The sequence below is a fragment of the Sulfurimonas sp. genome, assembly GCF_034005705.1.
Taxonomy (GTDB): domain Bacteria; phylum Campylobacterota; class Campylobacteria; order Campylobacterales; family Sulfurimonadaceae; genus Sulfurimonas.
In genome coordinates this window covers 57,672-114,100 of the sequence record NZ_JAVEUF010000006.1, presented here as the reverse complement: position 1 = coordinate 114,100, position 56,429 = coordinate 57,672, and the positions used below count along the sequence as shown (strand labels likewise).

Genomic DNA, 56,429 nt, shown 5'->3' with positions numbered 1-56,429 from the left:
AAACACATAGAGGCTAAAGAGCACTGTCAGACTTATGGCAAAAGCAACGTGGTATCTGTACCCCATAAAAAAGGTAGCTAGCATAATGGCGACGTAAAAGAGAAGAAGATAGTTTGTTACTAAATTGAGTCTAGCAAACGAGTGCTTAAGACTTAAAAATGATTGCGCAAGGAGTATCCCGCCTATGGAGAATAGATATATAAATGTCGATTCAAACCAGTTTTGAAGAATCGGATAGTCATAAAAGAACAGCTTGAAGGTGTAGCAGTTATAAGATGCGTTCATAACCAAAAAAAGCCCCAGGTATAGAACGTAGAAACCGTAATATGCTATTTTTATGTTAAAAAAGAGAATCAGGTTATAAAGCAGCATCGCCATAATGATCCCATATACAAAACCGGTGTAGTTCGAGTGGTTGATCTCTTCTTGTAAAAATTCCGAGCTATCCATAACGGAGATGGGAACAATAAATGGATCAAGCGTCTTTATCTGCACATAAACGCTTGAGTATCCGCTCCCAAATTCATGTTCAAAATTTGTATTGACATGATCCAGTGACCTGTTTTTATAGGCAAAAGTGTCTCCGCCCTCATATACTGAGAGCTTTGCGTTCTTACTCTCTATATGTATTTTTACGCTGTCTATCCACGGGATTCCGATGATGATCAATCTCTTTATGGGAGTTGTCTCTTTGTTGTGAACATCAAATTTGTACCAAAATGCAGATGTGGTAAAGAGCTGGCTGTCAACATCTCTGTTTAGAGGTTTAAAAGCGCTTAGCGGCAGATCTTTTATCTGTTCAAAATCCATCTTCGCACTTTTGTCCTCAAAGTAAAGGAGGCTTTTGCCTATGTTTCTGTTTTTTTGGGAGAGATCCAGTGCCTGTTGTGATGAAGAAGCTTCACTGAGAGTTATGAAAAAAAATATTAAGAAGTAGAATATTTTTTGCATCTGAGCACTTCTTTTTAATTAAAAATAGCACGTATGATATAATAAGCTTCTTTAAAATAGATAAAAATTTGTCATTATTGTGTCACAAAAACTGTCGGAGATTTAATGCAAAACCCTTTTGAAACAGGTCACATCAAAAACTATATACTTCTATATGTCAGCGTGGTGGTCATCATGGTACTTTTTTTTATAGCCACTTCACTTTTTCACGACGTTGAAAGTGTTGAGATAAAGCTCTTTAGCACGGATGTGAAGAGTTCGGAGTCAGTTGATAAGAGGGAGAAAATCTCCAAAGACGATAGCAATCAAACCCAGAGGTTTAAACTGCTTGATAAAGCCTACTGACTCTCTTTGGTAACTATGTAGAGCTGTTCGTGGTTAAGGCGTTTTAGTATATCCATTACGCTGACAAAGTCCTGAAATCTGGACTCTTTGTCGCTTCTAAGAACTACCGTCTGCTCTTTTGAGAGTTTTGAGAGTCTTAGCTCTAATGTTTTCAGATCAACCTTCTCTTTCTCAATAAAGAGCTCTCCTTTAGCATTTACGTATACTGTTACCTCTTTTTGCGCACTCTCTTTTGCGGCCGCCTTTGCTTCGGGAAGCTCTATGGGGATTATGCCCTGATTTACAAATGTAGCGGTTGTAAGGACCATGACTAGAAGAACGAGCATGATGTCGATAAAGGGGATGACGTTTATCTCATCAAACCTTTTTCTGATCTTTTTGCACTTTGCCATATTTAGATGCTTGCTTTTTTATCTTCTATAACGTCATACACCGTAAGTATCTTCTCCACTTTGCGAAGCAAGATAGTATATGCGACGATCGCAGGCATAGCTACGATAAGCCCCATGGCGGTAGCTTTTAGTGCCATTGCGAGTCCAACCATGATCTTTTTTGCATCGATGGCACCTACATCGCCCATTGTGTAGAAGGTGAGCATAATGCCTATGACCGTTCCCAAAAGCCCGACATATGGAGCATTTGAGCCGATAGCGCTTATAACGCTTATATTGTCTGTCAGCTCCATCTCCAGAGTGTCTCTATGGTCATACTTTTGCACATCTACAGTCGCATAGAACATCATTCTCTCTATAAAGAGCCAAAGAGTAACGATGCTCATAAGTATTAAAAGCCCCATTACCCCGTAATCAAGCGCTACTTCTGCATATGCTAAAATATTTTCTTCCACTAATCTTCCTTAAATTTTAAAATAACCGTCGTTCCGACATTCGGTTTGGATTTAAAGTTCAGCGTGATCGCGTTAGCATCGCAAAACCTTTTCACCATGCTAAGCCCTATGCCAAAACCTTTCATATTTTTGTTGCTCTGGTAGTATTTGTCAAAAATCTTTATGAGTTCTACTTCATCCATTCCGCAACCGTGATCTTCTATGTAAAGAGAATGATCGTGTAATCTTATACTTATTTTGTGAATATCCCGTGAATATTTTACTGCATTGTCTATAAGATTGTCAATTACTTTTGATAAGCCTATTTTATCATTTTTTATAACGTGAGGAGATAGCTGAAGCTCAAACTCCATGTGCGGATAGATGCGTCCTAAGAACTCTACCCTGTTTTTTACAAGTTCGCTAAGCTCAAACTCTTCGTATGTGATATTCGAGCTTTGAAGTTTTATCATATAATCAAGTTCGTTGTACCTCTGCTGCAGCATTTCGCACGCACTCTCTACTCTGGCGAGGCGCTTAAAATCCTTTTCGCTCTCAAGGCTCTTTTTGAGCATATGAATATTTGTCTTTATGGTGCTTATGGGAAGATTTAGCTCATGGAGCGTTTCGGTCGAGAGGTTTTGAAGGTTGGTAACATGCTCAAAAAGCGGGTCGATCGAGAGTTTTGAGATGATGGCTCCGGCAAAGATAGCAAGACCCAGCAGGGTAAAGATTAGCAAAGCAGTGTTCTCTACTTCTGCAACGGCGGTAAAGTAGTATAAAATGCCCATAAGTGCGGAAACGGTCAATATATAGTAGATGAAGACGCTAAGGCGCAGATTACGAAACAAGTTTGTACCCTATGCCTCTTACGTTCTCTATGTTCATCTCGGGGATAAGCTGTTTTATGCGTGTTATATAGACGCGTATCGCTCCGTCACTTCCGCCTTCGCTGCTGCTCCAAAGCTCATCGAGGATCATCTCTTTTGGAACGGTGTTGTTTATATGTCTCATTAGCAGAAGAAGAAGTTCATACTCTTTTTTGGAGAGGTCAAGCTCTTTGTTCTTGTATAGAATCCGTCTGTGGATGGTGTCATGGTAAAGAAGTTCGTTGGAGTCCATAGAGATGCTGTTGGCTCTTTTTAAAATAGCGCCAATACGCAGAAGCATCTCGTCAGCGTCAAACGGTTTGGTCATGTAATCATCCGCACCGCTTAAAAAACCTCTCTTTAACATCTCTTTGTTTTTATGTGAAGTCAAAAACATGGCAGGGGTCTTGTCGTCAGAGTCCCTTAGCTCTTTTAAGAGCGTCATGCCGTCGACTATAGGCACATTAACGTCCAAAAGATAGAGGTCGAACTTGTGCGCATATGTCATATCTATGGCACTCTGTCCGTTCGTGACGTGTGTCACCTCATAGTCGGCATCCTGTAGAAGGTCTATAATAGTGTCTGCAAAGAGGATATCGTCTTCAAGCAGCAGTATCTTACTCAATGCTCTCTATCGCCCAGTTTATGATTTTTCCCGCATACATAGGTACAACGCCGTTATAGTTATCAGGTATGACAAAAGGGCGTTTCTCCAAAACCACCTCTTTAAACTCGGGGCAGATGCCGTAGATGTTTTGCGCATTGTCGCTTACAAAGGCTTGAAGATTCTCTAATTTGTCATATTGCTCAAATATCTCGCACAGAAGCTGAAGTGCTATCGGCGCGCTAAAGACTCCCGCCGCACAACCCGAGCACTCCTTTTTCTCTTTTGAGTGTGGTGCCGAGTCCGAGCCGAACATCACTTTTGGGTGTGCTTCAAGAGCAACGCTAAGCAGCGCGTCCAGATCCTCCGGTCTTTTTGCGATAGGTTTGCAGAAGTTATGCGGCATCATCATCCCGCCCACTACGTCGTCCAGCGTCAAAAGAAGATGGTGAACCGTGATGGTAGCGTAGAGGTTTTTATGCTTATCAAGCATTGCAACAGCCTCTTTTGTCGTAATATGCTCCATTATGATCTTGAGGTCCGGGAAGTTTGTAGCAAGAAGATCGTAGATGTTCATAAACTCAGCTTCTCTATCCATCACAAAACCGTCTGTCTCGCCGTGTACGCAAAGGGGGATGCCAAGTATGCTCATAGCCTCCAGCGTCTCGCGCATCTCCTCTATGTCAAACGAGGAGACCCCTCCCTCAGAGTTTGTGGTAATTCCCGCAGGGTAGAGCTTGATAGCCGTAATATGCTCTTTTACTTCTGAGAGAAATCTTTTATCGTAGTTCTTATAAAAGAGTGTCATATACGGCTCAAAGTAGTCATTTGGAACTGCTGCGATTATGCGCTCTTTATAAGCTTTTACATCTTCAAGGGTCGTGACTGGGGGAACGAGGTTTGGCATGACCAGCGCACCGCTGAAGCTGTAAGCACTAAGGGGTGCGACATTTTCAAGCATTACTCCGTCGCGAAGATGCAGGTGCATATCAAGCGGCATTAAAAGTGTGTGGGTTTTCATAGGGAGTCCTTTGCGTTTTGTATAAGATCGTTGATCTCTTTTTCGTAGAGTTTTGCCTCTTCTTGCGAAGTTGATTCAAAGCGGGTGACAAGAACCGGGGTAGTGTTACTAGCTCTTACAAGTCCCCATCCGTGTTCAAAGTTTATGCGTACGCCGTCTACGTCGATGATATCTTTGATGGCAGGAAACGATGAGGGAGGGTTTTTTAGAAGCTCTTTTACTTTGTCGATGATCTTAAACTTCTCACTCTCGGTTGTGTGTACCTTTATCTCCTCGGTCGAGAAGACCTTTGGAAGTTTTTCAAGCTCAGCGTCAAGGTCGACTCCGTCATGGAGGAGTTCGAGCATTCTAAGAGTTGCGTAGATAGCGTCATCGTAACCGAAGTAGCGGTCTTTGAAAAATATATGTCCGCTTACTTCGCAGGCAAGATCTGCATCTACCTCTTTCATCTTCACCTTAATGTTCGAGTGACCCGTTTTGTACATCACAGCTTTGGCACCGCGTTTTTCTAGCTCGTCATACATCACCTGCGAACACTTTACTTCGCCCACAACGGTCGGTTTCTCCATCTTCATGGCAAAGAGAAGCGCCATCATATCGCCTTTGATGTTGTTCTTATGCGTAAGCACAGCGATCCTGTCGGCATCTCCATCATATGCAAAAGCGATATCGCCCTCGGTTTCTAAAAGCTTTTTCACATCTTCGAGATTATGTTCGTCTGAGGGGTCTGGATGGTGGTTTGGAAAAGTGCCGTCAGGGTCTGTGTATAGACCCTTTGTGTTAAGTCTTAAAGTCTCAAAAATCTTTTCGGTTACAACACCTGCAACACCGTTTCCGCAGTCATATACAATCCGCGATGGCATCTCTTTTAGGTGGGAAAATTCGCTGATAAGAAAGTCTATGTATCTTGTGAGGGCATCTATCTTTGTGACCTCTCTTTTTACGGCTTGCGGAAACTCCATCGTCTCACACTCGCGACCCAGAGCATAGATATCTTCGCCGAAAAAAGGCGCTTTATCTATTGTTATCTTAAAGCCGTTGTATTCGCTTGGATTGTGAGAGCCTGTGATCATAACAGAGGCAGAGGGAGTGATGCCACTCCACTCCTGATAGTTGGTAAAGTAGTTTACGGGAGTAGGTACAAGCCCCATGTCCAGAACCTTTTTGCCGCCAGCATTTAGTCCATGAACAAGATACTCAAAGAGAACAGGGGAGTGGCTTCTGGCGTCATAACCGACAGCCACATAATCGCCCGTGATTTTTGAAGCAAGCGCGTAGCCTATGCGTACGACGCTCTGCTCGTTTAACTCTTTCTCGTAGATACCTCTGATGTCATACTCTCTGTAGATGCTCACTATGTTTGCCTTTTGTAGTTTATGGATATAATTTTACTATAAATGACTTATAATCAGATAATGGAGAATAGAGGAGAGTTATTCTCCGTGGGAACGCAGATGAAGTAAAAGCAGACAGAAGGTATAAACTCCCACGCAGGAGCATGGGAGCGAGATAGACACAAAAAAGATTGTAGTTATCGCAATTTTAGACTTTTCTTACCACACAAAACGGATAAGCGCATCCACTGTGTCATAGTCGTACTTGTAGTCCAAACTTGGCACTTCCATATCGTATGTTCTATACTCCAGTGCGAGTGCTACATGTTCAAAAAATTTATAAGAGACTCCTGCACCATAGCCAAAACCGCCTGCCGATGTGCTTGAGCTGATTGCTTGCATCTGATACCCTGCGATACCGTAGAGTGCAAGCGGCTTTGTCGGGCTGTACCCTAAGTGAAAATCAACTCCAATACCGTTAAACCAAGAGCTGTCTGAGACACTGCTGTCTTCAAAATCGCCCTGATGATACGATGTGCTAAACCCAGCCATAACGCAGTTGCTAAAGACTTTACTAAAACCGTAGCCGATGCTAAAAGTGGTTGTTGACTGCTCACTCATCATATCCGCTTTTGATGCACCGACATAGACATAACTCTCCGCCATAAGGCTTGACGCTAACGACAGAGCTAAAAGGCTTGAGAGTGTTGAATTTTTTAACATGTAGAGCCTTTTTTGTAATTTTAAAGATGCAGATTAAGTATGCATTCCCACTTGAAAAGTGGGAACGAGGAAAAAATAGATACTAACTAAACTTTATTTACATGCCCAAGGACTCTCGTTGCATAAAATATCAAGATTCTTTTGAGCGTTTTTATTACCTTGTTTTGCAGCAACACGCCAATGTTCATAAGCTTTTATTTTATTTGTTTCAACACCCTTTCCAAAATAATAAGCTACACCTAAATTATAATTTGCACTAGAATAATTTGGTGAAAACTCCAATGCTTTTTTATACATTTTGACTTCATTAGCATCATCTCCAATATTTCCATAAACTACGCCCGCATTTAGATATGATTCTGCTATGAAGTCATCAAAAAACTCGTTGTCTGTTTTTTGATATGTATCTGGTATAACAAATTTGCAAGATTCCTTATCAAGAGCATAATGCTCACAACGCAATAAAGAAGTTTTCGTTGTCTTTTTCTTCATTTCTAAAAGCAAATCCACAGCTTTTGTGCATTCAGCGGGATTTTTAAATTTAAAACTCATTTCTCTCTCGCAGAGTAAAACTTGTTTATATGCTGGATCTTTTGCTTTAGCAATCAAGTCATCAAACTCTTCTAATGTGGAAGCCCCAACCGAACTTGCCATCAAAACAGTAACCGCCATAATTTTTATTAACTTTTTCACTTTTTTTCTCCTTGTTTTTTTATTACAAAAAATGAACTTAATAAAGCAACTATTAATAATATAAATATAAATATATCAATTCCTGAAAGTTTATTAGCTTCCTTAGAAGCTAAATAAACTATAGATCCACCGGCAACGCCACCACTTATATTTAAAAAAAACTTTTCAAGCAAAACATTCATCTTCTTATCCTTTTTTTGCATTTAAAACTAACTCATTGCAACTTAGTATTTGAAATAAAACAAAGACTTTACCCCCCCCTTATTAAGAAATGCTTAAAAGCAACAATATATTTTTTATTTTCACGGTTTTTGTGCAGATGTTTACAGAAGGTAGGAAGTGTAAATTTTGTAGGGTAAGCGTGTAAAGGAAAGAGGCTATTTTACTGGGGGATTTTTTTAAATAACAGTTTTTGCCTTATTGATTGATTCTTCAAGTTCGGTTAATTCATTCTCGCAAATATCAAATATTATTTCCGAATCAATGTCGATATAGTGGTGTGAAATTATCTCACGCAGTTTTATGATTTGGCTCCAGTATGATGCACTTTTTACTTTTTCTAAGAGCTCTTTATCTGCTTTATAAATGTTTTTCAAGGCTTCGCCAATAGATTGCAAACGCATAGAAATAGCATCCAACCTATCTATTCCATCATCAGAATTTATAAAATCATCGCAAGACTTAATATTTTCAAACCTGCGTCTGATTATAGAAATGCTCTCTAAAATATAGTCTAAAAGTTCTATGATTGACAACTTATCCATAAATAATACTGCTTTGTATCTCTCTGCGAAGGGAAGGTCTCATGTTTTTATGTTCAGTGATTATGTCGATTTTTTTGCCAAATGCTTTTTCAAAATAATCATAGAGTCTTGTAAGATTACGATATGATTTTTGAGAAAACTTTACAAAAAAATCTATATCACTACTCTCTTTTTCTTGATGTTTCGCATAACTGCCAAAAATACCGATTTTTTCGACATGATAATCTTGTTTGAGTTCATCTTTATGTTCATGTAAAAAATTTATTATCGAATTAAGCGTCATCTCAAATCTCTTTTTTTACCCAATTATAACCTAGATATATTTTATTTATACTTGCATAAAAAAAATTACATTGCGGTTAATCTTAGCTCAATGTTATATAAGCCTCAGATAACTCTCTTATGCTATTATTATAAAAAAATTAAAGAGACGTTATGAGCAAAGCAGAGACTATCTATCTAAAAGATTATAAAGCACCCCAGTTTACTATTAAAACCTGCGATCTGGTATTTGAACTTTACGAAGAGCATACGCAGGTCACAAATCTTATGAACATAGAGAGAGTGGATGAGAGCGCGAAGGATTTGGTGTTAGACAGCATAGAGCTTGAACTCTTGGAGATATATCTTGATGATGAGAAGCTCTCAGAGGATAGATATGTCATAGAAGAGGAGCATTTGAGGGTCTTGAATGTGGCTGATGCATTTAAACTTATTATCATCAACAAGATATATCCTCAGTTAAACAGCGAGCTAGAGGGGCTTTACAAGTCCGGAAAGATATTCTGCACGCAAAACGAGCCTGAGGGCTTTAGACGCATTACCCCATACATAGACCGTCCTGACGTTATGGCAATATTTAAAACAACGCTTGTGGCAAACAGGGAGCGCTATCCTGTTTTGCTAAGTAACGGCAACAAAGAGTCGAACTTTAAGCTCGATGACGGCAGACACGGGGCTACATGGTTCGACCCGCATCCAAAACCGTCCTACCTTTTCGCACTTGTTGCGGGAGATCTTGGAGTCGTGCAGGACAAATTCGTTACAAAGAGCGGCAAATATGTAAGACTATATATCTACACTGACAGAGGTAACGAGTCTAAGTGCAAACATGCTATGAAATCGCTAAAAGATGCAATGAAATGGGATGAAGAGGTTTACGGACGCGAGTATGATCTTGACCTTTATAACATAGTCGCAGTTGATAGCTTTAACATGGGAGCGATGGAGAACAAGGGACTAAACATCTTCAACTCCGCTTATGTACTTGCAGACGAAGACACGGCAACGGATGCGAACTTTATGGGTATTCAGAGCGTTATTGCGCATGAGTATTTTCATAACTGGACGGGAAATCGCATTACATGCAGAGACTGGTTTCAACTCACACTTAAAGAGGGGCTGACCGTTTTTCGCGACCAGTGTTTCTCTGCTGATCTAAACTCAAAAGAGGTACAGCGCATCGAAGATGTGGATGCCCTCAGAGAGAGGCAGTTCGTAGAGGACGCTTCGCCGACCGCGCACCCTATTCAGCCCGATTCTTATATGGCGATAAACAACTTCTATACGGCTACGGTCTATGAAAAGGGCGCTGAGGTTATACGTATGCTTCACACTCTTTTGGGAGAGCAGAAGTACCGCAAGGCAATGGACCTCTATTTTGACGCTTTTGACGGGCAGGCCGTGAGAACAGATGACTTTTTATGGGCGATGGGCAAAGCGGGCGGTATCGATCTTGAGCAGTTTAAAAGGTGGTACCATCAGTCAGGAACGCCAAAGTTGCAGGTTGATGAGAGGTTTGAGGATAAAAAATATACTCTTGTCTTGACCCAGAAGGTTCCAAAGTCTGTTGAGGGCAGTGAGCAGAAGCCGTACTTTTTTCCTCTGAAAATGGCTCTTTTGGATGATAACGGCCAAGAGATAGAAGCTAGAACGCTTATAGTCACTCAAGAGAGAGAGGAGTTTGTATTTAGAGCAGAGAAAAAACCTACTCTCTCTATAAACAGAGATTTTTCCGCACCGATAATAGTTGAGCAGTCGCATAACGACTACGCATTTTTGATGAAGCATGACACCAACAGTTATGTAAGATATGAATCTGCGCAGTCTTTCGGACTTCAGTGTATTGAGAACATGATGAAGGGCAAAGAGATAGATGAGGAGTTTGTAAGCGCTTTTGGGCACATTTTAGAGGAGGATAAACTTGACCTTTCATTTAAATCGCTTCTTATGGAGCTACCAAGTGTCAGCGCTATCATGCAGAGACAGGAGATTGTCGATTTTGACTCTATTTACGCTGCAAAAGAGAAGCTGCAGAAGCATCTTGCCTTAACATTTAAAGATAAACTTTTTTCTATTTACAGTAAAAATCATACTCCGGACTCAAAAGAGCTCGACTCTCTTAGTATCGGTAAGAGAGCTATAAAAAACCGTGCACTTAAACTTCTCTCCGCCTTGGAGAGTGATGAAGCTGTTGCGGTTGCAAATGAACAGTACAACAGCTCTGTTACAATGACTGACAGGATAGCCGCTCTTGATGTTTTAGAAAACACATCGCCTGAGTTCTCAACTGTTGCGCTTGGGCATTTTTACAAAAAATACAACAAAGATACGCTTGTTATGAATAAGTATTTCTCTATTTTGGCGGCATCGCACAGAGAGGGAACGCTCGATCGCGTAATGGCGCTTCAAAATGACCCTGCTTACAATGAGCTGGTTCCAAATCTTGTCCGCTCGCTCATCGGTGTCTTTGCGAGGAACTATAAACACTTTCATGCAAAAGATGGCTACGGCTATAAATTTGTGGCAGATAGAATAATAGATATCGACAAGATAAATCCTCAGATGGCATCTGGACTTGCAGGTGCTTTTAAGATATATAAAAAAATGAACAGAACCAATAAAAAGTTGATGAAAACTGAGTTGGAAAGAATTCTCTTAGAACCCTCTCTCTCGAAGAATGTCTATGAGATCGTAAGTAAAATCGTAAAAGGCTAATTATAATAAATTGTAAAGACTCTCTTTACAGTTTTAGGATACTATTGTGACAGGTTTTATACTAAAACACAATACAAAGGATCTATTATAATGGCTAGATTAGTTGTTCTTGGCGGAGGAGTTTCAGGTCACACTGCTGCTACCTTTGCCGCAAAATGGTTAGGATCTGCTCATGAGGTGGTCGTTGTGACCCCAAATTCAAAATGGAACTGGATCCCATCAAACATCTGGGTCGGTGTCGGTGAGATGAGCAAGGAGGAGGTCACTTTTGATCTGGCTCCTGTTTATGCAAAAGCGGGCATCAATTATAAACAGGCAAAGGCCGTCTCAATAAATCCGGAGGGCTCAGAGTCAAGCGATAAGCCCTTCGTGACAATCGAGTACACTCTCGCAGGACGCGAAGGCGAAGTTGAGAATGTAGCGTACGACTACCTGATCAACGCAACAGGTCCAAAACTAAATTTTGGAGCCACTCCTGGCCTTGGCGATGCGAACGGCCTAGGTGAGTTTACGGTTTCTGTTTGTACTGCAGACCACGCTGTTCATGCAAATGAGGAGTTTCAAAAGTGCATCCAGAAGATGAAACAGGGCGAGCGTCAAAAGTTTTTAATAGGAACCGGTCACGGTATGTGTACCTGTCAAGGCGCTGCTTTTGAGTATATTTTCAATATCGAGCATGAACTTAAAAAAGCCGGTGTCCGTGATATGGCAGATATAAAGTGGATATCAAACGAGTCTTTTTTAGGTGACTTCGGAGTCGGCGGATTACATATGAAGAGTATGGGATTTGCGGTCAGTTCAAAGATCTTTGCAGAGTCCCTGTTTACGGAAAGAGATGTTGACTGGATAATAGGCGCTCATGTCAACAAAGTAGAAAAAGGCAAGGTTCACTATGAGCTGCTTGACGGTTCAATGGGCGAAGAGGAGTTTGACTTCTCGATGCTGATACCTCCTTTTGCGGGTGTGGGTCTTAAGGCTTACGCGAAGGATGGCTCAGATATTACAGATACTGTTTTTGCTCCAAACGGCTTTATGAAAGTCGATGCCAACTACTCTGCGGGTTCATATGAGAACTGGAAGGCAAGTGACTGGCCAAAGACTTACCAAAACCCGACTTACTCAAATATGTTTGCCTGCGGTATAGCGTTCGCACCTCCGCACCCTATATCAAAGCCTATGAGTTCACCAAACGGAACTCCTATAAGTCCGACTCCTCCGCGTACGGGTATGCCATCGGGCATTATCGGAAAAGCTGTGGCTCACAGCATCTGCGACAGGATATTAAAGGGAGAGAGTGCTCCTCTGCATGAAGCTTCTATGGCTCATATGGGCGCTGCCTGCGTTGCTTCGGCAGGAAAAGGCATATTTGACGGAACTGCCGCTGCGATGACCATCTATCCTGTTGTTCCCGACTTTGAGAAATACCCGGGAACAGGACGTGATGTCGATTATACGTTCGGCGAGATAGGTCTTGCCGGTCACTGGATCAAACATATCCTTCACCACCTCTTCATCTGGAAAGCCAAGCTAAAAGCCGGCTGGACAATGATTCCCGAATAGATATCAAAGGAGACATATAAATGGAAAAGAAAGCAGAACACAACATTAAGGCATACGGCAAAAATTTCACGACGATGACACCTGGAAAATTTGCCATAAAATTAAGAACATGTAAGATCTGGCAGTTTATCAGATTTATAATCATCAACATAAAAATGTTAATAGTGGTAAGAAAAAGTCACTAACTTCTCAAAAGCAAAGAGCGGACGAACTTAACGCTCTTTGCCTGTTTAGATCTGATACCCAAGCAAGGCGCCTTATGATAAAAGAGATAATTACCTACCCGACTCCTCCAAGTGTACAGTACGCAACAGATGTCAGAGTTTTCAATGAAGAGCTATTCTCTCTGATCGAAGACCTAAAAGATACAATCGAAGCAAACTCTTTGGATGGTCTAGCAGCGTTTCAGATCGGCAGTTACTATAATGTCGTCGTCGTTAAAAAAGCTGACGGAGAGTTTTTAGAGCTGATAAATCCAAGGATCATAAGTAACAGCGGAAGAGTTACGACTCAGGAGAGGACGGCATATTTTCCGGGACTAAGCGCAAATGTAACGAGGTATGAGCATATAAACGTTGTTTATCAGGACAGGGAGGCAAATCAGCACTCCCTAAAGGCAGACGGAGCTTTTAGTATTTTACTTCAGAGAAAAATCGACTATACTTTTGGGTCAAGTTTTTTCAACAAGTTAAATAAGGAAGAGAAGAAGCTCTTTGAGAAAAAACTCGATTTTGGAAGCGATATTGCAATTTCAGAGGCTTGTCCTACAAAATTCAACAGGGACTACATCACTAAAGCTATTAATGTTGTAACTGCAGTGATGTTGGCTTTGGCTGCTGTTTCACTGTTTCTCTCCGGGGAGAGCTCACAGGAGCTGTGGGGCTATCAAAAGTATCTGTTTTTTACTACCATAATTTTAAATATTATATATTTCTTTTATGCCCAGTATGAAGGTAAAAAGTTTACCTCTTGTACGAGCTGCCAGATCGGAAACATAATAGGAACAACACTGATATCGCTGATAAAGGTATTTGCAATTATGCTTATATCATATTTTATAATGTAGGAAAAGTAAAATAGAATGGAAAAAGAACTACAAAATCTTGTTAAAAACCAAAATGTTTTAGTTGGCTCTAAAGAGAGCGTGCTTTTAAGCTGGACCTCTTACGACTCTTTGCAGAAGTTGCTTAAACTGCATGATATAGATAAGAATCTATTTTTAGAGGAGTATGGCGGGGGCGTCTTCGACTACTTCATGGGCGTAATTGCCGGCAGTGTTAAAATAGGAAACTGCCCGATCATGCAGAAGCTCCTTTTGTATCTTAAAGATAAAGATATAAGAGCAGATGAGCTCTTTGAGATATGCAGCCATTTCAAAAGGGCGGTCGTAGATTTTACCTTTGATGCAAATATTAACTCCAAAGAGCTTTTTGACGAGTTGACATATATTTTTGACAAAAACTTTCAGAGCATATTGAAATATTACTCAGATACTATTTTTGAAAAAGAGCAGGAGATAGACAGACACGTAAAGCTCTTAAATGAGTATCAAAAAGCGCTTGATGAGAGTGCGATCATCTCCAAGACCGACCAAAACGGCATAATCACATATGTAAATGATAAATACTCAAAGCTAAGCGGCTACAGCATCGACGAGCTTATGGGTAGCAAGCACAATATGACAAGACATGAGGATATGCCTGAGGAGTATTTTGAGGACATGTGGTTTCAGCTTGAAAATGCGGGTATATTTAGAGGTACGATAAAGAACAATAAAAAGAACGGGGGCTACTTCTATATAGACGTGACAATTGTAAAGATAATAGACCCATATGACAATTCCATAGAGTATATATCGATAGGAAATGACGTTACAACGCTTATAGATGCCAGACTTGAGGCGCAAAAGGCTTCTCAGGCAAAAGATTACTTCCTCTCCAATATGTCGCATGAGATAAGGACTCCATTAAATGCCATTTTAGGATTCGTTAATCTTCTGATCGAGCAGGACCTCTCAAAGCAGCATAGAAAATATCTTGAGATAATTTTAAACAGCGGTGAGAACCTCTTAAGCATAATCAATGATATTTTGGACTTTACAAAACTAAGAAGCGGCGAGTTTACGATCGAGCCGAGAATCTTCTCCATTCACAATGAGATCAGCCACACTCTTGAACTCTTCGTCGCCTCTGCAAATGCAAAAGATATAGTAGTGACCTCTTTTATAGACCCGACCATACCAAAAGAGCTCTATGCTGACTCGCTAAGAGTTAAACAGATCCTCTCAAATCTCTTAAGCAACGCTATTAAGTTTACAAAAGTAGGCGGTCATATCCATGTTGAGGCGGTATGCAAAAAAAACAATATATTAAAAGTTAGCGTGCGCGACAACGGCATAGGCATAGCCGGGGAGGATCTTAGAAATATATTTACGGCATTTACTCAGGCAGGAAGATGGGAGGTAGATGAACTGGAGGGAACCGGGCTCGGGCTCTCCATCTGTCATCAGCTTGCCGAGCATATGGGCGGAAGCGTACATGTCTCCTCAAAGCTTGGAGAGGGTAGTACGTTTTGGGTAGAGATACCTGTAGAGATACATAACTACGAGTGTCAGATATTCAGTGATCTCGATGAGTTAAAGACGCTAAAGACCGTTTTCTACTCCAAGGATATGATAAGGGGTTACAAAGCGGACTCATTTTTAAAATATTCAGATTTGTTCAATATGGATATAGAGATGGTAGATAACTTGGATGGCAATTACGATATAGCTGTCTTTTTGGATGAGTATGTTGAGGGTGATATAAAAGAGAGGATCATAAACTCCGATAAAAAATATGTGGCGATCACAAGCAACCCTACTGACAAGTATGAGAAGTATTCGCATATATCCTCTGCCTGTTTTCCTATTTACTGCTCAAAGATCAGAACCACCTTTGATGAGCTGCTTCATCCCGACTCTTTCTCTATACATAAAAGAGAGAAGACTATGAAGTTTCAAGGACATGTTCTCATAGCTGAGGATAATGAGGCAAATCAGGAGCTTATAAAGATACTGCTTAATAAATACGGCCTTACATATGATCTTGCGGCAAACGGCTTGGAAGCGGTAAATCTTTATAAAACAAAGAGGTACGACCTTATCTTGATGGATGAGCAGATGCCCGTTATGGATGGAAATGAAGCTGTCCAAAACATCATAAAGTATGAAAAAGAGAGTGGATTGAGACATACTCCCATATCCGCTTTGACGGCAAACGTTATAAAAGGGGTAAAGGAGAGAGGGCTAAAGAGCGGGTTTGACTCCTTCTTGGGAAAACCGATCGTCATAAAAGAGCTTGAGAGGGTCTTTTTTAACTACTTAAAAGTTGCAGAGGAGACGGTTGAGAGTTCAGAAGCAACAGAGCATTTAAATACGATAGAAGGACTTGATTACGATAAGTTGAGTCAGGAGCTGATGCTAAGCGGTGACGAGCTTTTGATGCTGATAGAGCTCTTTTTAAAAAAGATGGCAAAACAGGTTCCTGATCTGCAAAGTGCCATAAAATCAAAAGATTATAAACAGATAGCACTTATTGCACACAGCATAAAGGGTTCAAGCGGCAATTTCAGGCTTGAGTCGGTGCAGGAGGAGAGCGCAAAGATAGAGAAGATGGCAAAAGCCGAAGATAAGAATTTTGATTATGAAGAGTCTTATGAGAAGATAAAAAGTACTCTTGAGGCTATAAAGATCAGGTAGCTACTTCTCTATGTAGTAGCCGATCCCAGACGCATTTTTAATAATATCGGTAGGGAGTTTGCTTCTTAGTCTCCATACAAGGGTTCTGATACTGTTCTCCGTTGCTCCGTTCTCTTTCCATACATAATCTATAGCTTGTGAGAAGCTGATGGTCTGTCCAAGCTTTGCGACAAGAAGCCTTAGTATCGCTCTCTCTTTTTTTGTCAGTTTTATCTTCTCATTGTTGTAGAATATCTCATCCTGAGATATATCCATATAGTAGCCGTTGCTAAAAGAGACTATGGGCTTGTCAGACTCTCTTTTGGCATAGAGAAGCTTCTCTACGCTGTTTTGATCAAGTTTTGGAGTTGGAGCCTCTTCGCTTCTTTTGTTCTCCATCTCGAACTTAAATATCGCCATCTGTATGGTCGCATGCAGAGATGACGGGTCGAAAGGTTTTACGATATAGCCGTATGGCTCAGTTTTGATAGCTTCTGAAATGATATCGTCGTCGCTGTAGGATGTTAGGTAGATAAATGGTATTGAATAGTTTTGTCTGATAGTTTTGGCAAGCTCTATCCCGTCGTTGCTCTCTTGAAGAGAGATGTCAATAATAATAACATCCGGTCTGTATGAAGCTATCTTCTCTTTTGCTTCCGCTGCATTATCATACATGCCGACTATTTCATAGCCGTGTTTTTGGAGAGACAACTTTAGATTTAAGGCCGTTATCTCATCATCTTCAACAATTATAATAGTGTGTTTATCCATATTCCATCCCATATAAGCATATGTATATGCATTATTATAATCAAATTATAGTATAAGTTTTTTTAATTACATAATAAAAATGTGATAATTGTGATAATATTGTTACAACATTACACTATTTTAAATATTAATACTCTTTTTATCTATTTTTGGAATGGCGTTTGCTAAAGTTAAAAAATGTTTTAAGGATATTTAGTGAATTTCATAGAGACTCTAAAGCTTAGAAGCAAACTTCTTTTTATTTTTATAATTATCACGGTCGGCTTGGTTTTTGTCGGTGTGATGGGAACTCTAAACTTGAAATCTATGAAAAAAAATCTCGATTCACTCTATTTTGGCTCATTAATGCCGGTAACAGAGCTAAGCAGGATCATCCAGACATATCACGGAACCCTGGCAAGCACCCTTTATAAAGCAAAAAATGCGCAGATATCCCCCTCTGAGGTCAAGTCACGAATAAAAGCCGCAATACAGAGCATTGAAAAAGAGTGGAGCAGCTACGAGCTGCACTTTAAAAGAGATTACGAACTTGGTTATGTCGAGTATGCCGCATCCGAGATAAAGAGCGTCAATCGCTACTTCATCAGCGCCGTTGATATGATCGAGGACGGAAGCGATATGACAAATATCTCGCTAGCGAGTGTTGAGAAAAAGATATCGCATATACATCAGGTAATAAATAAGCTTATAACCTATGAGGTCGATGTAGCGAAGTATGAGCGTAAAAACTTCTTAAGCCTCTACGAGACCATTTTGATAAAGGTCGGCACCATATTGGTTATGGTTATATTTGGCGTTATGGTTATATCGTTTTATGTATTTAAGAGCATACAAAGCGATCAGACCGCACTTGAGATAGCTACAAAAAAATTAAAGATTGCAAACAAAAAGCTTGAAAACGCCTCATATACAGACTCACTGACAGGGCTTCACAACAGAAGATACTTCAATCTTGTCTATGAGAGAGAGATAAAAAGAGCAAAAAGAAACAACAGCAATATTACTTTTATGATGCTAGATATTGACTATTTTAAACAGTACAATGACACATACGGGCATATAGAGGGAGATTTCGCTCTAAAAAGTGTCGCCAAGGTCTTTAAAGACCTTCTAAAGCGTCCTAGTGATTTTGTCTTTAGACTTGGAGGAGAGGAGTTTGGAATTCTTCTTACCGAAGTAAACGAGGAGAACAGTGCTATAATCGCCAGAAATATCTGTGATGCCCTAAAGGCTCGCGAGATAAAACATGAGGGTTCAAAAATAAACGAATTTTTAACGGTATCTATAGGGGTTGCATGCTGTGTGGCTGATGATGCACTAGATGACGAGGTCTTGATAAGTAAAGCGGATGAGATGCTCTACCGCACTAAAGAGAGCGGCAGAGACGGGTATAGCATAACTACAAATATAAGCGTCACAACTCCGCACAAAGCGGAGCAAGCAAGCGCTTAAACGAGTCCTTGCTCGATCATAGCGTCTGCTACTTTTCTAAATCCTGCGATATTCGCACCTAAGACCAGGTTAGTAGGTTCACCGAACTCTGCAGCAGTCGTACTTGCACTTACATAGATGTTTTTCATGATCTGTGCAAGTTTTTCATCTACTTCTTCAAAAGTCCAGTTTACCATAGAAGCATTTTGCGCCATTTCAAGCTGACTTGTTGCAACGCCGCCTGCATTTGCAGCTTTACCCGGACCGTAGCAGATCTTTGACTCAACAAAAAGATCGACCGCTTCAGGAGTAGAAGGCATATTAGCACCTTCACTTATACAAACACAGCCGTTTGCAAGAAGGTTTTTTGCATCGTTTAGGTTCAGTTCGTTTTGTGTAGCACTAGGAAATGCTGCATAACACGGAATCGTATAGACACCGTTGCAATCTTCAGGGTACTCTTCGATCGGAGTATATTTTGCTTTTGGTCTATGCTTTACATACTCTGTCAATCTCTCTCTTCTTACCTCTTTTAGGTCTTTTAGAAGCTCAAGGTCGATTCCCTCTTCATCATATATCATGCCGTTTGAATCGCTGCACGTTACAGGAATAGCGCCAAGGTGGTAAAGTTTCTCGATAGTGTAGATAGATACGTTACCGCTTCCTGAAACTACACATTTTTTACCTTCAAGAGTCTCGCCTCTGTCTTCTAGCATATATTTTGCAAAATAGACAGCACCGTAGCCTGTAGCTTCAGTTCTTACAAGTGAGCCGCCCCATTTAAGAGACTTTCCTGTAAGCACACCCTCGTATCTGTTGGCAAGTTTTTTATACATACCGAACATATAGCCGATCTCTCTGCCACCGACTCCGATGTCTCCTGCAGGAACGTCAGTGTTTGCGCCTATATGTCTGAAAAGTTCGCTCATAAATGCTTGGCAAAATCTCATGATCTCATTGTTTGATTTGCCTTTAGGGTTAAAGTCGCTTCCCCCTTTTCCGCCACCGATCTGAAGTCCTGTAAGAGCATTTTTGAATATCTGCTCAAAGCCCAAAAATTTAATTACGCCCGCATTTACACTCGGGTGAAATCTAAGACCACCTTTGTATGGTCCAAGTGCCGAGTTAAACTCTATTCTATACCCCTTGTTTACTTGGATCTGGCCGTTGTCATCAACCCAGTTTACACGAAAAAGTATCTGTCTCTCAGGTTCAACGATTCTCTCGATGATCTTGTGTTCTCTATATTTCGGGTATTTGGCCATTAATGGTCTGAGTGATTCAAGTACCTCTTCGGCAGCTTGATAAAACTCTTTTTGAGACGGGCTTGATCTCTTTAAATATTCAAAAACTTCTTTTACGTATGGCATACATCTTCCTTTATATTCTGATTTTAAATAGATTTGGATGGTACAATAAAGTAAATTAAATTTTCTATAATATAGATCAATTTTAATAAAACTTTAAAAAAAATGATTAATTTTTAACCATTTTTAAATTGACAAATATACTTTTTTTTGATAGCCTAGGAGGGATGTGCGTAGAGTTTTGCGCTAAGAAGATCAGGGAGTTTTATAATTATGAATATATCTAAAGAGAGATTTGAAGAGGCAAAAGAGGTAGCCAGAGATTGGCAGCTCTACATACAGGAGCATAGAGAAAGCGTTGAAGAGAAGTTCCACGAAACTATGGGCAGGATGTTAAAGGATCCGATGAACAAGATCTTTCTAATTGAACTTCTTGACCAGAGCTTTCGCTCACAAAATCCCCGCAGAGTTGCGGATCAGATCGAGTATATATTTAACAAATACAAGGGCACTAGTTTCTTTAGCACATTCGAAGAGCTGCTTGTCCTCTCTTTTCGCAAAGTCGGAATCTATATGACAAATATATCCATACCTATTTTTATAAAGTATCTAAGAAACGATATTAAAAATGTTGTCATTCCGGGCGAAGAGAAGGCTCTTGTAGAGCATATTAAAAAGAGAAGAGCAGAGGGGACAAGGGTAAATATAAATATTATCGGAGAGATAGTCCTGGGCGAAGATGAGGCAAACGAGAGAGTTGAGAAGTATATAAAAACGCTTCAAAATCCAAATATAGATTATATATCTATAAAAATATCTACCATTTTTTCTCAGATAAACCCTCTGGCGCATGAGTGGAGCGTGGATATGGTCTCAAATAAACTACAGAAGATATATGCTGCCGCAATGCAGAACAGATTTACAGACGCACATGGCAAGGAGAGTGACAAGTTCGTAAATCTTGATATGGAGGAGTATAAAGATATACACTTGACAATTGATGTCTTTAAAAAGACGCTCTCGCTGGAAAAATTTAAAGATCTTCATGCAGGGATCGTTCTTCAGGCTTATCTTCCAGATACGTTGGAGCTGGCAAAAGATCTTGTCTTATGGGCAAAAGAGAGAGTCAAAAGCGGCGGAGCACCCATTAAGATCCGTCTCGTCAAGGGAGCGAATCAGGAGATGGAGCTAACAGAGGCTAGTCTTAGAGAGTGGGAGTGCGTTACATACAGAAAAAAAACGCAAAGTGACGCTAACCTTAAAATTATAATGGACTACCTTTTAGATCCTGATGTGGCTCCTTATGCACATCTAGGCGTTGCTTCGCACAATCTTTTTGACCACGCTCTTGGAATGCTTTTGGCAAAGGAGAGGGGCGTAGAGAAGTTTTACACTGCCGAGATGCTTGAAGGTATGAGCGAGACCGCTTACAAGGTTCTAAAAAAAGAGGGATTAAACGTAATACTATACGCTCCGACCGCTACGAAAGAGACATTTACAAACGCTATTGCATATCTTGTAAGAAGATTTGACGAAAACACGGCACAGCAGAATTTCTTGCGCCACAGTTTCGGCTTAAAAGTAGACTCCGAGGCGTGGAAAACGCTCGTGAAGAGTTATGATGACGCTTTAGTGGAGATAAAAGATCTCAAACTCACTCCATATAGAGTCCAAGATAGAAACCAAGAGCCTGCAAAGCCACAGATCGATCTGGACAACTATATTTACGAGAGTGAAGCAGATACGGACTTTGTGTTGGAGCAGAACAAAAAGTGGGCTAGAGAAATTGCTAATAAGTGGAAAAATATAGCAAAAGAGGGTGGATACCATGCAAGGCCGGTCGTGGCATCAAGAGAGATAGAGAATGGTGATATTGTAGAGGTGATAGATAAGTCGCAATATCATGAGGGCGTAGTAGTAGGCTCTTACGTAAAAGCTCACGCAGAGGATATGCACGAAGCGGTAAGAGTTGCAAACGAGGATATTGACGGCTGGAGAAAACTCACAACAAAAGAGCGTCAAAAAATACTTATGGACGTGGCACATGAGTTTAGAAAAAGAAGAGCGGACCTTATAGGAGTCGCTGCGGCAGAGGTCGGCAAAGTATTTAGCGAGACTGATGTCGAGGTCTCTGAAGCCATAGACTTTTTAAACTTCTATCCATACAGTGTTAGGAAGATAGAGGAGCTAGAAGGTGTGCATATATCTCCAAAAGGGGTGGGTTTGGTAGTCAGCCCATGGAACTTTCCCGTAGCCATCCCTACAGGCGGTATCGCCGCAGCACTCGCAGCCGGAAACAGGGTTATACTTAAACCTGCATCGGACTCTGTTCTTTGCGCGCAGATGGTCTGTGAATGTTTTTGGAGTGCGGGTGTAAGTAGAAATACATTGCAGTTTCTTCCATCAAGCGGAGCTTTGGCGGGAGAGGAGCTTATACCCAACAGAGATATTGATTTTACAATATTTACGGGAGGCGAGCAGACCGCTTACAGTATGATAAAACAGCGCAGCGACATCCATCTGAGTGCTGAGACAGGCGGTAAAGATGCCACTATAGTCACATCTATGAGCGATCGTGACCAGGCTGTTAAAAACGTTGTCGCTTCTGCGTTTAACAACTCCGGGCAGAAGTGTTCTGCAACATCTCTGCTTGTGCTCGAAGATGAGCTCTATAATGATAAAAATTTTAAAAAGATGCTCATTGATGCTGCCTCCTCCCTGGAGGTAGGTTCCGTCTGGGATTTTAAAAACAGGATCGGAGCGCTCTCATCTAAACCATCCGGCAATCTTGAAAAAGCTTTGAGCTATCTTGATAGTGGTGAAGAGTGGCTTGTAGCACCATCTTATGCAGATGGCGATAACCCTTATATGTTAAAGCCATCGATCAGATGGGGAACAAAAGAGGGTGATTTTTGCCATATGAATGAGCTCTTTGGCCCAGTGCTCAGCGTTATGAGAGCAGATGATCTAAAGGATGCAATAGACGCAGTAAACTCGACAGGGTACGGGCTTACATCTGGAATAGAGAGCCTTGATGAGAGAGAGCAGAAGATATGGAGCAAGAAGCTAAAAGCAGGAAACCTCTATATTAACCGCGGTACGACCGGTGCGATAGTCATTAGACAGCCTTTTGGCGGAATGGGCAAATCGGCGATCGGAAGCGGCAAAAAAGCGGGCGGATTTAACTATGTCACGCAGTTGATGAATATAAGTGCAGATGAGATAGAGTTTGAAGAGATGGGCGAATTTCTCTCCCACGGAATTTTTGCGAATGAGGTCTCAAAGGCTTCCGAGATCGCAAAAGATTTTGTGAAGTGGCACAGAGAAGAGTTTAGCAAAGAGCATGACTATGCACATGTCAGAGGCGAGAGCAATGTCATACGTTATCTGGGTGTTAAAAGTGTTCTTTTGAGGTGTCAAAACGGCGACAAGCTTCATGAGATTCTCTCATCCATAACGGCGGCAAAGATCGCAGGGGCAACGCTGCATATCTCGCTTCCTAAAAAGATAGATAGCGATGAGCTGGCTTGGCTTATAAACAACTCAAGAGATATTCTGGCAAAAGAGGATGTTTTGGAACTTCAAGGTGAAGATGAGCTGATAGAGTCGATGAAAAAGGTTCAAAGGATCAGATTTTTAGATCCTGCGCATATAACAAAAAATATCTATGATTCGCTAAAAGATGAAGCAAAATATATAGCAAGAGAGCCTTTTGTACCGCATGGCAGGATCGAGCTGCTTCACTACTTTATAGAACAGAGTGTAACGAACTCATATCACAGATACGGAAATATGGGTATCAGGGGATTAAAAGAGGGCTAGTGACCGTTTTTGAATCTAAAGCCCTCTTCTACGAGAAGGGCTCTTAGTTTTTCTTTTAGCTCTCCTTGAAACTCCATCCAGCCATCTTTAAAAGCTCCGCCGCAGCCGAGCTTTTTCTTTAAAGCCTTTAACAGTGCCTCTGAGTCGTTTAGCGGTGTGTGAAATTCGCCTACAAGAGTTACCGTTTTGCCGCGTCTCTTCTCTTTTTTAAAAAACAAAAAGTGTTTTGAGGGTTCCAATATCTCATCTGAGATGAGGCTTTTTCTGGGAGTCTCTACTTTTGCCCAGCCATCCTCTATATCGGCCCCTATAAAGAGATCGAGCTTCTTGCCTCTGCTCATGAGACGACTTTTTGCCTTAATATACTCATATGCTGGCTTTCAAAGCTATCATCTTTAATGCTTTTGATCACATCATCCAAAGAGAGCTTTGTGTGATCGTAAAGCACCACAAAAACCTCGTCACCCTCTTTTAAAAATGTGCTCTCACCGTAAGGAGTGTATCTTGTAGCGCCTATGCTTATAATCGCATCCGATGGATTGCCGCATGATGCTATATACTCGCTTAACGGCTCTAATGGTCCGAAATCTTTTTGTGCATTTATCTGCTCAACCATCCACTCTTGTAGTTTTTCATAGAAGTAGCTATACCCTTTGAGCTCAACATCTTCGCCGTAGGCGTTGAGCTCATTATCTCTTTTTAAAAAGCTGCAGATGGAGTAACTATCCATTATACCGCCTTCACTAAAGTGATCTATCTTTATAAGCTTTTCGCTAAGACCCTTGGAATTCTCACCCCAGTTCTTTTTATCGCTTATCTTGCTTGCACCTGCAACTCTGATAGAGCAGTCATTGTATGCACCGAAGTGTGTAGGGATTATTTTGCTTAGTCTGTTGTTTTCGTACTCAAGTCTGCAGATAAGTCCCACTTCAGGCTCTGCCTGAATATTAAGCTCTTTGCCCGGTATTTTAATGTTGGAGCTTGAGAGAGGGTAGGTGCTTAAAATCTCTTTTGCACCTTCTACGTATTTAGGCAGATAAAAAGGGAACATCCCTTTGGGCGCTGCTTCATCTGCTGTAATGATATCTTTAAAATCTTCCTCTTCGCCTGCTTGGGCAAGGTGCAGAGCAAAGTTGCCTGCGATCCCAAGACCTAAAAACTCTCTATAGTTCACCTTTTTCCTTAGCCTCTGCAAACTCTTCGTAGCTTCCTTTGAAGTCTACATAGCTGCCGTCTTCTCTTAGTTCGATGATACGATTAGCAAACGCATCCAAAAGCTCACGGTCATGCGATACACATATCACGTTTCCTTTGAAGTTGTAAAGAGCCTCTCCGAGTGCAACGATCGCTTCAAGGTCAAGGTGGTTTGAAGGCTCATCGAGAACCAAGAAGTTTCCGCCCTCAAGCATCATTTTGCTAAGCATCATTCTATGCTTTTCTCCACCCGATATGCTTACAACCGATTTCTCCTGCTGCTCGCCCGAAAAAAGCATTCTTCCCAAACAGTTTCTGATCTCTGCAATGTCGCGTTTTGGGTCAAAGCCTCTTAGCCAGTCATATAGAGTTCCATCACCCTTTATGATATCGGCAGTATCCTGAGGAAAGTAGCTTGGCTCAATAGTTGCACCCCAGTGGATCTCTCCGCTTGTTGGCTTCATCTCTTCCATAATGATCTTTAAAAGAGTTGTCTTACCGACACCGTTTGAACCGATAAGTGCAACTTTTTCATCCGGATCGAACTTTAGATTGATGTTCTTTAGAACCTCATTGTCGCCGTAAGAGTGGTTTACTCCGACAACATTAAGCGCTTCATCGCCCATAACTCTTTTTGCTTTGAAAACGATGCTCGGGTCGCGGCGTGAAGATGGTTTAATGTCATCAATCACCAGTTTGTCAAGCTGTTTTTGTCTTGATGTCGCCTGTTTTGCTTTTGAGGCATTTGCGCTAAAACGGCGTACGAAAGCCTCCAGCTGCTCTTTTTCCTTCTCTTTTTTAGCGTTGTTGAGCTCTTGCTGTTTTGCTATGACGTTTGCTGCGATATACCAGTCGTCATAGTTGCCAGTAAATTCGCGTATCTTTTGGTAATCCACATCGAGAATATTTGTAACGACCGCATTTAAGAAGTGTCTGTCGTGGGAGATAACGACCATTGTCCCTTCATGGCGTTGAAGCTCATGTTCAAGCCAGCTTATTGTGTCAATATCAAGGTTGTTGGTAGGCTCATCAAGGAAGAGGACATCCGGTTTTGGGTATAAAACCTGAGCCAAAAGAACTTTGAATTTATCGGCACTGTCAAGTGTGCTCATAAGCTCATTGTGATGGCTTGCAGGAATACCCACATTTTCGAGTATCTTTGCTATGTTCACGTCATACTCGTAAGTAGGATCCTCTTCGACACAGATGGTCTCAAGTTCTGCAAGACGGTTGTTTACGGCATCATCTTCAAAGTCGCCTGTCGTGTATATGACCTCTTTTTCTTTGATAGCGTCATAGAGTCTTTTGTTTCCGTAGAGAACAGCATCGGCAATTGTGAAATCTTCATAAGCATATTGGTTTTGTCCTAAAACACCGACCTTATTTGATTTGGGAATTATTACTTCGCCTTCATACTCATTGATCTGACCGCTTAGTATCTTTAAAAAAGTTGTTTTTCCTGCACCGTTCGCACCGATGAGGCCGTATCTTTTATGACGGTCTAGTTTAAGATTTATATCTTGAAACAGAACTCTGTTTCCATAACGCATTGTTAAATTTTGTACAGTTACCATTATTTGTCTCTCGCTTAGGCAGAAATTTTTGGTGCCTATTATTTTTCGCGATTATAGCTAACTGTTGTTTAAGAACTGATTATTATCAATCGCCCGATTTGTCTTTTGCGCCTTCAAAAGCGTTTGTTATGTCGCTTGTTATGTTCTCGACTCCCTCGTTGATCTCTTTAGAGCTGCATCCCCAAAAGATCAGCAAGGTTATAGATGCTAAAAATAAAAATCTCATTTTTTCTCCTGCAGTTTACTGTGCGGTTTATCCCAAAAATCTGCGTCAGGCTGACCTTGACGAAGATCTTGGAGATACTTCTCTTCGGTTCTTTGTATCTCTGCTCTGATCAGATTCACAACCGCTTTTTGAGATGCTATCGGCTCAGGCAGTACACAATACTCCCCGTCCGTCAACTCGTCGTTGAATTTTGTCTCATCAAAAGTTTTGCCGAGATATTTTACTATATATTTGAGGTCTCTCTCAGCATTTCCAAGGCAGGATGTTGCCCCTGGGGATGGGGTCATGTTGAAGATAAGACCCTCTCCCGTGTAGATGGAGGCCTCGCCCAAAAGAAGTTTCTGCTCATCTTTGTTGAGCACCTGAGGTCTAACACCGCCGAAGCCTTTGGCATATCTGAACTCATCTAGTTTAAGAGAGGGAACGATCTTTCTGGCATCTTTTAAAAATAGGTATTTATTTAAAAAGGGGATCTCAAAGAGAAAGTTTCTAAAGATATATTTGCGGATATCCTTCTCTTTTAAAAGCTTCCAAAGCGCTATGGCAATGTTTTTGTCAAACCTTAGAGTCTTCCAGAAATCCAAGTATGTTCCGCTTTTGTAACGCTCAAGTTTTGGAAGCATAAGCGCTGTCGGACCAAAGCGCGTATTTCCGTCTGCCAACACATCCGGGTCGCCGTGAAGAGCGGCAAAAGGGAGTTTTGGATTTTGTATCATATAGACCTTGCCGTTAAGCATCTTCTCGTTTGTTACGTAAAAACTTCCCGCAACCGGCAGACATCCCAGATTTAGTCCAAATCCCATCTGGTGAGCTAAAAACAGTGAGTGCGCCCCCGCATCCACTACCACGAAGTCCGCATAGAATGTATTCTCTTTTGTTTTGACGACGTAACCGCGTTTTTTGCTCTTCTCAATTTTTTCTACTTTGGTATTTAAAAAAAGCTCAAGTTCGACATCTCTCTCTTTTTTCGCATTCTCTATAAATGAGCTTGAAAGCTTTCCAAAATCAACCGTAGTCCACTGATCTTTTGTTCCTATACCGACAATGCTCTCGGTCCTTTCATTGCCATTTTCATCGAAAACTACGCGCGGCTCAAGCTCTTTAAGCTTCTCTTTATCCCAAACTTCAAGGTAAGGAAATAGTTCGGAGAACTCTTCATAGCGGTGAAGCAGGAACTCCACCTCTTTTTTGCCGACCCCAAGCGCCATCTTTTGGTGTGAGAAGATTATTTTGTTTTGATAGTTGTGTTGAAGGCAGTACTTCTCGACCATCTTCGCCGTTCTTTTTGTTATTGCCGCTTTTTGAAGGGTGTAGTTTGTCTCAATATCCCCGACATGTATAGTCTGTGAGTTGCTTGTTCCGCAAGAGTTAAGCGTGGCGATATTTTCATACTTCTCTATGATGCCGATCGATTTTATGTCTGTATATCTTGCAAGCTCATACGCAAGTGCTGAACCTGAAACTCCAGCTCCTACTATTATAACTTCAAAGTTTTTAACGCCCATATTTTATTGATCCTTGCCTCGTCTTTAGCCGTATTGTAGCGAATTTGTTATAATATTCAATTATATATTTTTACAAAACCAAAAACCAAGCGAACGGTTATGCAGCGAAGCGAAGCCTTAGTGAGCATGTTTTGAGTTTTGTTGATAGTTTAGGAATAGATATGCAAATAAGAGAGTTGGACCTAAAAGAGTTGGTCACGGTTTTTGAAGTTCTCTCACAGCTTCGCACAGAGCTTGACTACGATGAGTTCGAAGACCTTATATATGAGATGAGAAGCATGGAGTATAAGATGATGGGCATAATGGAGGGGGAGAAGCTTATCACTTATGCGGGTGTTGCTATACAGACAAATCTCTACCATAAAAGGCATCTGTTTGTTTTTGATCTGGTCACAGATGAGGAGTATAGAGGCAGAGGATATGGTAAGGTAATGCTTGATTATCTTGATGATTTTGCGCGTATTGCAATGTGTGAAAATATAGTTCTCTCATCCGGAGTACATAGAGAGAATGCTCATAGATTTTATGAAAATAACGGATTTAGTAAAAAGAGTTTTGTTTTTTTAAAGAGAGTCTGATTAAGAGTGGATATGGAGTGTATGATGCAGGCTTAAAAGCCTGCATGTAAAACCTTATAAAGGTGTTACGTTCTCAGCTTGAGGACCTTTTTGTCCCTCACCAAGTTCAAAAGTCACTCTCTGACCTTCAGCTAAAGAAACGCGACCAGGTCCCGTTCTGTTTACTTGGCGAAAGTGTACGAATACATCTTTTCCACCATTGTCTTGTTGAATAAAACCATAACCTTTTTCTTCATTGAACCATTTAACTGATCCGTCTAGCAATTCTGCCATGTCGTAGTACCTCTTTGGTAAAAATTCACTTCCTTGGAAGTGGAGTCAAAATATAGGGGAGTCGTTTGTCTAGCAGAATATACTAATAGATGAGCTCACACACACAAATCTTTCATCGAAAATATTATATCAAAAGTTTTTATTTTTTGTATATAAAACTTAAAACTTTAATTTATGGCATTTTTAGCCGATTTGCCTGTAACAAATATGGAGGAGGCAGGTATGCAGATATCTTCACTAAATCAGGCTTTTGAACCTGTGAAAAAGGGTAACGTTATAAAGCCGCTTTTTAGAGAGAAGCTCTCAAAAGAGGAGGTTTCTGAAATTAAGGAGCAGATCAGGGAGAGTTCAAATGCAATGGCTTTCAACTCTGCCTTGGTCCAAGGCGGTTTTTCAAGCGCAGATGAGAGTTTTAAGAAGCAGTACGAAGAGTTCAAGAGTTTTTTGCAAGAGATAGGTTATGACGGAAAACCGATAGCCAAGCTCTCAAAAGAGGAGGCCGCAGAGCTTGTAAGCGAAGATGGTTTTTTCGGCATAGAGAAGACATCACAAAGGATAGCCGATTTTGTCATTAACGGAGCCGCGGGGGATGAAGATAGATTTCGTGCGGGACGCGAAGGGATGATCCAGGGATTTAAAGAGGCTGAGGCTATGTGGGGAGGAGAACTTCCTGAAATTTCCCAAAAAACAATGGCAAAAGCGATAGAGTTGGTTGACAAAGCTATGTATGATTTGGGATTTTCAATAATCAACGAAGAGGCTTAAGAGATATCTTTTTTGTCTTGTGTGTTCTTTTGAGCCTCACTTTTGTAGACCTCTTTTCCAAGGATGCCCTCTTGCGACTCTTTGAGAAGCTGCTGCTGTGCCTTCATTAGCATCACCATCGCACTCGAAGCGACCGCAAAGTCCTGCCCGCTTGGATCGGCGGGTGCCATTGCCGCCGCAATTGCCTGTTGTGCATTTCTCATGCTCTCCTGCGGGGTTGAGCCTGATGGAATGGAGATGGATACCTCTCCGCCGATCGCATACATTCTTCCGTCAGGTCCCTGCTGGTATGTATAAGAAGCAGCTCCCGTCATACCTCCGCCCGCCGCTTGATGAGCCGCCTCATGCGTTCTAACTTCTGCATCTCTTGATCTGAGATCTTGGACCAGGCGTTTCTCATCCTCTGATAGTTTCTCTGTAGAGCTATCTTCTGCAGACTTTTTTTCTTCCTGCTCTTTTTCAATTTTTTCTTCATCGGATGTTTTTTTCTCTCTAAGCGGGTCATCTTCAAAAACAAGAATCTCCTCTTCGTTTAGCTTGATAGAGTAGTTGATGCCGATGTTATAGTGTGATGCAGAACCTATTTCCATAATCTTCATTCTACTTCTTTGGAATTTAAAAATCGCTTTAAAAAAATGGGTAATAATTTGATAATATTTCAGTTACTAAAAGGAATAGATTATGAAATATGAATTAAAAGATGAGTATATTGAACTTTACAAGCTTATAAAAGTTTTAGATCTGGTAGATAGCGGAGCAGAGGCAAAGATGATTATTGCCGATGGCCATGTCAGAAGAAACGGCGAAGTTGAGCTTAGAAAAAGAGCCAAGATAATCCGCGGGGATGTTATAGAGATCGCAGATGTAACTATAGAGGTTATATAACGTCAATCTGGGCAAAGCCCAATTTGACGTTAGAGCAGAAATGAGCTGATAAGCCCTATTGCTCCGCCGAAAACTCCTCCCCACACAACCAGCCATGAGAGATGCTCTTTGATGAGTTTTTGCACGATATCTTTGACCATAAGAGGTGTTAGTTCACCCAGTCTTATCTCTATGATATCCTCGATAGACTTCATCATATCATCACTAAGTGTCGAGTTTTGAAGGTGTTTTTGCAGAGTGTAGTTAAATGTCTCGCTACGAACTATTTTTATGACGGCACTCTTCATCTTTAGCGAGAATGGTTCGCGAAGATTCTCCAGTACGCTCTCTCCGCCGAACATCCCGAGCATCCCGCCAAAAGATGACTCCATTACGGTTTTGGAAAGTGCATCAAAAGCTGGTGAAAAATCAGTAGCTTCAATAATCGGGGTCAATTCAATCTTCTTCTCTTCGTTTTTAAAGAAGTAGTCAAGCTGCTCTTTTGTAAAGAATTGGCTCATCATAAGATGTTTAATTGACTCTTTAAATGCCTCAAAGCGTGCCGGTATAACTCCCGAACCGTAAAGAAGGGGCACTTTTTCAAAAAGCATATGAATGGCAAGCTGATTGGTCAGAGCGCCGGAGAGCGCAAAAAGCCCGGTGTATAAAAAGATATCGGCAACACCTCCATCAATAAAAAATGAGACCCCAACAAGAGACGCAGCTATCAGATTTGTCATAAAACCTTTGTTTAGTTTCAAAGTTTGACTCCTAGAAAAAAGTATCTTAAAAGCAAAATTATACTAGAATCTTCAATAATAAAAAGCGTAGGAAATATTATGAAAGAAGAGAGTTACGAACTTTTTAAGAGTGCAGATATAGAAACAATTTTAGAGCTCCTAGAGAGAGAACTTAAAAATAGAAACGAATCCCCTTTCTGGAGAGACAAGGTAGTGCCTTTTAGTGCGGCAATACTCAGCGTTCTGATACCGCTAAGGGATGCAGGTATGCTCTTTAATCCAGAGGGATACCCAGAGAGTGAGCTCACACCTGAACTTTTTTTCAGATGGAGCGACTTTTTAAGCCTTAAAACATTGGCATTTACGATCCAGAGGTCAAATGAAGCAGGAATGCTGCTAAGAACAAGGCTTGATGAGGAGCTGTGCAAAAAGTATGAGAGTATAGATCTGAGAGTTTTGGGTGACTACCTATCAAGATACACGGTAAATTTGGAGAATGAATCGCTGGATTTTCCTATTTCAAACTACAACCTTCACCAGGGTGTAAGCAACGTTATAAAATCTCTTCTCTAAGAGCAGCTAATTGATCAAGTTTATTGAATACTTTATTAAAAACTCCAGACTCAATTATGCCATCTTGGCTTTTTTGATCTTTATGGGAGTTCATGCTTATCAAAACATACCTAAAGAGATATTTCCCGATGTCGAACTCGATAAAATAAGCGTTCTAGGCTCATACAGAGGGGCGAGTGCCAATGTCATGGATAAGATGGCAGTCCGCGATATAGAGGATGAGCTAAGCAATATAAGCGGGATCGACAAGACCGAGACAACGATCACGCCCGGGGCTTTTGCAATACTTCTGACCCTAAACGAGAGCGCCAACAGAGAGATAACGCTAGGGCGCGTAAAAGATGCAATAGCGCTTAGCAGACAGTATCTTCCCTCGGACATGAACGAGCCTGTTGCCAGACTTCTGGATAAAACAAGGTCTCTGATCAGACTTGCCGTCTCATCAGATGAGCTCTCAATAGGGGAACTCACCGTTATAGCGCAGGATGTTAAGTCTAAAATAGCAAAGCTTAACAATATCAGCGAGGTTTTGATCCGCGGCGATTCAAATGAAGAGGTTATTATTAAGATCAACTCCGAAGCGATCATAGCCTACGGGCTTGAACATGCGGGTGTGCAAAAAGCTATAGCAAATCTCTCATATATTTTTCCCGTCGGCAATATAGAGCAGAAGGGAAATTTTGCGTATGTCTCTACCGCAAACGGAAAATCGGATGCCGATGAGTACAAAGAAGCCATCTTGGACGTCGGTGGAAGATTTATCAGGCTTGGTGATATAGCCGAAGTGAGCATCGAGTACCCGCAGACGGATACGCTTGCCACTTACAACAACAAAAAGACCATATCTCTAGTGATCTCAAAAGGTGTCAGTGGAGACTCTCTTACCCTCTCCAAGGAGCTCAGAGAGTATGTAAAGGGCATAGAAAAAGATTACAAGGGTGCGAGTTTTGATTTTTACCAAGATACATCAAAGCCTGTAAAAGAGAGACTAGACACAATTATTTCAAACTTGATGTTTGGTCTGATACTCGTATTTTTATCTATGTACATACTGATAAACCTAAGGATCGCCATAATCGTAGCTCTGGGTATTCCGTTCTCTTTTATCATAGGGCTTTTAAGCATCTACTATCTGGGCTATTCGATCAATATAGTCTCTCTTCTTGGAGGGCTTATTGTAATAGGTATCGTCGTCGATGATGCGATCGTAGTAAGTGAAAATATTCAGCGCTATATAGATGAGGGAATGAATAACTATGATGCAGCAATTGCCGGCGTTAAAGAGATGATCCTCCCTGTTACACTTGCAACGATCACCACCGTAGTGGCATTTTTGCCTATATTTATGATGCAGGGCGAGATAGCTCTTTTTATTTTACTTATTCCTATCACGGTCATTATCATCTTAATGGGCTCTTTGATCGAGAGTTTTCTTTTTCTGCCGCTTCATGCGCAGGAGTTTTTGAAAAAAAGCAACAACATGATAAGCTGGGAGCCGTTTCAAAAACTATATATGAGAGTTATCCTCTATTTTCTGCACTACAAAAAACTCTCGCTTCTTCTTTTCATAATATTGATCCCGCTTGCAACCTTCTACACTGCAAAATCTATGAAGTTTCAGTTTTTTCCGAATTTTGACGGAAATTATCTCTATATCTCAGGAAAAGTGGACATAAACACACCACTGGAGGATACATACGCCATATCTAAAGAGATCGAAGCGAAGCTGATGGAGCATGCAGATGAGTTTTCTCTAAAAGCGATCTCATCGGTTGTCGGTTACAGAAGAAGCCTCTCAGGTGATACTCAGAGAAACAACGGTGTATTTATGATAACCATGGAGCTCTATGACAGGGCAGAGACAAACTGGGTAGACAAGTATGTAAATCCTGTTCTAAATTTTAGTTTTGAGTTTGACAATCCCCAGAAGATAAGGCAGAAACAGACATTTGAGCTATCTCCTCGGGCTCAGGAGATAATCAGCGTTTATAGAGAGAAGTATAAGATGGAAGATCTCGGGGTTATGGAGGATAAACCGGGACTTATCAGAAGCGATATTCAGATCAACCTCTCAGGAAACAATGACAGCGTGCTTCAAAGCGGAATAAAGCTCTTGGAGGAGAAGCTCTCTAATATGGAGCATATAAGGGATTACAGCGATAATATCAAATACGGCAAGATGGAGTATAAGATCAAGGTCAATTCATACGGGGAGAGCTTGGGACTTAGCGAAGCGTCCGTTGCAAGGACACTAAGCGCATACTTTATGGAGCAGAAACAGGGAACTACATTTAACGACCTTGGTATTATGGAGATAAAGACGCAAGAGGATGCAAAGGACAGCATCTCTTCATTTTTAAACTTCAATATAGCACTTAGCGACGGCAGATACGTAAGGCTCTCCGATATTGCAGAGATCACTCAGGTCAGGGATTATGAGAAGATAAACAAGCTTAACGGCAACATCATAAAAACAGTTTTTGCAAATGTGGATAAGAGAAACATTACCTCTGAAGAGATACTCGAGAAGTTAAAACCAACACTTGATGAGATCAGAAAACTTGGCGTGAACGTTGAGCTTCTGGGTGAGAAAGAGAAGAACGAACAGCTCAAAAACGATATGAAAAAAGCGGTTTTCTTTGCTATCTTTCTGATATTTTTAACTCTTCTTCTTATATTTCCGAAAATAAAGTATGTTCTGATGGTAATGAGCGTTATTCCTCTCTCCGCTCTCGGCGCGCTCCTTGGGCATAAGCTTCTGGGCATAAACCTTACCATGCCTTCTATCATAGGAATCTTGGGACTTGCCGGTGTTGTAATAAACGACGGCATCATAATGGTTGACTTTTTACGAGGAACGCACAAGTTAGAGGAGTTCTTGGAGCGTGCAAAACTGAGACTCAGACCTATTGTCATTACTTCGGTTACAACATTTCTGGGACTTTTGACTCTGATATTTTACGCAAGCGGGCAGGCGGTTATACTTCAGCCTATCGCAATATCTTTAGGGTTTGGACTTCTTTGGGGAACTTTTTTAAACCTTATATATCTGCCTACACTCTATGCCATGGTAAACAAGATAGAGCCGCCTTTAGATAAAAATAGCGTACAAAAGAGCCCAGAGTAAAAAAGCGATAAGTGCAATAACGGCGAAGATGACCGTTACTCTGGTTATGAAGTAGAAGAGGAATTTTAAAAACTGCAAGGTCTTTATAGAGTGCTTTTAGTTTGATCTATATGGAAGAATCGGGAGCCTCATATATTTTGCATATACGATACCGCTTTTAAGATTTATTACATCATATCCCAGTTTCTGAGATAAGAACTGCGCCAATATTTTTGTTCTGCTTCCAGTTCTGCAGATAAGGGCAAACGGTTTTTTTGTGTCTACCGCACTGTTTAGTTTCTCTAAAAAATCCTTAAGGTCATAATTGCCTTTCTCATCAAAGAGCATAATAGGGATAGAGCCTTTAAGCAACCCCGTCTCTTTCCACTCCCCTGGTGTTCTTATGTCAACGATCGGTATGTTTGAATTTAGCAGTTCGTAAGATGCTTCTTGGTTCTGCATAGAGCCAAAAAGAGATGCCGATAAAATAAAAACAGTTAAAAAAAATTTCTTCAAATAAACGCTCCACGCTAAAAATTAAGTGTATAATTGTATCAAAAATTGAATAATAGGTAGAAAATGGCATCACAAAAAGCGATAGACAATGCAATGAGACTCCGCTACATTAGGGCGCTAGAGAGATTTCACAAAGGTATTGTCTCTTATTTGTCTACAACATCTAACATTTCTAAAGAGGGATATGACAAAAAAATAGAGAACTCTCTAAAAGTGCTTCAAAGGGTAGATGAGATATCCCTTTATAAAGGTGAGCTTCAAGATCTGCAAAAATTGGTTAAAAAGATCATATCTTACAAAGAGAGCGATAAAGATATTGTGGACATAAAGGAGGAGATCCTTTATGAGTCAAATCAGCTTGAGAAGAGCAAAAACGCAAGGCGTTATAAAAAAGATAAGCACTCAAGCTCCAAATTTGAGGAGTGGGAGTAAAGGAGGCGAACTTATTCTTTTAACATCTTATCGAGTAGTTCAAATACCTCTGAAGATACCTTCTCCATCTCATCAAAGTTCTTGATTATCTTATCTGCATTTTTTATAGTTTCTATCTCTGCATCTTTTTCAAGATAGCTTAGGTTCTCATGAACTTTTTTGCTTACAGTTGTGCGAGGAGCTTCGAGTTTTGCAAAGGTTTGTGTGTGGGCAAATCTTCTTTGACCTTCGTCGGAACACCACTCTCCAAGGCGGCACTTGTCTCCCGGTTTTGACGGCACTACGTTTTTAAGAGAAATTATTGAGTTGTAAGCACGGGACTTAAATAGTATCTGATCTAGTTTTGCAAGGACAATAAATATGCTGTTCTCCATCCCGTAAGAGTAGTCGACTATTTTAGAAGAGTTTTCGCTCAGTTCGACCAGGGTGTTCTCAAACCCGTTTATCTTCTGTGTAGAACCCTCCACAGTCTGCTTCATATTGTCTGAGCTTGTCTGTATCTCGCTCATGTTCTGCTGCAGAGATTTGATGGAGACAGATATCTCTCCAGTCGCCTTGTGTGTTCTTTCTGCCAGTTTTCTGACCTCGTCAGCGACAACTGCGAACCCTCGTCCATGCTCACCCGCACGAGCCGCTTCGATAGCAGCATTTAGTGCAAGCAGGTTTGTCTGGTCTGCAATATCTGTGATCAGCTGGATCACGGATGTGATCTCATTTGCCTGATTTGCTATTTCACTGATGCTGTCGTTGTTGATATTTACCTGTTCGTTAAGGGCATTTAGCTCGGTTGTTATATCTGTTATATCGTTTCTTGAGTTGTTTGCCAGCTCTGACGCCTGTTTTGTTGCAGATGTAACAGATTTTATGTCGTTGAGGTTCTCATCCAGATCAGATATTATCATAGATAGAGACTCAGTTACCATAACGCTCTTGGTGCTGATCTTTGAGTTAAAGACATCTCTTTGCGCTTTAATATGCTGTGCCTTCATAAACTCGATGCTTTTGCCGACACTCTCTATGGCATCCACAAACTCTCCGCTCATGCCCTCAGAAGAGATACGGTGCGTAAAGATACCCTTCGAAGCGTCAGTAATAGTAGTGTTTATTTCGTGAATAAGGTCTTTTGTGTGCTTGATAAGCTCAGTAAGCTCATACCCCATAATGCCAAGTTCGGTATTTCTGTCCACCGTTGTGGCCTGATGGCTGAAATCACCTTTTGAGACATGGCTGATGAGCTTAGTAAAGTCGTTGATACCGCCGGTTATAGACTTTCTTATGATCGTTGCCAAAATCAAGACTATCACGCCTACTACGATACCTGCGATAAGAGCTAGGAATTTAAAGAAGTTGATCTCTGTCGCAAGACCCATCGAGTCTTTTTCCAGTTCTGCTGCTTTTAGTTCGACAAGTTTTGCGAAAGATTCTCTAGAAGCATTTGCAAATGGAGTGAGCTTTTTTGAGTAGTTCGCATATATGGCATCTTTGCTATGTGCTATTTCTTGAGAGTCCAGTGATTTCATCATCTCAAGTGTGTTCTGTAAAAATAGCATGGTCGAGTTCTTAGCCTCTTGAACCATAGAGAGAGAGGACTCTTTTTCCATTAGTTTTTCAAGAAGAGTAAAATGCTCCTCTATCTCTTTTAGTGTTGCTTCAAGCTTTTGCATATTTTTATCATAATTACCGCCGAGCATAATATCTCTGGAGAGTCTGCTCGTATAATTGAGATTTTTTTCTATTTTAAGGGTTGTAAGACCGCCTATCATCGAGTTGTGATGCAGATGTTCATACTTTTTTTCAATATGACCCATTGCCAAAAAAATAGATATTGCGGCAGAAAATACCGAGACCGCCACCATGGCAATAAAGTAATTCATCTTTTTATGAATACTTAGGTTCTTAAACATTGAGATTCCTTGTTATGGCAATTAATGAGATAAAAATATCACATTCTATAACAATGATTTTAAATATGTCCTTAATTTGTGAATTTAAATATACATAAATTGAGAGAGCAAAATAATTATTACGACCAGAGCAAAAGGAAAAAAGTGGCTCTTAAAGACCCACGGATTTATTTTAAAGAGTTTTTGATTTATTCCCCTAAGACCCAGCCACAAACCTAAAAATGCTTTTATCGCCAGAAGTGTTTGAAAGTGCGAAAGCGAACCGCCTTCAATCTTGCCGAAAACCTGTGAAAAAAGATAGGCTCCGCTTGCAACGGCTACCATCAAAGCGTAAGGGACAACTTTTCTTACATGCATCATAATAGCCTCTCTGGCTTTTACATGCTCTTCATCGCTAAGCGCTTGGCTCATTTTGGATAAAAAGAGGATGTCTACAAACAGAAATCCGCCGTAGATAAAAACTGAAAATATATGAATAGTATGAAGAATTGTGTAAGTAATGGGAGATCCTTTTTTCATGAAATTCTAACATAAAATAGAAGCAAAAATTTTGTTTTGCATCAATGCAAGAGCCTTTTTTGGTCTATTTTTGTATAATTGCACAATTTATTTAAGGTGAGGAAAAAATGGATCTATCTCAAGAAAATATGAAAAAGATTTTAGTTGGTGATTGTGCGCAAAACAATGTTTTTTTTCAAGCCGTTCAAGAGGTTGTATCCTCAATTGCACCGTTACTAAATTCTGATGAGAGTTACGCAAAACATTCAGTTTTAGAGAGACTCATTGTTCCAGATAGAGTGATAAAATTTAAAGTGAGCTGGTTGGATGACAATAATGTGATTAGGGTAAATACCGGTTATAGAATTCAATTTAACAACACCCTTGGGCCATACAAAGGAGGTCTTCGTTTCCATCCAAGCGTCAATGAAGGCGTTTTGAAGTTTTTGGCATTTGAGCAGATACTGAAAAACTCGCTTACAGGCTTGCCGATTGGCGGCGGAAAAGGTGGAAGTGATTTTGATCCCAAAGGCAAAAGCGATTTTGAAATCATGAAATTCTGCTCCGCCTTTATGACAGAGCTTCATAAATATATAGGTCCGCGAATTGACGTTCCTGCGGGAGACATTGGAGTCGGGGCAAGAGAGATAGGGTATCTTTTTGGAGAGTATAAAAAAATAACATCTTCGTATGACGGTGTTTTGACGGGCAAACCGTATATGTTCGGAGGCTCTTTGATGAGACCTGAAGCTACCGGTTACGGCGTCGTATATTTCACGCAAACTATGCTAGAACTTGAGGGCAAAGAGGGTCTTGCGGGCAAGATATGTACTGTAAGCGGGGCAGGAAACGTAGCGCTTCACGCGATAGAGAAACTTTTTCAGATAGGGGCTATCCCTGTTACATGCAGCGACTCAAGAGGTATGATATATGATCCAAGAGGCGTCGATCTGCCGCTTTTAAAAGAGCTAAAGCTTGAAAAAAGAGCCTCATTGGAGCTCTATTTAGAGACTCATCCGGACGCCAAATATACTCCTGTGTGTGACTATGCGGATGGTGAACATGCGGTGTGGGGAGTTGAGTGTTATGCTGCATTTCCTTGTGCAACGCAAAATGAGCTTAATGAAGCAGATGCCAAGAATTTAATAGCAAATGGATGCGTGAGTGTGAGCGAGGGGGCAAATATGCCATCAACTCCAGAGGCTATAGCTGCGCTTGTGAACCACAATGTATGTTTTGCCCCTGCAAAAGCTGCAAATGCTGGAGGAGTGGTCGTCAGTGAGTTTGAGATGAGCCAGAACGCTTCAATGCAGAGATGGCACTTTGAAAAAATAGATGTAAAGCTTAGATTTATAATGGAGCAGATCTGTAAAAGAGTAGTCCTTACGGCAAAAGATTACGGAGTCGAGGGTAATTATGTAGACGGAGCAAACATAGCTGGGTTTAAGCGGGTTGCAGATGCCATGATAGCGGAGGGGATATAACAAGTTGTTTTCCCTAACCATACATTTAGACTTTTGCGATAGAATTACGGGTTAAAAATCAATACAAAGTACATAAAATATGCAAAATACGAAAGCAAGATCTAACATCTACGCACTATTATCCCGCGTCTTATTGCAAGAGCTGGATGAAAAAACGTTGATGATGATAAAGAGTGATGAAAACATTTTAGATTTTTTTCCCACACTAAAAGAGTGGGCTCCGCTTAAAGAAGTGCCTAATGAAAAGCTTCTTCAAGAGTATCTAAATCCGGATTTTGTCAACCTCTCTCTTTTGCACCTTATTCCGTACGAGACCTTTTACACAAGAGAAGACCAAAAGATAGAGACCGGCGGGGCAAATCCGGTAACGGATATCTACAGCGCATACAACTTTATGGTCGATTTTGAAGTTGCACGTACGATCTCGGCAGATCACATCGGTGTAGAGCTTGAGTTTATGCACCATCTTGTAGAAGCAGAGATGAAAGCCCTTCAAGAGGATGACGCCCAAGCTGCAAAGGAGCTCAGAGGGATCCAGAGCGAGTTTTTAAACAAGCATCTTTTAAAGTGGGCACCGCTCTATCTTATAAATGTAAAATATGAGGCAAGAACACCTCTGTATTATGATGCTGCGGATATGGCTTTGGAGTTTATGCTCAGCGATAACGAGTATTTGGCCAAGGAGCTAAATCTCTAAATGATACAGCTCAAAGCCAGCCGTTGTGTCCGCTCACTCTCTAAAGAGAGCGAGTGCAACAGATGTGAACTTATCTGTCCCACTGAAGCTATAGTGGTAGGCTCTAACCCGCTGCCAAGCATCAACTTCTCGGCATGTGTAGGATGCGGTGCATGTGATGCGGTATGTCCAAACGAGGCGCTCTCTTTGGATGACTTTAGTGCTACCGAGTTCTTTTTTAGCTTTATGGAAGATAGCGAGAATCTTATATCGTGCAGAAAAAACGTTCCGTGCATAGCTGCTTTAAATGTTGAAAATATCATATCGATGGCGCTTCTTAAAAAGGAGATGGTCTTTGACATGGGGCACTGTGATGAGTGTGCGATAGCACATAAATGCAGACCAGAGATAGAGAAAAATCACGAAGAGGCATCTTATGTGCTCGAAGCTATGCAAAGCGGCGTGGTTATAAAACTTGAAGATGTTAAGTATGAGAAAGAGAGCAGTGGCGAAGAGAACTCTGCAAACAGGAGAGAGTTCTTTAGCAAGGTCAACCTGGCAGGAGCAATCAAGGCAAAACAGCAGTTTGAAAAAGAGATACAAAAAGCTACCGATGAGCTTGTAGAACACACTCTGCAAAAAAGCGATATTGCTCTTTTGAAACAAAAACGCATAACAGACAGAAGAAAGCTTTTCTTTACGGCGCTTAAAAGAGTCGAGAAGCCGGAGGTCTATCATATTATTGAAGCAGATGAACTGACGTTCACATCTTCAAAAGAGATAAACAGCGAGACATGTACTGCTTGCCAGATGTGCTACAGAGTCTGTCCAAGCGGCGCACTTAGTTCGGATATTAAGAACTCCAAGATAGAGTTTGACCCGTTTTTGTGCATAAAGTGTCATATTTGTCATGATGTTTGCGTACCAGAAGCGATCACGCTATCATCTACGTATAGAGTAAAAGAGTTTTTTGAGCCTGAGGTTCACAGTCTTATAAAGTTTAATGTCAGAAGATGTGACGAGTGCAATGTCATCTTTAGTACAAATTCAGATGAGAGACTCTGCTACAGATGCAAGGCAGAGGAAGAAGAGGCTAGGGCACTTTGGGGAATATGAGGAGATTTAAGAGATGATGAACAACGGCAATGAGATATCGCATCACACGAAGCTTTACGGCTTTATAGGGGAGTATGCAGGGCAGAGCAGTATCTCAGCCACTCTAAACAAGCTCTTTAAAGCAAACAATAAAGATGCGATGATGATCCCTATGAACATAAGAGAGGATGACTTCTACTTTACTGTAGTAAATATGAAAAAGTCTCACGTAAACGGTGCTCTGATTGCTAACGAGTATGCTAAAAATGTAGTAGAGCTGCTCGATGAAGCAAGCGAGGCGGTCAGATTCTCAGGTATCTGCGATATCGTGCTAAGGGATGAGCAGAGGCTTGTCGGCGATCTATTGGGGATGAGGGTGCTTTGTGACTTTTTAAAAGAGAGAGGCTGCAAAAAAGTAGCTCTTTTGGGGATCGGCAGCAGAGCAAAAGCATTCTGCTATGAGGCAAAAGAGTTTGAGATAAGCTACTTCTATGATGAGCTGGAGAGATTGATGGCTTTTGTGGAAGAGATCGGTGCCAAAGATGCGGATATAAACCGCTTGGCAGACGGGATGGAAGTTGACCTCTCATCTTATGATGCGGTTGTTGATTTTTCAGATTTTGGCACTCTTAGCTCTATAAGGAAGCTCAGCAGCCTAAATTTGGATATGAAGCAAAGAAAAGAGTTCTCGCCGCTTAAGGTAAGGGCTAATGAGCTGGAAGCTTCCTATCTGGGTTTTGAAAATATTTTAGATGAGCTCTCAAGAGCTGTTTTTGATTTTTTCAAGCAGAGCGGGCATCTGGATCATGACAAAAGCGATATGAGATTTTAACTTTTACAAGAAATAATTTAGTTATTTCTTGCATCAGGTTTTAACCTAGAAGTGCCATAGCGGCTAGTAAAAAAATTAAGGAAGAGATATGAAGCAAAATGATTTAAGCGATTTAAGAGCAGAGTTTGACAAGTTTGTAAAAGATAGCTGTTCAATGGACCCTGAGGATCTAAAAAGAGGTCAGGATGAGCAAGACAAAGAGGATGAAGAGCCTGTTCCACAGTTTGTAGATGCATTGACATCAAAGCTTTTGGCTCCTGCTATCAGCGGAGTCTATCTATCAAGGCTGGACATTAAAAGAATTGCAGAAGCTATAGATGAGTCTCTGCCGATCAAAGAGCGTGTAAGAATGATAAGGTCTCTATTTAGGCACACAAACTCCAAAAAGTATCTAGAAGATGCTTTTGGCGAGATAAACAGACATATCAACGGTCGTATTTTGATCTATAATGAACTAGGTGAAGCGTTTCCTTCATCAAAAGCGATATTTAATGAGTATATAGATAAATCTAAAAAAATTATGAAGATGTTTGAGCAGATCATTGAGGATTTTGAAGAGATAGAGCCGTCATCCGACCCACTCTTTATCTAAATTTTATGCGTAAGTAACCAGAATTAAAATAGCAACGCATTTTCTGCGTTGTTGCGCTCGTCACATACTTCAAGTATGCTTCCTCGCACACGCCTTGAAACGGCATCACTCTTTTAATCCATATAAGGGCTCTTTTTTTGGGAAAAACTAAAACAGATTTTGAATCTGTAACCATCCCTGCCATATCACCGCACTTAAAATCCCGGCTGTAAAACCTGCGACAATATCATCTGCCATAACGCCGACGCCGCCTTTTGCTTCACGGTCAAGTCTGCCTATTATGGAAGGTTTTGCTATGTCAAAGTATCTAAAGAGAACAAACGAAAGCAAACTTTGAACTAAAAATCCGTTTTGTAAGTCGGTTACTTCGCTCAAACTTACACTTATTGCAGGTGCAACGCTAAGTGCGAACCACATTCCGGCAAGTTCGTCTATAACAATACGCTTGTCGTCATGGATGCCGCTTTTTTCTTCATATCTGTTTATCTCACGAATGGCAATTATAGAGATCAGAAGAGTTGCCAAAAACAGGGTCTGTGCACCTAGATATATAAGAATCAGCATCCCAAGAGGAAGCGAAACAAGTGTTCCGACAGTTCCGGGAGCTTTTGGAGAAAGACCGCTATATCCTAATGTAATAAAAAACCAATTCATATTTTTCCTTGTATATAGAAACAGAAGATGAAAACTTTTTAAGTCAGTGACGTTGTTTGATAGAGCTTCATAAGCTCCAGATAAAAATCATTTTCGGTGTGCTCTTCTAACAGCCCCTCTACCGGAAGAATATCGTAGTAGAGTTTTTCTAGGTTCTTAAATCTGTTTGGATGCAGTTTTGAGAGTATTACCGCCGATATCTCTTTTCGCATCAAAATGGTCGGAGGCAGGATGCCAAGCTCCAAGAGTTCAAGAATCGAGTTTGAGTGGTATGAGATCTGGTGGTGCTGACCGTGAGGGCAGGTGTTTTTGCTAACAAGCGTCGTACACTTGTCACAGTAGACATATTCGCTCGCAACGGTTATCTCGATATCTATACCGATAACTTTGTCGATTATGGATTTATTTGAGTTGCAGTCGTAAAACATCCCGAGTCCAGCATGGTTTCGCCCTATTGTCAGCTTATTACAACCGTAATTTTTTGCTACAATTGCATCTAGGATGATCTCATTGTATCCTGCAAAAATATAGCTGTTCTCCAGAGGTACGACCACTACATGGTTCTTTGTCAGAAAGTTGTTTATAAAAAAATCAAGCGCCTTTTTTCTTATCTTATATGAGAGGTTTGATTCAGTATAAGGCTTTAGCAAAAAGATGACAAGCAGATCTGTGTTTTCAAGAGTCTGGCGAATAAGTCTCTCATGAGCACGGTGAAGAGGGTTGGCCGCCATTACAAGAGCGGTAGTATGTTTTGCATCAATGAGTTTTTTCGCATCTTCTATTATCTGTTTGTTCGTATTGCTCGATTCGTTTAAAAGAGTGTACTCACCGCTTACCGCAAGAGAGCCGATCCTCTTAAACGTTGCCATCACGCCCGGGTGAGAGATATCATCCGTTCCGTATATCTGCTTTATTCTATCGCTTGGGTCAATATGAAAAACTTCATCTACGATCAGCGTAGCAAAGGGTTTTTTCTCAAAAAGTATGGTTACCTCTTCGTCTTTTTTAAGAGAAGCAAGTACCTCTGAATTCATCTTTCCTGCAGGTGCAAGCAGAAAAGGAAATGGAAAAGATTTTCCGTTGATGAGCCCGGTTTTTAAAACACTTTTGCTCTGCTCCTCGTTCATCAAAGACTCAACGGGAGAGAGCAGTCCGTCTTTTAATAACTCCAGTGCAGAAGCCGCCTCTTTATCTATTAAAAGTGTTTTATTTTTTCTTGACGATGTCATATTTCTTCCGTTTTTCCCATAGACTTTTGCGGCTAATGCCTAGTTTTTTTGATAGTTCCGTATCAGGAAATTTGTGTTGATAATTCAGTACGATAAACTTTACGTAATCTTCTATCGGAAGAATCTCCCCTTGGTCAAATATCTTGTTCTCGCTCTTGATCTCTATGACCTCATACTCGTCATCTTCGATCTTGTCCGTACTTGAGATTATTGCATTTTTATCTTCAAGCAGCGAGTATAGAGCCTTTCTGTCGCTCTTTTTAAGAGTCTGAAGATCGATTATATATATAAGTGAATTTCCGTTGATCGACTCAATTTCACTCATCGATTTTGGATCGCTAAGAGTTATAAAATGAAGAGGGAGATTTTTCTTTTTCGCGTACTCAAAAGCAAAAGAGTCCGCATACTTCTGGTAAGATGATGAGATAAAAAGCGGAAGTTCTATATTGTCAAAGTTGTGTTCATTGACCATAGATGAGAATGTATGCGTCAAGTATTTGTCATACGCCTCATTTCTTCTTTTGAGCTTCTCATAATCCTGATAGTGGTTTATCTTTCTGATAAGCTCTTCTATCATGAACGGCTTTAAGATGTAATCTTTCGCACCTGCAGAGAGTGGCTTTGAAACCGTATCGTTACTGATATATGAGACCATCAAAATGATGATCGACTTTTTAAAGGTCTCTATTACAGGGTTAAAATCCTGACCGTTTATATTGGTTGAGAGCAGAACGACATCGTAGTTGTTGCTTTTTATAGCATCTCTTGTTGAGGTGCACATCTCACATATGTGACCAAGCTCGCTGAGTTTTGTAGCAATACTTTGCGCCAAATAAACTTCATTTTCTATTATTAGTATCTTCAAATCTTTGTCCAATCAAAATATTTTAAATTTGCGTTCGCTATTACGCCGACACCTTCGCCTCTTCCTATAAAACCAAGTTTTTCAGTCGTTGTTGCTTTGATGTTTACTCTGTGTGCTTCAATGCCCAAGATTGAGCTAAGTGTTCTTCTTATCTCACTCTTGTAAGCGCCGAGTCTTGGTTTCTCTGCCGCCACGATAACATCGACATTAATTATAACAAATCCGAAGCTGCGTAGTTTTGCAACAACGACTTTTAAGAGCTCTTTTGAGTCTGCACCTTTGTAAGCATCATCATTGTCCGGGAACATCATGCCGATATCGCCCATTCCGGCAGCTCCAAGCAGTGCGTCAATAAGAGCGTGAATCGCTACATCGCCGTCACTGTGGGCTTTAAAACCATACTTCGACTCTATTTTCACGCCGCCAAGGTACATCTCACCCTTCTCATCAAAGGCGTGCACGTCAAATCCTGTTCCGCTTAGAGTATCATCCGATGGCGGTACAAGACAGGAGAGCTTTTTTAGATCAGCTATGCGCGTGATCTTATGAGCGTCCTCTTCTCCCAAAATAAACTCTCTACTGCCGCCGTTTGCTACTATAGCGCTGCTCTCATCCGTAAACTCGCCCTCTTGCACAAGAGCTGATCTAAGAGCCGAAGCAAGAGAGAGCTGAGGAGTTTGAACCCTTTTTACCTTCTCTCTGTCTATAGTTATGCCATCATATACAATGGTGTCCGTAACGCTAAGATAAGGAACGATGCAGTCGCTTTTTCCTCTGTGCGATATGATTCTTTGTAAAAAATCCTCACTGATACATGAGCGAGCAATATCGCTAACAAGTACATACTCAGTATCTACCTCTTTTAGAGCGTTTTTTAGGGATTCTTGTCTGCTCGCTCCACCCTCTACGAACGTAAAGTCCGAGTAGAGTTTCATAAACTCTATATCTTCGTTAGATGCAGCAATTATAATTTTTTCAAAATGGCCTGTTTTTTCACATTTTTCTGCTACAAATTGCCACAAAGGCTGGTTTGCGATTCTGAGCCACTGCTTTTTGACACCTAGTTCAAAACGCGAAGAACTACCTGCAGCAAGTAAAATAAGCGTCAAATTAGACAAAGAAACTCCTATAATCCATAAGTGTTACGAAATTATACACACCGAAAGCTTTTTTTTATCTTGAATAAATAAATTATTTTTCTAGATTTTCTAAATTATGAAATCAAATAATAAACTTAATATTATATTAACTTTATTTGATTATATTTTCATTACTTTAATAAAGCAGAGTATATAGAATTTAGGAGAAAATATGAGAACTTCATGGGTGCAAAAGCGCGAAAGCGACCCCGTTAAAACACAGATGTACTACGCAAAACAGGGCATAATAACTGAGGAGATGGAGTACGTAGCTAAAGTAGAAGATCTCTCTCCTGAGCTGGTTCGCAGCGAAATAGCAAGAGGGAGAATGATTATTCCCGCAAACGTAAATCACACCTCTCTTGAGCCTATGGCGATAGGGCTTGCTGCAAGATGTAAGATCAATGCCAATATAGGCTCGTCTGCAATAGCATCCGACGTTCAGGGCGAAGTTGAGAAGATGCAGGTCTCTCAGCACTATAAAGCAGATACTGCGATGGACCTCTCAACGGGCGGTGATCTCGATGAGATACGAAAAGCGGTGATCGCATCTTCAAAGATCCCGATAGGAACGGTTCCTATTTATCAGATACTTCATGATGTGGGAAATAAGATAGAGGATTTGAGCATAGACGTTATGCTTGAGGTTTTAGAGCGTCAGGCAAAACAGGGGGTGAGCTACTTTACGATTCACGCCGGTTTCTTGCTTGAGACCATGCCAAAGATCGCCAAAAGAAAGATGGGTATCGTGAGCCGCGGCGGAAGCTTGATGGCTGCTTGGATGATGCACTATCATAGAGAAAATCCTTTCTATACGGCGTTTGACGATATCTTGGATATCTGTGCAAAGTATGATGTCTCTCTATCACTTGGTGACTCTCTGCGTCCGGGATGTCTGGCTGATGCAAGTGATGATGCGCAGCTTGGAGAGTTGAAAGTCCTGGGAGAATTGACGCTCCGTGCATGGGAGAAGAATGTTCAGGTCATGATCGAGGGGCCAGGACACGTTCCTCTTAATCAGATAGAGCGCAATATGAAACTTCAGCGCGAACTTTGCCACGAGGCTCCGTTTTATATACTCGGACCTTTGGTTACCGATATCGCTGCAGGATACGATCATATCAGTTCGGCGATCGGTGCGGCTGTCGGTGGATGGCACGGAGCTTCTATGCTCTGTTATGTTACGCCAAAAGAGCATCTTGGGCTTCCAAATGCAAATGATGTCCGTGAGGGGATCATCGCTTACAAGATAGCGGCACATGCGGCGGATATCGCAAGGGGCCGCAAAGGGGCAAGAGATATAGATGATGAGATGAGCGATGCGAGATATACGTTTAACTGGGAGAAGCAGTTCGAGCTGGCACTTGACAGCGAACGCGCTCGTGAGTACCATGATGAGACCCTCCCTCAAGATGTATTCAAAGAGGCAGAGTTTTGTTCAATGTGCGGACCGAAATTTTGTTCGTACAAGATAACTCAAAACATTATGGACAATCCTGAAGCAATCGAGCAGATCGCAAGAGAAGCAAAAGAGAGAGAAGCGGTCTAGACTTTTTTAGCCGATGTAAAAAAACGGCTTAGAATTGATATAGGATAATTTTTGTCTTATTTTAATTATGGTAAAGTTACGAAAATGAAATTTATAAAGGAAATAAATAGAAATGACTAAAGATATTGTAAATTCAGCACTATCAAAAGTTCTATATCCGGGTTTTACAAAGGATATAGTGACTTTTGGTTTTGTAAATAGTATAGAGATCAACGGAAGTGATGTAAGCTTCAATGTAGAGATAACATCAAGCGCTCCTGAAGTCGCACAGCAGATAATCGATGATGCAACGGCAGAGCTCAAAGCTGTGGGCGCGGCAAATGTAACGGTCAACATCAAAGCTCCAAAGATGCCTGAAGCTCCAAAACCAAAGAGCAAGAACATAGCTCCTCATATTAAAAACTTTTTAATGGTAAGTTCTGGTAAGGGCGGGGTCGGAAAATCTACGACATCTGTTAATATCGCTATCGCACTTGCAGCTCAAGGTAAAAAAGTGGGACTTTTGGATGCCGATATCTACGGTCCTAATATTCCTCGTATGTTAGGCGTCTCAGATATCAAACCTGAGGTGACAGGAAACAAAGTTCTTCCGATCAAAGCTTACGGCATAGAGATGATGTCTATGGGTTCTCTTATGGAAGAGGGGCAGTCGCTTATTTGGCGCGGTGCTATGATCATGAAAGCAATTGAGCAGTTCTTAAGAGATATTCTTTGGAGCGATCTTGATGTTTTAGTTATTGATATGCCTCCTGGAACGGGTGATGCACAGCTTACATTGGCTCAAAGCGTACCTGTTACTGCAGGACTTACGGTTACAACTCCTCAGGCTGTATCTCTTGATGACTCTCGCCGTTCACTCGATATGTTTAAGAAGCTAAATATTCCAATCGCCGGAATCGTTGAGAATATGAGCGGCTTTATCGCTCCTGATACGGGTGTAGAGTATGATATATTCGGAAAAGGGACTTCAGAGCCTATGGCTAAAGAGTTCGATACCAAAATAATTGCCGAGATTCCGATCGAGCCAAGTATCAGAACGGGCGGAGATGAAGGAAAGCCTATTACATTCGTAAACCCTACAAGTGAGAGTGCAAAACGCTATATGGCTGCTGCCGAGTCTATCTGGGCAACCATAGAAGAGGTAAATGCAAAAGGCGGAGCAAGCAACGAAGATGTTCAGCCGACGACGCCTCCGGGTGTTAGTGCTTGCAGCACCAAGTAATAGTTTAAAATCAAAATAGCGGCGCATATTCTGCGTCGTTACGCTCGTCACATACTTTAAGTATGCTTCCTCACTAAACTTCTTGAATCTACACCACTCTTTTAATTTTTATGATTTTTTAATGCGTAGTATAAATTAATAAAGAAGAGGAAGATTAAAAATCCTCTCCTTGGAACATCTCAGGTTTAAACTCTACTATCTTGTTTCTTCCCGTATTTTTAGCTTCATACAGAGCCGTATCCGCATACTTGATACACTTCCAGATAGTATCGCCATCCGTCGGGAATTTTGCTATACCGATACTTAGCGTCTTTTTAAGGCTCTCTGCAGTTCCTACATCAAAAGAGAGTGCGCCGAAAGCAGAGTGTATTTTTCTGGCAACCTGCATGACCCCCTCATCGGTTGCATTGCTCAGAAGAACAAGGAACTCCTCGCCTCCGTAGCGTATTGCCAAGTCTGCTTCACGGATACTGTTTTTGAGCACCTTTGCAAGGGCGACTATCACTTTGTCGCCTATGTCATGTCCGTAAGTATCGTTTACCATCTTAAAGAAGTCGACATCAAGCATCATGACGGCATATGTCTCGTTATGTCTGTTGGCATGGCTCATGATCTTGTCTATTATCTCTTCAAGGAACCTTCTGTTATAAAGACCTGTCATACCGTCTCTTAAAGAGGTGTCTCTTAATTTCTCCATAAGTATCTGACTCTCTATAACAGGTTTAGCAGCTTCAAGATAGTGCTTGATACTTGAGATATTTTTCTTCATCTTCTCAACTTCGTCTCTATCCTCGGATGTCATAGAGACTGTAAGTGAGATGTCGTGATTGATGTTAAAAGGAATACATACATAGTTTACATCGACCGCAAGGCAAGCCTGACACAGATTCGGGAACTCTGTAGAGATAGTCACGCTGTTTGTTCTATGAGCTCTACACTCCATTGCGTTCTTGTTGGTCTTCTCAAAACAGATATTCTCATCTTCGGTGCTGTAGATCAGTTTTCTCTCCGTAGTTACGTTGTTGACTTCGTAGAATGCGAAGTGCCCGACCTGATACTTGAGCTTTAAAATATCTATTATCCTTGTATATACTTCATCTTTTGAACCGTCAAGCTCGATAGTCTTTTTAAACTTGTAGATGTCGGATAGTTCGCTGATAATAGTCTTTGCTTCATAAAGCGGATCGCTTGAGGATACACACCCCTGCGGTATAAATGTTGCAAGATTGTATTTTATATCGCCAAAAGTTTCCTGCATCTTTCTAAAAAGAGAGTTCATCTGATCTACGACGCTTCTGGCATCTCCACCGACCTTTGATACGAAATGGTGTGAAAAATCTCCGCTGTAAGCCTTTTTAATTCCGCTTTGCAGGTTGGAGAAAAGATTTAGATACGGTGTTACATAGTAGTTTATCAAAAAGAGAACCACGACAATAAATAGCAGATTTATTCCTAAGATCTTTAGGATAGTCAGCATCCCGCTGCTTCTCATATCGCTGATATCAAACTCCATGCTGATAACGCCAAGAGTATCGCCTCTTGCAACATTGTGGCATGACATACAGTTAGTGTTGTCCATAGGTGTAGAAGCTTTGTAAGGGATAGTGACTCTGAGTGTTGTTGCTTTTGTATTTTCTGTGATCTTTTGTACGCTCTCTCCGGTTCGCAGTACCTCTTTATCTATCTCGTCCCTGATAGCTTCGTTGCTTAGACCCTCTCCGTACTGCTGTATTACATTCTCGCCTCTGGCAATCCAGATAGATTTAATATTGTTGCTAGTTGCTATCTTGTCCAAGAAGTACTGTCTCTTATCCATCATATTGTTTACCATATGGGCGGTAAGTCCGTCTTTTACTATATTTGCAGCCAGCTGTGACTTCTCGACCGCGCTATTGATGCTATACTCTCTAAAGTTAAGTGAGATATTGACAATCGTTGCGGCGGTAAGTCCTAGCAGCATAAATGTAACTATCAGTAAAAGTCTGGATTTTGTTTTCATTATTGATCACTTTATGGTGGTGTATTGATTTTTTATAATAGCTAAGTAAATATAAATTTAGTTTGAAATATCAGCCAATTATTCGACAGTTACGCTTTTTGCTAAGTTTCTAGGCATATCGACGTCATTACCCAATCTTATAGATATCTCCAATGACAATAATTGCAGAACTACCATCATCTCAAAAAACTCAAGCATATAGTGATCGCACGCAGATATCTCTATAAAATCATCAGCCTTCTCAAACGCTATCTGACTGATAGCACAGATAGTAGAGTCCCTTGCACTCAGCTCTTCGACGTTGCTTTTTGCTTTTTCGTAGTGAAGATGTTTGGGAAGCAGCGCTATGGTAAATAGCTCAGGGTCTGCAAGCGCGATAGGACCGTGTTTCATCTCCCCGGCAGGATATCCCTCTGCATGCAGATAGGAGATCTCTTTGAGCTTCAAAGCACCCTCTAATGCAAGAGGATAGAATACATCTCTGCCGATAAAGAAAAAGCCGTGACCGTGAAGATATCTTTTTGACAATCTTTTAATGCGTTCATGCATCTCATCGCTTACTTTAACATGCGAAGGAATCTCGCGAAGAGTAGAGATGTGTGAAGCGATCTCTTTTTGTGTAAGCGAGTTTTTCAGTTTAGCTATATATAAAGATAGCATCCAAAAAACTGTCACCTGAGTAGCGAAAGCTTTTGTAGAAGCTACCCCTTTTTCTATTCCCGCTCTTGTGAGTATTGTCGCATCGGAGAGTCTTACCATAGATGAGTTGTCGACATTGCAGATGACCAGAGTCTTTAGACCCGCCGCCTTTGCCATCTTAAGAGTTTCAAGCGTATCGGCTGTCTCTCCGCTTTGGGAGATCACGACAAAAAGAGTCTCTTTTGTCATTATAGGGTCTCTGTAACGAAACTCGCTGGCGATCTCTAGGGAAGTCTTTATCTTTGAGTATCTCTCAAATAGGTATGACGCGCTCATTGCCGCGTGGTACGATGTCCCGCATGCACAGAGTTTTATCTCGTTTATGCCATCGAAGAGACTCTTGTCAAGCTCATCAAATATGATCTCATCATCGCTTAGTCTTCCCATAAGAGTATCGGAGATCACGACGCTCTGTTCATATATCTCTTTTTCCATAAAGAATCTGTAGCCGTCTTTTTGAGCAAGGAGCTTGTTTTGTGAAAGCTCACAGAACTTAGGCTCTTTTTGAGCTCCCTCTTTGTCAAAAATAGCTATTTTATCCGATGACGCATATCCGTAATCACCATCCTCAAAGTAGTTGACTCTCTGGCAGTGTCCTATGAGCGGCGTGTCTGAAGATGCAAAATACTTCTCGTTCTCTTCATTTACTCCGATAAGCATCGGTGAGCCGTGTTTTGCAAAAAATATTGTATCAGGCTCACTTTTTGTGACAAGCAAGATAGCATAGGCTCCGTGAAGTTCGCTTAGTGTCTTTTTAAAAGCTTCAAAACTGTTTTTGGCACTCTTTTGGTTTTTCTCGAACTGATGTACTATGACTTCCGTGTCTGTCTGGCTCAAAAATGTAACACCGCTTGATTGAAGCTCTTTTTTCAGAGCTGCGTAGTTCTCTATGATCCCGTTGTGTACGACGTAAGAGCCCTCTCCTAAGTGAGGATGTGCGTTTAGTTCAGTGGGTTTTCCGTGTGTCGCCCATCTTGTATGCCCGATACCTACTGCAAAACCATCTGTTTTAAAATCTTTGGTTTTTTCTTCTAAGTTTACAAGTTTTCCGACAGCTTTGTAGTTAGAGAACTTTTCGTCTTGCAAAACTGCGATCCCTGCAGAGTCATACCCGCGGTACTCAAGCTCTTTAAGTCCCTCTAATAAAATCTCTTTTGTATTTTTTTGTCCAAGATATCCCACAATTCCGCACATAGTAGATATTTCCTTTTATAATTAGCTATATTCAATATTTTACTCTGACGCCGTTAGGCGGCTAGCTTTAGTGCCTTAGCGGCTAGCGTAGCAGCGGAGGACTTTGTTCACCGCTGCGTAAAGTTAATAGCGCATAAATTTTTGCGACATTATTACATATATCGTTTTGTTTTTCTATTAAGAAGCTGTCCCTTACTCTATGTTTGGTACTGTGGATCTTTGCTGTGACGATATTTATGCCAAGCTCTTCAAAGCACTCCATGATGTATGCCAAAAGCCCTTTTTGGTTTTGGGTGTTGATCGTGACCTCTGCATGGGTGAGCGAGTGTTCACAATCAATGCCTATCTCATCTTCGCTGATACTCACCTCTTTTAGCTTTATATGCTTGCTCATATCAAAAGCGTTGTTGATGATATTTTCTATATGAATGGTCTCACTCTCATCAACATGTTCAATAAACTCTATTTTAAAATATTTCACACCGTCAAATAGTGTGAATATCTCCATAGATGCGACATCAAGATGACTTAGAGATGCCAGAAGATAGCCGATGTTCAGCGGTATCTTTCTGTATATCTCTATTACCAGAGAGCTCTGTGTGTCTATAGAAAAGTCATACTCTTTTGTCTTGGATGCTTTTTTTGCGATCTCAATAATATCATGAGGAGTGTGTTTTAGGAAAAAGAGATTTGACTCTACCCGCAGAAGTTTGCTCTGCAGCAGTTTTGGCAGCTCTATAAACTCTTGAAGCTTGGCTACACGCCTTTCGCTGTTTATCCTTTTTGATGCGTCGGTGATCCTTTGGCGGTTTTGTGCGACCTCAAGCGCATTTATATAGAGTTCGCGCAGAAGTTTTGAGGTAAAAGAGTTGTATACACCATCTCCGACACCGTTAATGTCCGCATAGGTAAGTACATAAAGAAGCTGCAGATTCTTCACATCTCCCACGTTTGACATAAACTTATAGAGCGTCTTTTCGTTGTGTATGTTCTCTCTAAGTGCGACATTGCTCATAGTAACATGCTGTTTTACCAACGTGATGCATCTCTCTTTCTCCTCCTCTTTTAGTTTCATTTTTTGGGTGAAAGCTGCGATTAGTTTGGCACCCACTTCGCTGTGGTCTTGGACTCTTCCCTTTCCGCTGTCATGAAAGAGAGTTACGATCTTTAAGAGAAGTTTTTCGTCGTTGCTAAACTCATCGTAGAGATTTTGAATAAACGGCTCTTTGATGTTTTCGAGCGCTTCAACGCACTTGATGGAGTGGATATCAACTGGGTAGTGATGGTAACCGTCAAACTGTGGCAGATGAAGAACTTTTTTAAAGGCGCCAAAGAGATGGTGAAGCACTCCCGCATCGTAAAAGAGTTTTAAAAAACTGTACATATATCTCTTTTTAAAGAGCTCTTTTAAAAGCGAATATGTCTTTGCCTGAAGCGGGTAGGATATTTTTACGTAGGTAAATTGACGCAAAAACCCTGCATCGAAATGGTACGGCTTGTCCTCAAGCAAAACTAAAGTCTCAAGAAGTTTGTTAAGCGGCTGAATAGGCAGATTGTATGAGGCGTAGATCCTGTTATCGATCTTGTATATGCCTCTGCTTAGACGATTTTTTCTAAAATTGCCAAGCTGTGACATATCGGCTATATATGGGCGAACCATCTTCTTTACGAATATCTGGGTAAAGTTGCTTATGCGCCACTGCGCTTCAAGAACTTTTGTGACCATCTTCTGCTGGTTTTTAAATCCTAAAAGTCTGCTCACTTCCGGGATAAACTCCAAAAGAAGCCTGTCCTCCTGTTTATTCGTAATAAGATGAAGAGCGCTTCTTGTACGAAAGAGCAGCTCAAGCGCTGCTCGGTACTCTTTGTACTCCTCATCCGAGAACAAAACACCAGCCAGATCTTTAAGCGTAGTCACTCCGTAGATAGTGTGTGCAATCCAAAATATAAAGTTTGAGTCGCGAAGCCCGCCGACACTCTCTTTAATATTGGGCTGCATTGATGTCGGGTACTTTTTACGTCTCTCCTGCGACTCTTTGATCTTCTCTAAAATAAACTCTTTTTGTTCGTACGTGCGTATTCTGCCAAGCTCTTTGCTTGTCTCATGCCATGTAAGCGTAGAGCCCGTTATAAATCTGGCTTCCATAAGCGCCGTTCTTATGGTGATATCCTCTTTGCTGGCCGCAAAAAGATCGTTCGTCTCATGGACCCTGTGCCCAAGTTTCAGTCCCGCATCAAGAGCGAGATAGAAAAACTTCTCGATTATAAGCTCACTGTTAAATCCGTCTACCTTTTCATATACTATAAGCAGATCCACGTCGCTGTGAACACAGAGCTGTTCGCGGCCGTAGCTGCCAAGTGCGACAATGGCTATGGGAATGGAGCTTCTCATGGGAAGGTAGTTGCCAAAGATACGCCTTAGAGTAGTTTTGTACATCAAAGTTATAATGGAGTCGAGCTGTTTTGTGTGGCGGACAAGAAAATCTTTTCCCTGATTTTTCTTAAAGAGCTCGCCAAGCGAGGTTTTGTACTCTTTTATAAAGGCTTTAAAGAGTTTTGATAGTTCAAAATCACTGCCGTTTTTTTCTATTAAATCTTCAATTTGCAGTATTAAATCCAATGTGAAACCCTTTTTTATAAATATTTTTCATAACCATACGAAGTGAACGATTCTGCAACGGAGGGGTCAAATATCGTTTGCGAGATTTGGGGCACC

At 41.0% G+C, this 56,429-nt stretch carries 53 protein-coding genes; 21 read left to right on the top strand and 32 right to left on the bottom strand.

What is annotated here, in order from left to right; genetic code table 11:
• The coding region (locus RBR61_RS05020; protein ID WP_320342516.1) for a 7TM-DISM domain-containing protein at nucleotides 1-951 on the bottom strand (951 nt) is incomplete at its 3' end.
• 105 nt (nucleotides 952-1,056) lie between these two features.
• Between RBR61_RS05020 and RBR61_RS05015 the strand changes: the two genes are divergently transcribed.
• A complete protein-coding gene (locus RBR61_RS05015; protein ID WP_320342515.1) occupies nucleotides 1,057-1,296 on the top strand; it encodes a hypothetical protein in 240 nt (79 codons plus the stop codon).
• Here RBR61_RS05015 and exbD read toward each other — a convergent pair.
• From exbD to RBR61_RS04960, 11 genes are all read right to left on the bottom strand, one after another.
• Nucleotides 1,290-1,688 carry a TonB system transport protein ExbD gene (gene exbD, locus RBR61_RS05010; RefSeq protein WP_320342513.1) on the bottom strand — a complete coding sequence of 133 codons (399 nt, stop codon included), beginning with the start codon at nucleotides 1,686-1,688 and terminating at the stop codon, nucleotides 1,290-1,292. The two genes, RBR61_RS05015 and exbD, sit on opposite strands and share 7 nt — an antisense overlap.
• Before the next feature lie 2 nt (nucleotides 1,689-1,690).
• The gene (gene exbB, locus RBR61_RS05005; protein WP_320342511.1) at nucleotides 1,691-2,143 is read right to left on the bottom strand and encodes a TonB-system energizer ExbB; all 453 of its coding nucleotides are present in this window, start codon (nucleotides 2,141-2,143) and stop codon (nucleotides 1,691-1,693) included.
• Entirely contained in the window at nucleotides 2,143-2,973 is an 831-nt protein-coding gene (locus RBR61_RS05000; protein WP_320342510.1) for a HAMP domain-containing sensor histidine kinase, read from the bottom strand. Before RBR61_RS05000 ends, exbB begins: the two co-directional genes overlap by 1 nt.
• Nucleotides 2,963-3,616, bottom strand: coding sequence for a response regulator transcription factor (locus tag RBR61_RS04995; RefSeq protein WP_320342508.1), 654 nt, complete (start codon nucleotides 3,614-3,616; stop codon nucleotides 2,963-2,965). The genes RBR61_RS05000 and RBR61_RS04995 overlap by 11 nt, the downstream gene beginning before the upstream one ends.
• Nucleotides 3,609-4,616: a dihydroorotase gene (gene pyrC, locus RBR61_RS04990; protein WP_320342507.1), complete on the bottom strand. Its 1,008-nt coding sequence runs from the start codon at nucleotides 4,614-4,616 to the stop codon at nucleotides 3,609-3,611. Before pyrC ends, RBR61_RS04995 begins: the two co-directional genes overlap by 8 nt.
• On the bottom strand, nucleotides 4,613-5,971 hold the full coding sequence (locus RBR61_RS04985) for a phosphomannomutase/phosphoglucomutase (RefSeq protein ID WP_320342506.1): 1,359 nt from the start codon (nucleotides 5,969-5,971) through the stop codon (nucleotides 4,613-4,615). Before RBR61_RS04985 ends, pyrC begins: the two co-directional genes overlap by 4 nt.
• A gap of 198 nt (nucleotides 5,972-6,169) precedes the next feature.
• The gene (locus RBR61_RS04980; protein ID WP_320342504.1) at nucleotides 6,170-6,673 is read right to left on the bottom strand and encodes an outer membrane beta-barrel protein; all 504 of its coding nucleotides are present in this window, start codon (nucleotides 6,671-6,673) and stop codon (nucleotides 6,170-6,172) included.
• Nucleotides 6,674-6,766: 93 nt separating this feature from the next.
• Nucleotides 6,767-7,366 (bottom strand): hypothetical protein, encoded by a 600-nt coding sequence (locus tag RBR61_RS04975; RefSeq protein ID WP_320342503.1) that lies wholly within the window; start codon nucleotides 7,364-7,366, stop codon nucleotides 6,767-6,769.
• On the bottom strand, nucleotides 7,363-7,548 hold the full coding sequence (locus RBR61_RS04970; RefSeq protein ID WP_320342501.1) for a hypothetical protein: 186 nt from the start codon (nucleotides 7,546-7,548) through the stop codon (nucleotides 7,363-7,365). The genes RBR61_RS04975 and RBR61_RS04970 overlap by 4 nt, the downstream gene beginning before the upstream one ends.
• Nucleotides 7,549-7,764: 216 nt before the next feature.
• On the bottom strand, nucleotides 7,765-8,130 hold the full coding sequence (locus tag RBR61_RS04965; protein WP_320342500.1) for a HepT-like ribonuclease domain-containing protein: 366 nt from the start codon (nucleotides 8,128-8,130) through the stop codon (nucleotides 7,765-7,767).
• Nucleotides 8,123-8,413 carry a nucleotidyltransferase family protein gene (locus tag RBR61_RS04960; RefSeq protein WP_320342498.1) on the bottom strand — a complete coding sequence of 97 codons (291 nt, stop codon included), beginning with the start codon at nucleotides 8,411-8,413 and terminating at the stop codon, nucleotides 8,123-8,125. The genes RBR61_RS04965 and RBR61_RS04960 overlap by 8 nt, the downstream gene beginning before the upstream one ends.
• A gap of 152 nt (nucleotides 8,414-8,565) precedes the next feature.
• Here RBR61_RS04960 and pepN point away from each other — a divergent pair, with 152 nt between their 5' ends.
• The 5 genes from pepN to RBR61_RS04935 all read left to right on the top strand — a co-directional run bounded on the left by pepN (nucleotide 8,566) and on the right by RBR61_RS04935 (nucleotide 16,426).
• Nucleotides 8,566-11,127: an aminopeptidase N gene (gene pepN, locus RBR61_RS04955; RefSeq protein ID WP_320342496.1), complete on the top strand. Its 2,562-nt coding sequence runs from the start codon at nucleotides 8,566-8,568 to the stop codon at nucleotides 11,125-11,127.
• A 90-nt stretch (nucleotides 11,128-11,217) separates the two neighbouring features.
• The gene (locus RBR61_RS04950) at nucleotides 11,218-12,687 is read left to right on the top strand and encodes an FAD-dependent oxidoreductase (RefSeq protein ID WP_320342495.1); all 1,470 of its coding nucleotides are present in this window, start codon (nucleotides 11,218-11,220) and stop codon (nucleotides 12,685-12,687) included.
• Nucleotides 12,688-12,707: 20 nt separating this feature from the next.
• Nucleotides 12,708-12,872: a hypothetical protein gene (locus tag RBR61_RS04945; RefSeq protein ID WP_320342493.1), complete on the top strand. Its 165-nt coding sequence runs from the start codon at nucleotides 12,708-12,710 to the stop codon at nucleotides 12,870-12,872.
• Nucleotides 12,873-12,946: 74 nt separating this feature from the next.
• A complete protein-coding gene (locus tag RBR61_RS04940) occupies nucleotides 12,947-13,753 on the top strand; it encodes a peptide deformylase (protein WP_320342490.1) in 807 nt (268 codons plus the stop codon).
• A gap of 15 nt (nucleotides 13,754-13,768) precedes the next feature.
• The gene (locus RBR61_RS04935) at nucleotides 13,769-16,426 is read left to right on the top strand and encodes an ATP-binding protein (protein WP_320342489.1); all 2,658 of its coding nucleotides are present in this window, start codon (nucleotides 13,769-13,771) and stop codon (nucleotides 16,424-16,426) included.
• Here the strand turns inward: RBR61_RS04935 and RBR61_RS04930 are convergent, their stop codons facing one another.
• Nucleotides 16,427-17,176, bottom strand: coding sequence for a response regulator (locus tag RBR61_RS04930; protein ID WP_320342488.1), 750 nt, complete (start codon nucleotides 17,174-17,176; stop codon nucleotides 16,427-16,429).
• A 195-nt stretch (nucleotides 17,177-17,371) separates the two neighbouring features.
• Between RBR61_RS04930 and RBR61_RS04925 the strand changes: the two genes are divergently transcribed.
• Nucleotides 17,372-18,628 carry a diguanylate cyclase gene (locus RBR61_RS04925; RefSeq protein WP_320342486.1) on the top strand — a complete coding sequence of 419 codons (1,257 nt, stop codon included), beginning with the start codon at nucleotides 17,372-17,374 and terminating at the stop codon, nucleotides 18,626-18,628.
• On the opposite strand, the gene gdhA (RBR61_RS04920) is transcribed toward RBR61_RS04925, so the two are convergent.
• Nucleotides 18,625-19,977 (bottom strand): NADP-specific glutamate dehydrogenase, encoded by a 1,353-nt coding sequence (gdhA, locus tag RBR61_RS04920; RefSeq protein WP_320342484.1) that lies wholly within the window; start codon nucleotides 19,975-19,977, stop codon nucleotides 18,625-18,627. The two genes, RBR61_RS04925 and gdhA (RBR61_RS04920), sit on opposite strands and share 4 nt — an antisense overlap.
• 210 nt (nucleotides 19,978-20,187) lie before the next feature.
• Between gdhA (RBR61_RS04920) and RBR61_RS04915 the strand changes: the two genes are divergently transcribed.
• Complete coding sequence (locus RBR61_RS04915) at nucleotides 20,188-23,736, top strand: bifunctional proline dehydrogenase/L-glutamate gamma-semialdehyde dehydrogenase (RefSeq protein ID WP_320342483.1); 3,549 nt, start codon at nucleotides 20,188-20,190, stop codon at nucleotides 23,734-23,736.
• On the opposite strand, the gene RBR61_RS04910 is transcribed toward RBR61_RS04915, so the two are convergent.
• From RBR61_RS04910 to RBR61_RS04890, 5 genes are all read right to left on the bottom strand, one after another.
• On the bottom strand, nucleotides 23,733-24,077 hold the full coding sequence (locus tag RBR61_RS04910; RefSeq protein WP_320342482.1) for a translation initiation factor: 345 nt from the start codon (nucleotides 24,075-24,077) through the stop codon (nucleotides 23,733-23,735). The genes RBR61_RS04915 and RBR61_RS04910 overlap by 4 nt on opposite strands.
• Nucleotides 24,074-24,910 (bottom strand): DUF5718 family protein, encoded by an 837-nt coding sequence (locus RBR61_RS04905; RefSeq protein WP_320342481.1) that lies wholly within the window; start codon nucleotides 24,908-24,910, stop codon nucleotides 24,074-24,076. Before RBR61_RS04905 ends, RBR61_RS04910 begins: the two co-directional genes overlap by 4 nt.
• Nucleotides 24,900-26,504 carry an ATP-binding cassette domain-containing protein gene (locus tag RBR61_RS04900; protein ID WP_320342480.1) on the bottom strand — a complete coding sequence of 535 codons (1,605 nt, stop codon included), beginning with the start codon at nucleotides 26,502-26,504 and terminating at the stop codon, nucleotides 24,900-24,902. The genes RBR61_RS04905 and RBR61_RS04900 overlap by 11 nt, the downstream gene beginning before the upstream one ends.
• 85 nt (nucleotides 26,505-26,589) lie before the next feature.
• The gene (locus RBR61_RS04895; protein ID WP_320342479.1) at nucleotides 26,590-26,730 is read right to left on the bottom strand and encodes a hypothetical protein; all 141 of its coding nucleotides are present in this window, start codon (nucleotides 26,728-26,730) and stop codon (nucleotides 26,590-26,592) included.
• Entirely contained in the window at nucleotides 26,727-28,235 is a 1,509-nt protein-coding gene (locus RBR61_RS04890) for an FAD-dependent oxidoreductase (protein WP_320342477.1), read from the bottom strand. Before RBR61_RS04890 ends, RBR61_RS04895 begins: the two co-directional genes overlap by 4 nt.
• Before the next feature lie 161 nt (nucleotides 28,236-28,396).
• On the opposite strand from RBR61_RS04890, the gene RBR61_RS04885 reads away from it, so the two are divergent.
• A complete protein-coding gene (locus RBR61_RS04885) occupies nucleotides 28,397-28,813 on the top strand; it encodes a GNAT family N-acetyltransferase (RefSeq protein WP_320342476.1) in 417 nt (138 codons plus the stop codon).
• Nucleotides 28,814-28,867: 54 nt separating this feature from the next.
• Here RBR61_RS04885 and RBR61_RS04880 read toward each other — a convergent pair whose 3' ends face one another.
• The gene (locus RBR61_RS04880; protein WP_137014185.1) at nucleotides 28,868-29,086 is read right to left on the bottom strand and encodes a cold-shock protein; all 219 of its coding nucleotides are present in this window, start codon (nucleotides 29,084-29,086) and stop codon (nucleotides 28,868-28,870) included.
• A gap of 174 nt (nucleotides 29,087-29,260) precedes the next feature.
• Between RBR61_RS04880 and RBR61_RS04875 the strand changes: the two genes are divergently transcribed.
• Nucleotides 29,261-29,851, top strand: a complete 591-nt coding sequence (locus tag RBR61_RS04875) for a hypothetical protein (protein ID WP_320342473.1) — start codon at nucleotides 29,261-29,263, stop codon at nucleotides 29,849-29,851.
• On the opposite strand, the gene RBR61_RS04870 is transcribed toward RBR61_RS04875, so the two are convergent.
• Nucleotides 29,848-30,450 carry a putative metalloprotease CJM1_0395 family protein gene (locus tag RBR61_RS04870; protein ID WP_320342469.1) on the bottom strand — a complete coding sequence of 201 codons (603 nt, stop codon included), beginning with the start codon at nucleotides 30,448-30,450 and terminating at the stop codon, nucleotides 29,848-29,850. The two genes, RBR61_RS04875 and RBR61_RS04870, sit on opposite strands and share 4 nt — an antisense overlap.
• Before the next feature lie 82 nt (nucleotides 30,451-30,532).
• Here RBR61_RS04870 and RBR61_RS04865 point away from each other — a divergent pair, with 82 nt between their 5' ends.
• Nucleotides 30,533-30,736: an RNA-binding S4 domain-containing protein gene (locus RBR61_RS04865; RefSeq protein ID WP_320342468.1), complete on the top strand. Its 204-nt coding sequence runs from the start codon at nucleotides 30,533-30,535 to the stop codon at nucleotides 30,734-30,736.
• 29 nt (nucleotides 30,737-30,765) lie between these two features.
• Here RBR61_RS04865 and RBR61_RS04860 read toward each other — a convergent pair whose 3' ends face one another.
• On the bottom strand, nucleotides 30,766-31,476 hold the full coding sequence (locus tag RBR61_RS04860; RefSeq protein WP_320342467.1) for a DUF445 domain-containing protein: 711 nt from the start codon (nucleotides 31,474-31,476) through the stop codon (nucleotides 30,766-30,768).
• Nucleotides 31,477-31,554: 78 nt separating this feature from the next.
• Between RBR61_RS04860 and RBR61_RS04855 the strand changes: the two genes are divergently transcribed.
• Complete coding sequence (locus RBR61_RS04855) at nucleotides 31,555-32,028, top strand: hypothetical protein (protein ID WP_320342466.1); 474 nt, start codon at nucleotides 31,555-31,557, stop codon at nucleotides 32,026-32,028.
• A gap of 10 nt (nucleotides 32,029-32,038) precedes the next feature.
• Nucleotides 32,039-35,155, top strand: coding sequence for an efflux RND transporter permease subunit (locus tag RBR61_RS04850; protein ID WP_320342464.1), 3,117 nt, complete (start codon nucleotides 32,039-32,041; stop codon nucleotides 35,153-35,155).
• 96 nt (nucleotides 35,156-35,251) lie between these two features.
• Here the strand turns inward: RBR61_RS04850 and RBR61_RS04845 are convergent, their stop codons facing one another.
• On the bottom strand, nucleotides 35,252-35,650 hold the full coding sequence (locus RBR61_RS04845) for a rhodanese-like domain-containing protein (protein WP_320342463.1): 399 nt from the start codon (nucleotides 35,648-35,650) through the stop codon (nucleotides 35,252-35,254).
• Between the two features lie 63 nt (nucleotides 35,651-35,713).
• Between RBR61_RS04845 and RBR61_RS04840 the strand changes: the two genes are divergently transcribed.
• A complete protein-coding gene (locus tag RBR61_RS04840) occupies nucleotides 35,714-36,082 on the top strand; it encodes a hypothetical protein (protein WP_320342461.1) in 369 nt (122 codons plus the stop codon).
• Between the two features lie 11 nt (nucleotides 36,083-36,093).
• On the opposite strand, the gene RBR61_RS04835 is transcribed toward RBR61_RS04840, so the two are convergent.
• Nucleotides 36,094-37,986, bottom strand: coding sequence for a methyl-accepting chemotaxis protein (locus RBR61_RS04835; RefSeq protein ID WP_320342459.1), 1,893 nt, complete (start codon nucleotides 37,984-37,986; stop codon nucleotides 36,094-36,096).
• Between the two features lie 84 nt (nucleotides 37,987-38,070).
• Nucleotides 38,071-38,505, bottom strand: coding sequence for a hypothetical protein (locus tag RBR61_RS04830; protein ID WP_320342457.1), 435 nt, complete (start codon nucleotides 38,503-38,505; stop codon nucleotides 38,071-38,073).
• A gap of 107 nt (nucleotides 38,506-38,612) precedes the next feature.
• Here RBR61_RS04830 and gdhA (RBR61_RS04825) point away from each other — a divergent pair, with 107 nt between their 5' ends.
• The 5 genes from gdhA (RBR61_RS04825) to RBR61_RS04805 all read left to right on the top strand — a co-directional run bounded on the left by gdhA (RBR61_RS04825) (nucleotide 38,613) and on the right by RBR61_RS04805 (nucleotide 43,163).
• Entirely contained in the window at nucleotides 38,613-39,968 is a 1,356-nt protein-coding gene (gene gdhA / locus RBR61_RS04825; protein WP_320342456.1) for an NADP-specific glutamate dehydrogenase, read from the top strand.
• A 79-nt stretch (nucleotides 39,969-40,047) separates the two neighbouring features.
• Entirely contained in the window at nucleotides 40,048-40,665 is a 618-nt protein-coding gene (locus RBR61_RS04820) for a molecular chaperone TorD family protein (RefSeq protein WP_320342455.1), read from the top strand.
• Nucleotides 40,666-41,760 carry a 4Fe-4S binding protein gene (locus tag RBR61_RS04815; protein WP_320342454.1) on the top strand — a complete coding sequence of 365 codons (1,095 nt, stop codon included), beginning with the start codon at nucleotides 40,666-40,668 and terminating at the stop codon, nucleotides 41,758-41,760. It abuts the gene before it with no gap.
• A 13-nt stretch (nucleotides 41,761-41,773) separates the two neighbouring features.
• Entirely contained in the window at nucleotides 41,774-42,571 is a 798-nt protein-coding gene (locus tag RBR61_RS04810; RefSeq protein WP_320342453.1) for a hypothetical protein, read from the top strand.
• Between the two features lie 88 nt (nucleotides 42,572-42,659).
• On the top strand, nucleotides 42,660-43,163 hold the full coding sequence (locus RBR61_RS04805) for a hypothetical protein (RefSeq protein ID WP_320342452.1): 504 nt from the start codon (nucleotides 42,660-42,662) through the stop codon (nucleotides 43,161-43,163).
• Nucleotides 43,164-43,310: 147 nt separating this feature from the next.
• On the opposite strand, the gene RBR61_RS04800 is transcribed toward RBR61_RS04805, so the two are convergent.
• Genes RBR61_RS04800 through RBR61_RS04785 form a run of 4 tightly spaced genes read right to left on the bottom strand, consistent with a single transcriptional unit; the run spans nucleotide 43,311 to nucleotide 47,029 of the window.
• Nucleotides 43,311-43,817 carry a phosphatidylglycerophosphatase A gene (locus tag RBR61_RS04800; RefSeq protein WP_320342451.1) on the bottom strand — a complete coding sequence of 169 codons (507 nt, stop codon included), beginning with the start codon at nucleotides 43,815-43,817 and terminating at the stop codon, nucleotides 43,311-43,313.
• A gap of 38 nt (nucleotides 43,818-43,855) precedes the next feature.
• Nucleotides 43,856-45,046 (bottom strand): sulfate adenylyltransferase, encoded by a 1,191-nt coding sequence (locus RBR61_RS04795; RefSeq protein WP_320342450.1) that lies wholly within the window; start codon nucleotides 45,044-45,046, stop codon nucleotides 43,856-43,858.
• Entirely contained in the window at nucleotides 45,024-45,911 is an 888-nt protein-coding gene (locus RBR61_RS04790) for a response regulator (RefSeq protein ID WP_320342448.1), read from the bottom strand. Before RBR61_RS04790 ends, RBR61_RS04795 begins: the two co-directional genes overlap by 23 nt.
• On the bottom strand, nucleotides 45,908-47,029 hold the full coding sequence (locus RBR61_RS04785) for a bifunctional 2-C-methyl-D-erythritol 4-phosphate cytidylyltransferase/2-C-methyl-D-erythritol 2,4-cyclodiphosphate synthase (RefSeq protein WP_320342447.1): 1,122 nt from the start codon (nucleotides 47,027-47,029) through the stop codon (nucleotides 45,908-45,910). Before RBR61_RS04785 ends, RBR61_RS04790 begins: the two co-directional genes overlap by 4 nt.
• A gap of 193 nt (nucleotides 47,030-47,222) precedes the next feature.
• Here RBR61_RS04785 and thiC point away from each other — a divergent pair, with 193 nt between their 5' ends.
• Both thiC and RBR61_RS04775 read left to right on the top strand, forming a co-directional pair.
• Entirely contained in the window at nucleotides 47,223-48,599 is a 1,377-nt protein-coding gene (gene thiC / locus RBR61_RS04780) for a phosphomethylpyrimidine synthase ThiC (protein WP_320342445.1), read from the top strand.
• 112 nt (nucleotides 48,600-48,711) lie between these two features.
• Nucleotides 48,712-49,821 carry an Mrp/NBP35 family ATP-binding protein gene (locus RBR61_RS04775; protein ID WP_320342443.1) on the top strand — a complete coding sequence of 370 codons (1,110 nt, stop codon included), beginning with the start codon at nucleotides 48,712-48,714 and terminating at the stop codon, nucleotides 49,819-49,821.
• Between the two features lie 154 nt (nucleotides 49,822-49,975).
• Here the strand turns inward: RBR61_RS04775 and RBR61_RS04770 are convergent, their stop codons facing one another.
• The 3 genes from RBR61_RS04770 to RBR61_RS04760 all read right to left on the bottom strand — a co-directional run bounded on the left by RBR61_RS04770 (nucleotide 49,976) and on the right by RBR61_RS04760 (nucleotide 56,333).
• The gene (locus RBR61_RS04770; RefSeq protein WP_320342442.1) at nucleotides 49,976-51,820 is read right to left on the bottom strand and encodes a GGDEF domain-containing protein; all 1,845 of its coding nucleotides are present in this window, start codon (nucleotides 51,818-51,820) and stop codon (nucleotides 49,976-49,978) included.
• Between the two features lie 78 nt (nucleotides 51,821-51,898).
• Complete coding sequence (glmS, locus tag RBR61_RS04765; RefSeq protein WP_320342440.1) at nucleotides 51,899-53,713, bottom strand: glutamine--fructose-6-phosphate transaminase (isomerizing); 1,815 nt, start codon at nucleotides 53,711-53,713, stop codon at nucleotides 51,899-51,901.
• An 82-nt stretch (nucleotides 53,714-53,795) separates the two neighbouring features.
• On the bottom strand, nucleotides 53,796-56,333 hold the full coding sequence (locus tag RBR61_RS04760; RefSeq protein ID WP_320342438.1) for an HD domain-containing protein: 2,538 nt from the start codon (nucleotides 56,331-56,333) through the stop codon (nucleotides 53,796-53,798).
• Nucleotides 56,334-56,429: the final 96 nt, after the last annotated feature.

Bases quoted from the DNA above. Each gene is read 5' to 3' on its own strand.
- RBR61_RS04855 (WP_320342466.1), top strand. From the start codon at position 31,555: ATGAAAGAAGAGAGTTACGAACTTTTTAAGAGTGCAGATATAGAAACA.
- pyrC (WP_320342507.1), bottom strand. From the start codon at position 4,616: ATGAAAACCCACACACTTTTAATGCCGCTTGATATGCACCTGCATCTT.
- RBR61_RS04810 (WP_320342453.1), top strand. From the start codon at position 41,774: ATGATGAACAACGGCAATGAGATATCGCATCACACGAAGCTTTACGGC.
- RBR61_RS04795 (WP_320342450.1), bottom strand. From the start codon at position 45,046: ATGACATCGTCAAGAAAAAATAAAACACTTTTAATAGATAAAGAGGCG.
- RBR61_RS04940 (WP_320342490.1), top strand. From the start codon at position 12,947: ATGATAAAAGAGATAATTACCTACCCGACTCCTCCAAGTGTACAGTAC.
- RBR61_RS04835 (WP_320342459.1), bottom strand. From the start codon at position 37,986: ATGTTTAAGAACCTAAGTATTCATAAAAAGATGAATTACTTTATTGCC.
- RBR61_RS04885 (WP_320342476.1), top strand. From the start codon at position 28,397: ATGCAAATAAGAGAGTTGGACCTAAAAGAGTTGGTCACGGTTTTTGAA.
- RBR61_RS04970 (WP_320342501.1), bottom strand. From the start codon at position 7,548: ATGAATGTTTTGCTTGAAAAGTTTTTTTTAAATATAAGTGGTGGCGTT.
- RBR61_RS04935 (WP_320342489.1), top strand. From the start codon at position 13,769: ATGGAAAAAGAACTACAAAATCTTGTTAAAAACCAAAATGTTTTAGTT.
- RBR61_RS05015 (WP_320342515.1), top strand. From the start codon at position 1,057: ATGCAAAACCCTTTTGAAACAGGTCACATCAAAAACTATATACTTCTA.
- RBR61_RS04910 (WP_320342482.1), bottom strand. From the start codon at position 24,077: ATGAGCAGAGGCAAGAAGCTCGATCTCTTTATAGGGGCCGATATAGAG.
- gdhA (WP_320342484.1), bottom strand. From the start codon at position 19,977: ATGCCATACGTAAAAGAAGTTTTTGAATATTTAAAGAGATCAAGCCCG.
- RBR61_RS04800 (WP_320342451.1), bottom strand. From the start codon at position 43,817: ATGAATTGGTTTTTTATTACATTAGGATATAGCGGTCTTTCTCCAAAA.
- RBR61_RS04960 (WP_320342498.1), bottom strand. From the start codon at position 8,413: ATGACGCTTAATTCGATAATAAATTTTTTACATGAACATAAAGATGAA.
- thiC (WP_320342445.1), top strand. From the start codon at position 47,223: ATGAGAACTTCATGGGTGCAAAAGCGCGAAAGCGACCCCGTTAAAACA.
- RBR61_RS04930 (WP_320342488.1), bottom strand. From the start codon at position 17,176: ATGGATAAACACACTATTATAATTGTTGAAGATGATGAGATAACGGCC.
- gdhA (WP_320342456.1), top strand. From the start codon at position 38,613: ATGGATCTATCTCAAGAAAATATGAAAAAGATTTTAGTTGGTGATTGT.
- RBR61_RS04915 (WP_320342483.1), top strand. From the start codon at position 20,188: ATGAATATATCTAAAGAGAGATTTGAAGAGGCAAAAGAGGTAGCCAGA.
- RBR61_RS04980 (WP_320342504.1), bottom strand. From the start codon at position 6,673: ATGTTAAAAAATTCAACACTCTCAAGCCTTTTAGCTCTGTCGTTAGCG.
- RBR61_RS04900 (WP_320342480.1), bottom strand. From the start codon at position 26,504: ATGGTAACTGTACAAAATTTAACAATGCGTTATGGAAACAGAGTTCTG.
- RBR61_RS04815 (WP_320342454.1), top strand. From the start codon at position 40,666: ATGATACAGCTCAAAGCCAGCCGTTGTGTCCGCTCACTCTCTAAAGAG.
- RBR61_RS04895 (WP_320342479.1), bottom strand. From the start codon at position 26,730: ATGAGATTTTTATTTTTAGCATCTATAACCTTGCTGATCTTTTGGGGA.
- RBR61_RS04875 (WP_320342473.1), top strand. From the start codon at position 29,261: ATGGCATTTTTAGCCGATTTGCCTGTAACAAATATGGAGGAGGCAGGT.
- RBR61_RS04770 (WP_320342442.1), bottom strand. From the start codon at position 51,820: ATGAAAACAAAATCCAGACTTTTACTGATAGTTACATTTATGCTGCTA.
- RBR61_RS04880 (WP_137014185.1), bottom strand. From the start codon at position 29,086: ATGGCAGAATTGCTAGACGGATCAGTTAAATGGTTCAATGAAGAAAAA.
- RBR61_RS04865 (WP_320342468.1), top strand. From the start codon at position 30,533: ATGAAATATGAATTAAAAGATGAGTATATTGAACTTTACAAGCTTATA.
- exbD (WP_320342513.1), bottom strand. From the start codon at position 1,688: ATGGCAAAGTGCAAAAAGATCAGAAAAAGGTTTGATGAGATAAACGTC.
- glmS (WP_320342440.1), bottom strand. From the start codon at position 53,713: ATGTGCGGAATTGTGGGATATCTTGGACAAAAAAATACAAAAGAGATT.
- RBR61_RS04950 (WP_320342495.1), top strand. From the start codon at position 11,218: ATGGCTAGATTAGTTGTTCTTGGCGGAGGAGTTTCAGGTCACACTGCT.
- pepN (WP_320342496.1), top strand. From the start codon at position 8,566: ATGAGCAAAGCAGAGACTATCTATCTAAAAGATTATAAAGCACCCCAG.
- RBR61_RS04840 (WP_320342461.1), top strand. From the start codon at position 35,714: ATGGCATCACAAAAAGCGATAGACAATGCAATGAGACTCCGCTACATT.
- RBR61_RS04775 (WP_320342443.1), top strand. From the start codon at position 48,712: ATGACTAAAGATATTGTAAATTCAGCACTATCAAAAGTTCTATATCCG.
- RBR61_RS04965 (WP_320342500.1), bottom strand. From the start codon at position 8,130: ATGGATAAGTTGTCAATCATAGAACTTTTAGACTATATTTTAGAGAGC.
- RBR61_RS04805 (WP_320342452.1), top strand. From the start codon at position 42,660: ATGAAGCAAAATGATTTAAGCGATTTAAGAGCAGAGTTTGACAAGTTT.
- RBR61_RS04870 (WP_320342469.1), bottom strand. From the start codon at position 30,450: ATGAAGATTATGGAAATAGGTTCTGCATCACACTATAACATCGGCATC.
- RBR61_RS04820 (WP_320342455.1), top strand. From the start codon at position 40,048: ATGCAAAATACGAAAGCAAGATCTAACATCTACGCACTATTATCCCGC.
- RBR61_RS04945 (WP_320342493.1), top strand. From the start codon at position 12,708: ATGGAAAAGAAAGCAGAACACAACATTAAGGCATACGGCAAAAATTTC.
- RBR61_RS04890 (WP_320342477.1), bottom strand. From the start codon at position 28,235: ATGGGCGTTAAAAACTTTGAAGTTATAATAGTAGGAGCTGGAGTTTCA.
- RBR61_RS04830 (WP_320342457.1), bottom strand. From the start codon at position 38,505: ATGAAAAAAGGATCTCCCATTACTTACACAATTCTTCATACTATTCAT.